The following is a 55,783-nucleotide window of genomic DNA, read 5'->3' as shown; positions in this document are numbered from 1 at the left end:
GGCAACGACGACGGCGGCGGCCGGGGCGGCGGCGGTGACGTCGAACTTCTCCTCGAAGGCCTTCACGAAGGCGGCCAGCTCGATGAGGGTGAGCTCCTCGAACTGCGCGAGCAGCTCGTCCTGGGACAGCTTCGCCATGATGGCGTCCTTCCACTAAATCGGCAGGTGGTGCCGTATGTACGGGTTGGGCGGGCACGGGCCCGCAGCGAGGCGTGAGCCTGCCGACTACTCGGCGGCGGCGTCCTCGGCGGCGGGAGCCGGCGTACCGGCACCGCCCTGCTCGACCTTGTCGCGCAGCGCGTCCACAGTGCGGACGAGCTTCGACGGCAGGGCCTGGAAGAGCGCGGCAGCCTGGGACTGCTTGGCCTTCAGGGCACCCGCCAGCTTGGCGAGCAGCACCTCGCGGGACTCGAGGTCCGCGAGCTTCTTGATCTCATCGGCGGACAGCGCCTTGCCGTCAAGGACACCGCCCTTGATGATGAGAGCGGGGTTCTCCTTGGCGAAGTCACGCAGAGCCTTCGCCGACTCCACCGGGTCACCGGTGACGAAGGCGACAGCCGTCGGACCGTTGAAAAGGTCGTCCAGCTCGGTGATCCCGACCTCATTGGCCGCGATCTTGGTCAGCGTGTTCTTCACCACGGCGTACTCGGCGTTGTCGCCGAGCGAGCGACGCAGGGTCTTGACCTGCTTCACCGAGAGACCGCGGTACTCGGTGAGCAGTGCCGCGGAGGAGCCACGGAACTTGTCCGTGATCTCGGCGACGGCAGCAGCCTTGTCGGGCCTGGCCATAGGCTTACGCCTCCTTCCGTGATGTCGAAGTCGGGCCGACCGCGAAAGTCGACCTGGGTCGCCGTGGACCGACCGGACGGAAGGAAAGCTCCTGCGGAAACGCAACGAGCCCCGGTGCGCAGGGGCACGGGGCTCGGAACGACCTCGACGGGCGGCCGCGCGGACGCGGTACCCGGAAGTCGAAGCTCCAGACACACCTGCGCGGGCTGCCTGCGACGAAGCGCAGATCCTTCGGCCACCTGCTCCCCGAGGGGCGCGCGGCGACAACCAGCGGTCTTTGGCTTCGGCAAGACTAACCGGAGCCGCTCGCGAGGTGCAAATCGCCCTCGGACGGAGCAGTCGCCGGGCGCGGCCCAGCGGGCACGGCGGCTCGGCGGGCACGGCGGGCACGGCGGCCCAGCGGGCACGGCGGCTCAGCGGGCCAGCGGGGAGACCGTCCGGACGCCGGTGTCCGCGGTGTCCGTCTCGGCCGGCGCCTGCGCCGAGAGCAGCGCCCCGGCGTGGTCGGTGTAGAGCACCGAGTCGTCCATCCGGCCGCCGTCCCCGCTGCCGGTGCGCTGGAGCCGCACCAGCTGGTCCTTGTCGTTGAGCCAGAGGTCCAGGGTGATCGCGGCCGAGCCGCCGGGCGCGAGCGCCGCCCGCAGGCCGTCCCGGCGGGCCTGGGTCAGCTGGGTCTGGGCGGCCGCGTACCTCTCGGCGGTGGTGCCCACCCGGTAGTGCTCGACGGTCGAGTCCTCGAACTTCTCCTCGCCGACGAAGAGCGGGTCCGTCCCCTCGGCCACGGCCGCGGTCAGCGCCTCGACCGGGTTCAGCAGGTCGATCAGCCCGGCGTACGGGACCTCCTTGTGGCCGTCCGCGTCCGGCGGGACGGTGAACCGCTCCCAGTGCCGGCCGCCCTGCCGGGCCGCGGTGGCCGCGTCCCCGCCCTGGTAGGCGACGGTGTCCACGACGATCAGCTGCTCGGCCTCGGCCGGGGTGGAGCGCTTGACCTGGAGCGCCGTCTTGGGCTGCCAGAACAGCGGGCCGGAGCCGGCGTCCGTGCCGAGCCGGTAGCTGACCTTGGCCCGGCGGGCGGTCTGCATGGCCAGCTGGGCGGAGAGCAGCACCCCGTGCGGCGAGCGGTCGGTGGGCTTGGCCTGGGCGCTCGGGGAGGCGGAGGACGGCGAGGCGCCGACCGGGCTCGGGCTGCCGGACGGCGCGGCGGACGTACCGCCGCCCCCGCCGCAGCCGGTCAGCCCGCTCGCCAGCAGGGCGACGACGGCCGCCGCTGCCCACCGCTGCCGTCCCGCCATCGCCCGTTCCCCTCTCGCCCGGCCCGCCCGACGGCGGCCTCGTTCCGGCCACCTTGCCACCCCGCCCCGCTCCGCCCGGTGGCGACCCCCTCGGCGCGCCCGGTCGTGCTCCTCCCCTGCTCCGCCCGGCGGACCCCGACGGGCCGCCGGCGGGCCGGGGCGCCGGCGGCCCCTCCCCCGTCACCCCGCGGCGGCGGGCACCTGGTCCGCGGCCGCGGCGGGCGAGACGTCCGTGGTGGTCACCGTCGTCCCGGCGCTGCCCCGGACCGTCTCGCGCAGCCGCAGCAGCTGCATGCCGGGCCCGACCCAGATGTCGTAGCCGATCGCCGCCACCCCGTGCTGCCGGTACCAGTCCAGCGTGGCCGCGCGCCGCCGGGGGCTCAACTCGTCGTCCTTGGCGAACAGTTCGGCCACCGTGGCGGAGCCCTGGTAATGCGCCGCGGTCACCCCGGCGAGCTGCTCGCCGCCGAGCGAGGTGAGCTTGACGCCCTGCGCGACCTCGTACGCCCGGCCGCCCGGGCCGGTGACCAGCGCGGTGGTCCAGCCGCCCGCGAAGCCCTCCGGGTCGGGGCCCGCCCCCGGGTCGACCGACTCGGCGGTGCTCCGCTGCGCGTGCTTGGCCGCGCCGCCCTGGTAGACGAGGTCGAGCGCGCCGTCCTTCACGGTCAGCCGTCCGCTGCCCAGCTCGTCGGTGACGGCCAGCGCGGCCTCGTCCGAGGCGCCCCAGACCAGGGAGCCGCTCGCGGTGCGCCGGCCGGCCGGGCCCTCCTGGACCACGTCGATCCGGGCGCCGCCGGTATCGTCCAGCGCCTGCGCGGCCGCGAGCACCACCTGCTTGGGCGGGACCGCCGCGGGCCCTCCGGGGGTGCGGGTGGTCGGGGCGGCCAGCAGGCTGCACCCGGTGGTGGCGAGCAGCAGCACGGCCGCCGCGAGAACGGTGGGGCGAGGGGCGGGCGGCACGGCACACTCCGGCGGTCACGGGTTCTCCACGAGGTCTGACCGGCAGAGCGTACGACGGTTCGGCCCGCCGTTCCCATCCGCCGGCGTCCCGGTCCGGCAACGGTTCCGGCCGCGGTCGCCCCCGGGAACGACGGCGGGCCCGCACCCCCGGCGAAGGGGGTGCGGGCCCGCCGTACGGACTGCTTCAGAGCACTGGGGCTCAGACCGCGGCCGGGTCCTCCTCGACGAGGAGGTTGCGGGTGCGGTTCGGGTCCACCTGGATGCCGGGGCCCATGGTGGTGGAGAAGGCGGTCTTCTTGATGTACCGGCCCTTGGCGGCGGACGGCTTGGCGCGGAGCACCTCGTCCAGCGCGGCGGCGTAGTTCTCGACCAGCTGCTCGTCGGTGAAGGAGGCCTTACCGATGATGAAGTGCAGGTTCGAGTGCTTGTCGACGCGGAACTCGATCTTGCCGCCCTTGATGTCGTTGACAGCCTTGGCGACGTCCGGGGTCACGGTGCCGGTCTTCGGGTTCGGCATCAGACCACGGGGGCCGAGCACGCGGCCGAGGCGGCCGACCTTGCCCATGAGGTCCGGGGTGGCGACGACGGCGTCGAAGTCCAGCTTGCCCTTCGCGACCTCGTCGATCAGCTCGTCGGCACCGACGATGTCGGCGCCCGCAGCACGCGCGGCCTCGGCACGCTCGCCGGTCGCGAAGACCAGGACCCGAGCGGTCTTACCGGTGCCGTGCGGGAGGATCACGGTGCTGCGGACCATCTGGTCGGCCTTGCGCGGGTCGACGCCCAGACGCATGGCGACCTCAACGGTGCCGTCGAACTTGGTGGTGCTGGTCGCCTTGGCGAGGCGGACGGCCTCGAGGGGGGCGTAAAGGCGCTCGCGGTCGACCTTGGCGTCCGCGGCCTTCAGGGCCTTGCTGCGCTTCATGGCTGCTCCTGAATGGTGATGGGAGTTGTGGTGTCGACGGGCCCGCGCAGGCCCTACCACAGGGACGAGAAGGGTGATCAGCCCTCGACGGTGATGCCCATCGACCGGGCGGTGCCGGCGATGATCTTCTCCGCGGCGTCCAGGTCGTTGGCGTTCAGGTCGGGCATCTTGGTGGTGGCGATCTCGCGGACCTGGGCGCTGGTGAGCTTCGCGACCTTGGTCTTGTGCGGCTCGCTGGAGCCCTTCTCGATACCGGCGGCCTTCAGGATGAGGCGCGCGGCCGGCGGCGTCTTCGTGATGAAGGTGAAGGAGCGGTCCTCGTAGACCGTGATCTCCACCGGCACGATCATGCCGCGCTGCGACTCGGTCGCGGCGTTGTAGGCCTTGCAGAACTCCATGATGTTGACGCCGTGCTGGCCCAGCGCGGGGCCGACCGGCGGCGCCGGGTTGGCCGCACCGGCGTTGATCTGGAGCTTGATAAGCCCCGTGACCTTCTTCTTCTTGGGAGGCATGTCTCTCCGGGTCCTTCCGAGAGGTGATTGCTGGTGCGTGCGGAACCGGGGCGACACCCGGCCGCCAGCACACACATCGGACCAGGCTAACGCGTCCGCGCCGCTGGACCAAAACGGATCCGGGGCGGGGCCGCGGCCCCGCCCCGGATCCGAAGACCGTGACTAGTTCTTCTGGATCTGGTCGAAGGAGAGCTCGACCGGGGTCTCCCGGCCGAAGATCTCGACCAGGCCCTTGACCTTCTTCGAGTCCGGGTTGATCTCGTTGATGGTCGCCTGGAGGGTCGCGAACGGGCCGTCGGTGACGGTGACCGAGTCGCCGACCTCGAAGTCCAGGACCTGGATCTCGCTCGGCTTGACCGGCGACGGCTTGCCGGCCTCCTTGGCGGCCTGGCGCTCGACGTCGGGGGCGAGCATCTTGACGACCTCGTCGAGGGTCAGCGGGTACGGGTCGTACGCGTTGCCGACGAAGCCGGTGACACCCGGGGTGTTGCGCACGACGCCCCAGGACTCGGGGGTGAGGTCCATGCGCACCAGGACGTAGCCGGGGAGCTTGTTCTGGCGGATGGTCTTGCGGTCGCCGTTCTTGATCTGGACGACCTCCTCCTGCGGCACCTCGGCCTGGAAGATGTACTCCTCGACGTTCAGCGAGACGGCGCGCTGCTCCAGGTTCTGCTTCACCCGGTTCTCGTAGCCGGCGTAGGTGTGGATCACGTACCACTCGCCGGGCATGAAGCGCAGGTCCTCGCGGAACTTGGCGACCGGGTCGACCTCGTCGGCCGGCTCCTCCTCGGCGGCGTCCTGCGCGGACTCCTCGGCGGCGAGCTCGGCGTCGCCCTCCACGTGCAGCGCGGCATCCTCGGCGGGCTCGCCGGCCTCGGCCTCGTCGTACGCCTCGACCTCGTCCTCGTCGCTGTCCGCGGCGTCCACGATCTGCTCGGCGGACTCGGCGTCGCCAGCCGGCTCTGCCGCGTCCAGCTCGGCGGCGACATCCGCCTCGCGGACGGTCTCGTCGGCGTCGTACAGGGGGGACTCAGACACGGTGGCGGCTTCTTTCCTGGAGATGGTGAAGGTGGCGCGCTCCTCGACCGGCCCGGCGTACGGCCGCTCGTGCGGTCGCCAGGCAAGGTCTCGGAGACTTCAACAGTACCGAGTCCACGGTAACCGCGCGTACGTCCGGCGCCGACAGCTCGACCCGGGCCGAGGGATCGGCCCGGGTCGGGAGGCTGTACGGGAAGGCGGGGCGGCGGTCAGCCGAAGACCAAGAGGCTCAGCTTGGAGAAGCCGTAGTCCAGGCCGGCCACGAAGGCCATCACGACCACCACGAAGGTGACCACGACGGCGGTGTAGTTGGTGAGCTCGCCGCGGGTGGGCCAGACGACCTTGCGCAGCTCCGCGATGATCTGGCGGTAGAACAGCGCGATCCGGGCGAACAGGCCCTTCTTGCCGCGCTTGCCCGACTTCTTCTGCTTGCCGGACTTCTTCTCGCCCTCGGCCGACGTGGTCTCGGCAGCGCCGTCGGCACCCTCGGGGTTGCCGCTCTCAGGCGTTGCGGTGGAGCCCGTGGTCTCCGTCACTCGTCCTCACCTGAATCCGGGTCCTGCCGAACTTCGCCGCGCACCCGGTTTGGGCACGACCAGTCGGCTAGCGGTGCTGATCGGTGCCATCTCCGCATCAAGCCCGCTCACTCCTGTGGAGCGAACGGGCTGGAAAACGGATCTAGCAGCAGGGCAAGAGGGACTCGAACCCCCAACCGCCGGTTTTGGAGACCGGTGCTCTACCAATTGAGCTATTGCCCTACGGTGCCTCGCGGCTCCGGTGGCGACCAACCTACCGCATCTCCCCCCGCTGTCTGTACAGGCGGTGAAAGCTCCGGTCTTCTCGGCGGGCCGTCGATCAGCGAGTGTACGTGGTCGAGGGGTGTTTGGTCGAACCTCTTCTTCCGGAGCGGCCGGACGGACGGCGGACGTCCGGCTCCGGGGCGTCCTGCGGCGGCGGACCGCCGGTGGCCGCGATCCGGACGGGGGCGTACGGATGCCGATACGCCGCTGCCCGTCACGTCCCGGTTCTGGGACGATGCAGGCATGAGCGCTTCCACCCCGCAGCCCGACCAGTCCATCCGCCCCGCCGACCGCCGGGTCTCCGCCCGGATCGGCGCGATCGCCGAGTCCGCGACCCTCGCCGTGGACGCCAAGGCCAAGGCCCTCAAGGCCGCCGGCCGTCCGGTGATCGGGTTCGGCGCCGGCGAGCCCGACTTCCCGACGCCGGACTACATCGTCGAGGCGGCCGTCGAGGCCTGCCGCGACCCGAAGAACCACCGCTACACCCCGGCGGGTGGCCTGCCCGAGCTGAAGGCCGCGATCGCCGCCAAGACGCTGCGCGACTCCGGCTACGAGGTGGACGCCTCCCAGGTGCTGGTCACCAACGGCGGCAAGCAGGCGATCTACGAGGCCTTCGCGGCGATCCTGGACCCGGGCGACGAGGTCATCATCCCGGCCCCGTACTGGACCACCTACCCGGAGTCGGTCCAGCTGGCCGGCGGCGTCCCGGTGGAGGTCGTCTCCGACGAGACCACCGGCTACAAGGTCTCGGTCGAGCAGCTGGAGACGGCGCGCACCGAGAACACCAAGGTCGTGCTGTTCGTCTCGCCGTCCAACCCGACCGGTGCGGTGTACACCGAGGCCGAGGCCGAGGCGATCGGCCGCTGGGCGCTGGAGCACGGCCTGTGGGTGCTCACCGACGAGATCTACGAGCACCTGGTCTACGGCGACGCGACCTTCACCTCGCTGCCGGCCCTGCTGCCCGAGCTGGCCGACAAGTGCATCGTGGTCAACGGTGTCGCCAAGACCTACGCGATGACCGGCTGGCGGGTGGGCTGGGTGATCGGCCCCAAGGACGTGGTCAAGGCCGCGACCAACCTCCAGTCGCACGCCACCTCGAACGTCTCCAACGTCGCCCAGCGCGCCGCCCTGGCCGCCGTGGCCGGGGACCTGGACGCCGTCGCCGAGATGCGCGAGGCCTTCGACCGCCGCCGCCGGACCATCGTGCGGATGCTCAACGAGATCGAGGGCGTGTTCTGCCCCGAGCCCGAGGGCGCCTTCTACGCCTACCCGTCGGTCAAGGGCCTGCTGGGCAAGGAGATCCGCGGCAGGCGCCCGCAGACCTCCGGCGAGCTGGCCGCCCTGATCCTGGACGAGGCCGAGGTCGCGGTCGTCCCGGGCGAGGCCTTCGGCACCCCCGGCTACCTGCGGCTGTCCTACGCGCTCGGCGACGCCGACCTGGTCGAGGGCGTCAGCCGGGTGCAGAAGCTGCTCGGCGAGGCCCGCGACTGACGCCTTCCGTCAGTCCGACATCCGGGATTCACCCGGCACACCGCCCTCTTTCACCCCTTCGGGGGATGTGAAGGGGGCGGTTCCCGTTCGGGGGCCGCATACGGCAGTATCGGTGAATGGAACGCCTGTTGAACCCGCGAGACGTCAGGGGCCTCCCGAAGGCCCACCTGCACCTGCACTTCACCGGCTCGATGCGGCCCGCCACCCTCCTGGAACTGGCCGACAAGCACGGCGTCCGGCTCCCCGACGCGCTCAGCTCCGGCGAACCGCCCCGGCTGCGGGCCACCGACGAGCGGGGCTGGTTCCGCTTCCAGCGGCTGTACGACACCGCCCGCTCGGTGCTGCGGGACGAGCAGGACATCCGCCGGCTGGTCCTGGAGACCGCCGAGGACGAGCGGCGGGACGGCTCCCGCTGGCTGGAGATCCAGGTCGACCCGACCTCGTACGCGCCCCGGCTGGGCGGGCTGATCCCCGCGCTGGAGCTGATCCTGGACGCGGTGGAGCAGGCCTCCGGGGCTACCGGGGTGGGCATGAGGGTGCTGGTCGCCGCCAACCGGATGAAGTCCCCGATGGACGCCCGGACGCTGGCCCGGCTGGCCGTCCGCTACGCCGACCGCGGGGTGGTCGGCTTCGGCCTGTCCAACGACGAGCGCCGGGGCCTGGCCCGCGACTTCGACCGGGCCTTCGCGATCGCGCGCCGGGGCGGGCTGCTGGCGGCCCCGCACGGCGGCGAGCTGTCCGGCCCGGAGTCCGTCCGGGACTGCCTGGACGACCTCGGCGCCGGCCGGATCGGCCACGGCGTGCGGGCCGCCGAGGACCCGCGGCTGATGGAGCGGCTGGCAGACCGGCAGGTCACCTGCGAGGTCTGCCCGTCCTCCAACGTCTCGCTGGGCGTCTACGAGCGCCCCGAGGAGGTCCCGCTGCGCCGGCTCTTCGACGCCGGGGTGCCGCTCGCCCTGGGGGCGGACGACCCGCTGCTGTTCGGCAGCCGGCTCGCCGACCAGTACGAGCTGGTCCGGGACGTCCTGGGCTTCTCCGACGCCGAGCTCGCCGAGCTGGCGCGGCAGTCGGTGCGCGGCTCCCTCGCGCCGGAGGCCGTGCGCAAGGAGCTGCTGGCGGACATCGACGCCTGGCTGGCCGGCGACCGCGCGCCCGCACGGGCGGCCGCCGTCCCCGCCTGACGGCCGTACCGGGGGCGCGGCGGCCGGGCTCCGCCCCGGCTAGAGCTTGACGCCCACCATCACCGGCTCGTTCACCAGCTCCACCCCGAAGGCCTCGCGGACCCCGTCCCGGATCTCCCGGGCCAGGGCCAGCAGGTCCTCGGCGGTGGCCGAACCGCGGTTGGTGAGCGCCAGGGTGTGCTTGGTGGAGAGCGTCGCCGGGCCGCTGCCGTAGCCCTTGCCGAAGCCCGAGCGGTCGATCAGCCAGGCCGCCGAGGTCTTGGTGCAGCCCTCCGGAGCCGGGTAGGCGGGGGCGTCCTCCGCGCCCGGGCGGGTGCGGAAGGACGCGTACTGCGCGGCCGTGAGGACCGGGTTGGTGAAGAAGGAGCCCGCCGACCAGGTGTCGTGGTCGGCCGGGTCCAGCACCATGCCCTTGCCGGCGCGCAGCCGCAGCACCGCGTTCCAGGCCGTGCCGACCGCCACCCGCTCGCCCTGCTCGACGCCCAGGTGGCGGGCGGTCTCGGCGTAGCGGACGGGGGTGGAGAGCCCGCCCCCGTCCTCCAGGCGGAACCGCACCCGCAGCACCACGTAGCGGTCCGGCTCGGCCTTGAAGCGGCTGTGCCGGTAGGAGAACGCGCACTCGGCGTTCGAGAGCACGACCACCTCGCCGGCGGTGCGGTCGTAGGCGACCACCTCGGTGATCGACTGCGCGACCTCCTGGCCGTACGCGCCCACGTTCTGCACCGGCGTGGCGCCCGTCGAGCCGGGGATGCCGGCCAGGAACTCGATGCCCGCCAGCTCGTGGTCCAGCACCGTCCGCCGGACCACCTCGGACCAGGTCTCGCCGGCCGCGACCTCCAGCGCGGTGCCCTCCAGGGCGAAGCCCTCGGTGGCGATCCGCAGCACGGTGCCGGAGAAGCCGGCGTCGCCGATCACCAGGTTGGAGCCGCCGCCGAGGACGAGCAGCGGCTCGCCGGCCGCGTCGGCCTCGCGGACCGCGGCGATCACCTCGTCGTCGGTGTGGGCGGTCACCAGGCGGCGGGCCGGGCCGCCGAGCCGGAGCGTGGTCAGCGGGGCGAGGGGGGCGTCGTTTTCTACCAGCACGCCCACCAGCGTACGGGTGGCGGGGGTGCCGCCCGGCACGCCCGCCACCCCGGCCGGTCAGACCCGCGTGGGCTCCCCCGGGGCCCCGGCCCGCTCCCGCTCCGGGCCCGCCGTCCCCGCGGCCGGCGCCGTGCGCCGCGGGATGAGCACCGCGGCCAGCGCGCCGAGCCCGACGGCGGCCGCGCCGACGTACAGCGCGGGCACCAGCCCGTCCGTGAAGGCCTGCGCCGAGTGGTAGCCGCCCTGGGCCGAGAACACCGCCGCCAGCACGGCGACCCCGAGCGCCCCGCCGACCTCGCGCAGCGCGTTGTTGGCGCCGGAGGCGATCCCCTGCTCCTGCGGCCGGACGCTGGCCATCACCAGCTGGGCGGTCGGCCCGAAGTACAGCGACATGCCGACCCCGCAGATCACGATGGCCGGGAGCTGGGCGACGTAGTCCAGACCGGTGCTCCCGGCCACGACCAGGCCGAACCACGCCAGGCCCACGGCCTGGAGCGCCAGCCCGGCGACCACGATCGGCCGGCCGCCGATCCGGTCGGAGACGATTCCCGCGACGGGCGAGACCAGCAGCGGCATCGCCGTCCACGGCAGCATCCGGACGCCCGCCTCCTGCGGGCTGAAGCCGCCGACACCCTGGAGGTACTGGCTGATCAGGAAGATCGAGCCGAACATCCCCAGGTACATCAGCAGGCTGGCCGCGTTGACGGCGGAGAAGGCCCGGCTGCGGAACAGCCGCATCGGCAACATCGGATGGACGGCGACGCGCTGCTCGTACCGGACGAAGGCGGCCAGCAGCAGGGTGCCGGCGCCCAGGGCGCCGAGGACCAGGGGGCTGGTCCAGCCGTCCGGGTTGCCGCGGATCAGGCCGAGGACGACCCCGAACATCCCCAGGCTGACCAGCAGGGTGCCGGGCACGTCCAGGGCCCGGCCCGGGCCCCGGCTCTCGCCCAGCCGCAGGAAGGCCAGCGGCAGCAGCACGAGGCCGACCGGGACGTTCACCCAGAAGATCCACTGCCAGGAGAAGTGCTCGGTCAGCGAGCCGCCGATCAGCGGGCCGGCGGCGACGGCGAGGCCGCTGACCCCCGACCAGATGCCGAAGGCCATGCCCCGCTTGGCCGCGGGCACCGCGGCGGTGAGCAGGGTGAGGGTGAGCGGCATCATCACCGCCGCGCCGGTGCCCTGGACGGCGCGGGCGGCGATCAGCTCGCCGATCCCCGGGGAGAGCGCGGCCGCGGCGGAGCCGGCGGTGAAGACCGCCAGGCCGACCAGGAAGATCCGGCGGCGGCCGAAGCGGTCGCCGAGGGCCGCGCCGAACATCAGCAGCACGGCGAAGCTCAGGGTGTAGGCGCTGACCGTCCATTCGAGGTCGGACAGCCCGCCGCCGAGCTCCTCGCGGATCGACGGCAGTGCGGTGGTGACCACCAGGTTGTCCAGGGCGGCCATGAAGCTCGCCGCGCTGACGATCACCAGCGTCCAGACCGCGGCTCTGCCCATGGTGGGTTCCTTCGGCATGACATCCCCCAGGTTCCTCTAGGTAGTTATCGATCAATAACTTATTGGGGCCGAAAAAGGGCCGCACGGCGCCCCGTGCGGCCCGCCCGCCGGGTGGCTAGCACCCGTCGAAGCCGGCCCAGATCCGGTGGTCCGGCGGATAGCCCAGCGCCACCAGCGTGTTGATCAGCATTCCGTACGCGAAGAACCGCGTGGCGTCCCTCACGTCGCCCCCGAGCCGGATCCTGACCCGGTCGAACAGGCCCTCCCACAGCCGCCGGGCGGTCTCCCCGACCTCCTCCTCGCCGGCCGCCCTGGCGGCGGACACCGAGACGTAGAGCTGCATCTGCATCAGCAGCTGGTCGCCGCTCTCGACCAGGCCCATGTAGGCGGTGGACATCGCGTCGGCGGCGGCCTGGCCGGACAGCCCGGCCGAGGCCTCGTCGAACACCCGCCAGGTCTCCTCGACGCAGCGCTCGCAGGCCGCGGCGAAGATCGCCTGCTTGGACGGGAACAGCCGGAACAGGTACGGCTGCGAGACGCCCACCCGGCGGGCGATCGCCTCGGTGGAGGTGCCGTGGTACCCGCCCCGGGCGAACTCGGTCATCGCGGCCCGGACGACGCTCTCGCGCCGCTCCTCCGCGCTCATCCGGATGCTCGACTTCGCCATGGGTTCAAAGTTAGTGGCCAATCACTATCCACGCAAGGCCCGCGACGGCGGCCGGAGCCGCCGTACGGGCGGGGCCCCGGCCGCGACCGGCCGCACGGCCCGGCGCCGCGCGCCGGGCCCCGCCTGCGCTGCGGGCCGCTCAGCCCAGGCGGACGACCGCCCGGGACATGCCGAGCACCTTCTGGCCGCCCGTGGTGGCCACCAGGTCGACCTGCACCCGGTGGTCGTCCAGCTTCTTCGCGACCTTGGCCGAGACCTCGACCACCGCGCCGACGCCGTCGTTCGGCACCGGCACCGGGCGGGTGAAGCGCACACCGTACTCGACCACCGCGGCCGGGTCGCCGACCCAGTCGGTGACCACCCGGATCGCCGCGGCCATGGTGAACATGCCGTGCGCGATCACGTCCGGCAGCCCGACCTCCAGGGCGAACCGCTCGTTCCAGTGGATCGGGTTGAAGTCCCCCGAGGCGCCCGCGTACCGCACCAGCGTGTCGCGCGTCACCGGGAAGGACTGCGCCGGCAGCTCGGTGCCGACCTCGACCTCGTCGTAGCCGATCGCCATCGCGCTCACTCCCCCGCCTCGTCGGCGGCCCGGGCCACCAGGGTCATGACCGACGTCACCACGTGCTCGCCGGTCGCGTCCGTCACCTCGCCGCGCACGGTGAGCACGTCGTTGCCCGCCAGCGACTTGATGTTGTCGATGGTCACCTCGACCGACAGCCGGTCACCGGCCCGCACCGGGCGGGTGTAGGCGAACTTCTGGTCGCCGTGCACCACCCGGCTGAAGTCCAGGCCCAGCTCCGGGTCCTCGACCACCTGGCCGGCCGCGCGGTAGGTGATCACGAACGGGAAGGTCGGCGGGGCGATCACGTCGGGGTGCCCCAGCGCCTTCGCCGCCTCCGGGTCGGTGTACGCCGGATTGGCGTCGCCGACCGCGGTCGCGAACTCGCGGATCTTCTCCCGGCCGACCTCGTACGGCTCGGTGGGCGGGTAACTACGCCCGATGAAGGAGGGGTCGAGTGCCATGGCAGCTCCTCGGAACGCGGGTGGATACGAAAAAACTCCGGGCCGCACCCCCTGTGAGGGATGCGGCCCGGAGTAGAAGACCTGAATTCACACAGGCCCGTCGCCCTACGGGAGGGTCAGCGGGTCTCGCGGTGCGCAGTGTGCGAGTTGCAGCGGGGGCAGTGCTTCTTCATCTCAAGACGGTCCGGGTCGTTACGCCGGTTCTTCTTGGTGATGTAGTTCCGCTCCTTGCACTCCACGCAGGCCAGCGTGATCTTCGGGCGGACGTCGGTGGCAGCCACGGGAGTGCCTTCCTTGGACAACGAATAAGAACACAACAAGAGTAGCCGACCGGGAGTGCGATCTCCCGACCGACTACGCGGGGTAGCGGTGACCGGACTTGAACCGGTGACACAGCGATTATGAGCCGCTTGCTCTACCAACTGAGCTACACCGCCACAGTGATCCGCAGCACAGCCGGAGCTGACTGCTTCTCACCAGAGCCCCCATGCGGAATCGAACCGCAGACCTTCTCCTTACCATGGAGACGCTCTACCGACTGAGCTATAGGGGCGAACGAGGAAGAGATTACACGTTTCGCGCCCGGAGGTGAAATCCGTATCCCGCGGCGAAGACCGCAGGTGGGCGACGGGTACGGGCGGACGATCCAAGGCCCGGCGTTCGATCGGCCCGCGAGGCGGGCGGCCCGACCCGATACGACTATTGCCCGCCTCCCGGCACCCCGCCGCCCGGGCCCATAGGCTCGACGCTCATTGATCGGGAGGGCTGGCCGGCGGTGCGGGCCAGCCGTACGGGGCCGACCGCACGGGCCGGCGAGAAGGAGCCGGGCGATGGACAGCGCAGCCGCCGACGGGCCGCACTCCGGGCCCGGCCCGGCGGCCAACCCGCTCGGGCACGGCCCCGTCCTGCTGCTCACCGGCGCCCGGCTGGCCGACGGGCGGGTGGTGGACGTACGGATCAGCGGAGACCGGATCCAGGCCGTCGGCACCGTCGGCAGCCTCGGCCCGCTGCCCGCTCTGCCCGGCGCCCCCACCGTCACCACCGGCGCCCGGATCGACCTGCGCGGCTACCTGCTGCTCCCGGCCCCCGCCGAGGCGCACGCCCACTACGACGCCGCCTTCTCCGCCGCCCTGTCCGCGCCGCCGCCGGACACCCCGGCCGACCTCACCCGACGGGTCACCGAGGCCGCGCTGACCTCGCTCGGCTACGGCGCCACCGCCCAGCGCACCCACGTCCGGATCGGCGACGTGCACGGGCTGCGCCGGCTGGAGGCGGTGCTCACCGCCCGGCAGGCGCTGAGCGGGCTGGCCGAGCTCCAGGCGGTGGCGATGCCCCGGCTGCTCACCGGGCGGGCCGGGGCGGACGGCCGGGCGCAGCTGCGCGAGGCGCTCAAGCTGGGCGCCACGGCGGCCGGCGGCTGCCCGGAGCTGGATCCGGACCCGGCCGGGTACGTGCAGCTGCTGCTGGAGGCCGCCCGGGAGGCGGACTGCTCGGTGGACCTGCACACCAGCGCCGCCGATGTCGCCCAACTCGCCCGGATGGCAGCGGCGTTGGCGCCGCTGCGGCCGCGGGTGACGCTCGGCCCGTGCGGGGCGCTGAACCGCGCCGCCTCGACGGTGCTGGCCACCAGCGGGATCCGGGTGGTCTGCCTGCCGCAGAACGGCTGCTGCACCGGCCTCGAAGGCCGCTCGCCGGGCCTGCGGCCGGGCCTGGTACGGGAGTTGGCGGCCGCTCGGGTGTCGCTGGCGGCGGGCAGCGGGGCGCTGCGCGACCCGTCCAACCCGGTCGGCCGGGCGGATCCGCTGGAGTCGGCCTACCTGCTGGCGGCCGGTGGGGAGTTGGAGCCGGAGGCGGCGTACGACGCGGTGGCGAACCAGGCCCGGGCGGCGCTCGGCCTGGCACCGGTCCGGGTCGACGCCGGGTTCCCGGCGGAGCTGCTCGCGGTCCGCGGGGACAGCCTGGCCGGGGCGCTCGCGGGCGGGCACAGCCGGCTGGTGGTGCACAGCGGGCGGGTGGTCAGCCGGACCAGCGCGGTCCGGGAGTTCGCGGACACGGTGGCGCTGGCGCTGCCCCGGCAGTCCGGCGGCGGGGGCGGGGGCGGCTGAGCCGCTCGCGTCGGCCCCGGGCCCGACCACAGCTGGGGGCGCGCGACGAGTGCCGCGCGCCCCTCCCCCACCTGACGGCCGCCTTCGGTCGGCGGCTGGAGCGGCCCGGACCTCCCCCACACGGAGCGGGGCCGCTCGTTCGCCACCGACACTACGCCCGCTGTGCACCGCAGCCGGGCGCCCTTGACGCCCTCCTGTCGTCCACCGGGCCGCTCTTGACGGCCCGTTGACGCCGGGCGCGCCCCGCCCGGCCCGTCAGGGCACGTACCGGTACCCGATCCCCGGCTCGGTGACCAGGTGCCGGGGCCGGGCCGGGTCGCGCTCCAGCTTGCGGCGCAGCCCGGCGAAGTAGACCCGCAGGTAGTTGCCGCGCCCCTCCTGGGCCGGGCCCCACACCTCGCGCAGGATCTGCCGCCCGGGCACCAGCCGGCCCGGGTTGGCGAGCAGCAGGGTGAGGATGCGGCACTCCGTCGGGGTGAGCCGGACCGGCCCGTTCGGGCCGTTCACCGCGGTGGCCGCGAGGTCCACGGTGTGGTCGCCGATCACCGGCCGGCCCAGCGGCACGCCGCCCGCCGGCCGGCGCAGCACGGCGCGCAGCCGGGCCAGCAGCTCCTCCATCAGGAACGGCTTGGTCAGGTAGTCGTCGGCGCCCGCGTCCAGGGCGCCCACCTTGTCGGCGGCGTCCGTCCGGCCGGAGAGCACGATGACCGGCACCGCGCTGCGGGTGCGCAGGCCGCGCAGCACGTCCATCCCGTCGAGGTCGGGCAGGCCGAGGTCGAGCAGGACGGCGTCCGGGGCGCTGTGCGCGGCGCGGTCCAGCGCCTCGGCGCCGCCGGCCGCGGTGCGCACGGCGTACTGCCGGGCGCTGAGGTTGATCCGCAGGGTGCGCAGGAGCGCCGGCTCGTCGTCGACGACCAGGATCTCGCTCATGGGTTCTCCTCCGCGGTGGCGGCCGGCAGGGTGAGCAGCATGGTGGTGCCGCCGCCCGGGGTGTCCTCGACCTCCAGGCTGCCGCCCATCGCCTCGGCGAGGCCGCGGGACAGGGCGAGGCCCAGACCCACGCCGGTGGTGTTGTCGGTGTCGCCGAGGCGCTGGAAGGGCAGGAAGACGCGGTCGCGGTCCTCGGGGGCGATGCCGGGGCCGCGGTCGATCACCCGGACCTCGACCTGCTCGGCGTGGTGGCTGGCGGTGACCAGGACGGGCGCGCCGGGGGCGTTGTACCGCAGGGCGTTGGTGATCACGTTGGCGAGCACCCGCTCCAGCAGGGGCGGGTCGGCGCGCACGGGCGGCGCGGTGTCCAGGTCGAGCGGCTGGACCGGCGCGTACGGGTCGGGGAGGCTGTCGAGCGCCCTGGGCAGGATCTCGTCCAGGTGGACCCCGGTCAGGTGCAGGGTCAGCACGCCGGCCTGGAGGCGGCTCATGTCGAGCAGGTTGTCCACCAGCCGGGTGAGCTTGACCAGCGACTCGTCGGCGGTGCTGAGGAGTTCGGCCCGGTCCTCGGCGGAGAACTCGACGTCGGGGCTGAGCAGCGAGCCGACCGAGGCCCGGGCGGCGGCCAGCGGGGTGCGCAGGTCGTGGCTGACGGCGGCGAGCAGCGCGGTGCGCATCCGGTCGGCGGCCTTGATCGGCTCGACCTCGGCGGCGGCCACGGCCAGCCGGTCGCGCTCCAGCGCGGCGGCGGCGTGGGCGGCGAAGGCGGTCAGCACCCGCTGGTCGGCGGCGGGCAGCCGGCGGCCGGTGAGCACCAGCAGGGCGTCCCGGCCGACCGGCACCTCGGTGGTGTCGTACGGCCCCCCGCCGGCGCCCTGGTGGTCCCCCTCGCTGTGCGCCAGCACCTCGCCGTCGGCCCGGGAGAGCAGGGCGACGGCCCGCATCCCGAAGGCCGTCCGGGACTTCTCCAGCAGCGCGGGCAGCGCGTCGGCGCCGCGCAGCACGCTGCCGGCCAGGGTGGAGAGGGTCTCGGCCTCGGCGGTGGCGCGGGCGGCCCGGCTGGTGAGCCGGCCGGCGTGGTCGACCACGGTGGAGACGGTGAGCGCGATGGCGGCGAAGACCACCAGGGCGACGATGTTGTTGGTCTCCCCGATGGTCAGGCTGTGGGTCGGCGGGATGAAGTAGTAGTTGAGCAGCACCGAGGCCACGAGCGAGGCCAGCAGGGCGGACACGGCGCCGCCGAGCAGGGCGACGACGACCACGCCGAGCTGGAAGATCAGCGCGTCGGTGGTCAGGTTGATGCTCCGGTGCGCCTGCGAGAGCAGCGCGGTGAGCAGCCAGGGCACCACCAGGCCGGCCAGGTAGCCGCCGAGGGTGCGGCGCCGGGAGTGGCGGCGGCCGAGCGAGGGCAGCCGGCCGCGGCCGGTGAACTCGTGGGTGACCATGTGGACGTCGATGTCCTCGGAGGCGTCCACGGTGGTCTGCCCGGTGCCGGGGCCGGTGAGGAAGCGGTTGACCCGGCCGCGGCGGCTGGTGCCGAGCACCAGCTGGGTGGCGTCGTGGGCGCGGGCGAAGGCGAGCAGCGCGCTGGGGACGTCGTCGCCGACCACCACGTGGTAGCTGCCGCCGAGGGTCTCCACCAGCTGCCGCTGCTGGGCGAGCGCGCCGGAGGAGGCGCCGGCCAGGCCGTCGCTGCGCGAGACGTGGACGGCGAGCAGGTCGCCGCCGGCCGTGCGGTCGGCGATCCGGGCGGCGCGGCGGACCAGGGTCTCGCCCTCGGGGCCGCCGGTGAGGGCGACCACCACCCGCTCGCGGGTCTCCCAGACCCGGTCGATGGCGTGGCTGGCCCGGTAGTCGCGCAGCCCCTCGTCCACCCGCCCGGCCACCCAGAGCAGGGCGAGTTCGCGCAGCGCGGTGAGGTTGCCGATCCGGAAGTAGTTCGCGAGCGCGGCGTCCACCTTCTCCGCCCGGTAGACGTTGCCGTGGGCCATCCGGCGGCGCAGCGCCTGGGGGGCCATGTCGACGAGTTCGATCTGGTCGGCCCGGCGGACCACCTCGTCCGGGACGGTCTCCCGCTGCGGGATGCCGGTGATCTTCCGCACGACGTCGTTCAGCGACTCCAGGTGCTGGATGTTGACGGTGGTGATGACGTCGATCCCGGCGGCGAGCAGTTCCTCGACGTCCTGCCAGCGCTTGGCGTGCCGGCCGCCGGGGACGTTGGTGTGCGCCAGCTCGTCCACCAGCACCACGGAGGGGCGGCGGGCGAGCACGCCGTCGAGGTCCATCTCCTCGAACTCGGCGTCCCGGTAGGCCCGTCGGGCGCGCGGCAGGGCTTCCAGGCCCGCCAGCATGGCCTCGGTGTGCGGCCTGCCGTGGCACTCGACGTACCCGACCACGACGTCGGCCCCGCGCTTCTGTCTGCGCCGGGCCTCGTCCAGCATGCGGTAGGTCTTGCCGACCCCCGGCGCGGAGCCGAGGTACACCCTCAGCCGGCCGCCGCGGGTGCCGGTGCCGGGGGTGAGGTCGCGGGCCATGGGCACTGCTCTTTCCGTCGGGAGGTGGTGCACGTCTGCGGACGCGGGTCGGCCGGCCCGGGCGCGGGAGGCGTCCCCCGTGCCCGGGCCGGCCCGGTCACCCGTAGGTGCGATGCGGTGTCGCTCGTGGCGGTGTCGCTTCCGGCGGTGTCACTTCTGCTCGCTGAGCGCCTTGTTGAGCAGGACGACGTTGACGCCCTCGCCGCCGAGGAAGCCGAGCGAGCGGCCCTCGGTGTGCTCGTCGACCAGCTCGGCCACCGTCTCCACCGGCAGGTCGCGGCTCCTGGCGACCCGCTCGACCTGCTCCCTGGCGTACGCCACGGAGATGTGCGGGTCGAGGCCGGAGCCGGAGGCGGTCAGCGCGTCGGCCGGGACGGCGGCCGGGTCGACGCCGTCGAACGCGGCGACGGCGGCGCGGCGTTCCTCGACGGCCTTCCGCAGCTCCTCGCTGTTCGGGCCGAGGTTGCCGGCTCCGGAGGAGGAGGCGTCGTAGCCGGTCCCGGCCGCGGAGGGGCGGGGCTGGAACCACTTCGGGTCCGGCTTCGCCTCCTCCTTCGGGTCGTCGGGGTCGGCCTTCGGGAGGTTGAAGCTCTGGCCGATCAGGCTGGAGCCCACCTCCCGGCCGCCGGCCTTCACCGGCGAGCCGTTCGCCTTGTCGCCGAAGGCGGCCTGGGAGACGCCGGTGACCAGCAGCGGGTAGAGGACTCCGAGGAGCACGGTGAGCACGAGCAGCGCCCGCAGGGCGGTGACGTGGGTGCGGAGGGTCGTCGGCAGGGGCTTGGACATGGTTTTCTCTCCTTCCCTCGTCAGCCGAGGCCGGGGATGAACTGGACGATGAGGTCGATCAGCTTGATGCCGACGAACGGCACTACCAGGCCGCCGAAGCCGTAGACCCCGATGTTGCGGCGCAGCAGCGAGCCGGCGTCGGACGGGCGGTAGCGCACGCCGCGCAGCGCGAGCGGGATCAGGCCGATGATGACCAGGGCGTTGAAGACGATCGCCGAGGTGATCGCGGACTGGGGGCTGTGCAGGCCCATGATGTTGAGGTGGCCCAGGCCCGGGTAGACCCCGGCGAACATCGCGGGGATGATCGCGAAGTACTTGGCCACGTCGTTGGCGATGGAGAAGGTGGTCAGCGCGCCGCGGGTGATCAGCAGCTGCTTGCCGATCTCCACGATCTCGATCAGCTTGGTCGGGTTGGAGTCCAGGTCGACCATGTTGCCGGCCTCCTTGGCCGCCATGGTCCCGGTGTTCATCGCGACGCCGACGTCGGCCTGGGCGAGGGCGGGGGCGTCGTTGGTGCCGTCGCCGGTCATCGCGACCAGCTTGCCGCCCTCCTGCTCCTTCTTGATCAGGGCCATCTTGTCCTCGGGCGTGGCCTCGGCGAGGAAGTCGTCCACGCCGGCCTCCTCCGCGATCGCCTTGGCGGTCAGCGGGTTGTCGCCCGTGATCATGACGGTCCTGATGCCCATCCGGCGGAGCTCGTCGAAGCGCTCCCGCATGCCCTCCTTGACCACGTCCTTGAGGTGGACGACCCCGAGGACGCGGGCCGGCCCGCCGCCGGCCCTGACGGCCACCACCAGCGGGGTGCCACCGGCCGCGGAGATGCCGTCGACCAGGGCGGCGACCTCGCCGCCGACCGAACCGCCGTTCTCGGTGACCCACTGGGAGACGGCGCCGGCGGCGCCCTTGCGGACCTGGTGGACCCCCTCGGCCTCGTCCAGGTCCACGCCCGACATCCGGGTCCGGGCGGTGAACGGCACCCAGGTGGCGTGCGTCAACTCGCCCTGGGCGCGGGCCCGCAGGCCGTACTCCGTCTTGGCCAGGACGACGATCGAGCGGCCCTCGGGGGTCTCGTCCGCGAGCGAGGAGAGCTGGGCGGCGCCGGCCAGTTCGTCGGTGCCCACGCCGGGGGCGGGCAGGAACTCGGCGGCCTGGCGGTTGCCGAGGGTGATGGTGCCGGTCTTGTCGAGCAGCAGGGTGTTGACGTCGCCGGCGGCCTCGACGGCGCGGCCGGACATCGCCAGCACGTTGCGCTGGACCAGGCGGTCCATGCCCGCGATGCCGATCGCGGAGAGCAGTGCGCCGATGGTGGTCGGGATGAGCGCCACGATCAGGGCGACCAGGACGATCATCGACTGCGGGGCACCCGCGTAGGTGGCCATCGGCTGGAGCGTGACGACCGCGACCAGGAAGACGACGGTCAGCGAGGCCAGCAGGATGTTGAGGGCGATCTCGTTCGGCGTCTTCTGCCGGGCGGCGCCCTCGACCAGGGCGATCATCCGGTCGATGAAGGACTTGCCGGGCTCGGAGGCGATCTTCACCACGATCCGGTCGGACAGCACCCTGGTGCCGCCGGTGACGGCGGAGCGGTCGCCGCCGGACTCCCGGATGACGGGCGCGGACTCGCCGGTGATCGCCGACTCGTCGACGCTCGCGACGCCCTCGACGACGTCGCCGTCGCCGGGGATGATTTGCCCGGCCTCGACCACCACGTGGTCGCCGAGCCTCAGCGCGGTGCCGGGCACCTCCTCCTCGGCCCGGCTCGCCGGCCAGTGGGTGAGCCGGCGGGCGACGCTCTCGGTCCTGGTCCTGCGCAGGGTGTCGGCCTGGGCCTTGCCGCGCCCCTCGGCGACGGCCTCGGCCAGGTTGGCGAAGACCGTGGTGAGCCAGAGCCAGACGGTGACGGCCCAGGCGAACACGGACGGGTCCGCGATCGCGGAGACGGTGGTGACCACCGAGCCGACCTCGACCACGAACATCACCGGGTTCCTGACCATCACCCGGGGGTCGAGCTTGCGCACCGCGTCCGGCAGGGAGGCGAGTACCAGCTTCGGGTCGAGCAGGCCGCTCGCCGCTCTGTGCGGCGCGGCGGGTTCGGCCTGGTCGGCCGGTGCGGGGTTGAGCGTAGGGGTGGACATCAGGAGGACAGACCTTCCGCGATCGGCCCGAGAGCCAGGGCCGGGAAGTAGGTGAGGCCGACGACGATCAGGATCACGCCCGACAGCAGGCCCACGAACAGCGGCTTGTAGGTGGGCAGGGTGCCCGGGGTGGCCGGGACCGGCTGCTGCCGGGCCAGCGAGCCGGCCAGGGCCAGGACGAAGACGATCGGCAGCAGCCGGCCGAAGATCATCGCCAGGCCGAGCGCGGTGTCGTACCAGTCGGTGTTGACGGTGATGCCGCCGAAGGCCGAGCCGTTGTTGTTGGAGGCCGAGGTGAAGGCGTACAGCACCTCGGAGAAGCCGTGCGCGCCCGAGTTGAGCATCCCGGCGCGCTCGCCCGGCAGGGCCATCGCCACGCCCGTGCCGACCAGCACGATCGTCGGGGTGGTGAGGATGTACAGCGAGGCGAACTTCATCTCCCGGCCGCCGAGCTTCTTGCCCAGGTACTCGGGGGTGCGGCCGACCATCAGACCGGCCACGAAGACCGCGACGACGGCCAGCACCAGCATCCCGTAGAGGCCGGAGCCCACCCCGCCGGGCGCGATCTCGCCCAGCATCATGTCGAAGACCGTCAGCCCGCCGCCGAACGGCGTGTACGAGTCGTGGAAGGAGTCCACCGCGCCGGTCGAGGTCAGCGTGGTCGAGGCGGCGAACAGCGAGCTGGCGGCGACGCCGAAGCGCTGCTCCTTGCCCTCCATCGCGGCGCCCGCGGCCTGGAGGGCGCTGCCCTGGTGCTGCGACTCGGCGAGGGTCAGCAGGGCCACCGAGGCGGCCCAGAACAGGCCCATCACGGCGACGACCGCGTAGCCCTGGCGGTGGTCCCCCACCATCCGGCCGAAGGTCCGCGGCAGCGCGAACGGGATCAGCAGGATCAGGAAGATCTCGACCAGGTTGGTGAACCCGGTCGGGTTCTCGAACGGGTGCGCCGAGTTGGCGTTGAAGAAGCCGCCGCCGTTGGTGCCCAGTTCCTTGATGACCTCCTGCGAGGCCACCGGGCCGCCCGGGATCCTCTGGACCTCGCCGGCCAGGGTGGTCACCTCGTGGAAGCCGTGGAAGTTCTGGATCACGCCGTTGGCGGCCAGCACCAGGGCGAAGACGACCGCGATCGGCAGCAGCAGGCGCAGGTTGATCCGGGTGAGGTCGACCCAGAAGTTGCCGACCCGGTCGGTCCGGTGGCGGGTGAAGCCCCGGATCAGCGCGGCCACGACGGCGATGCCGACGGCCGCGGAGACGAAGTTCTGCACCGCCAGGCCCGCCATCTGCACCAGGTGGCCCATCGCGGACTCGCCGCCGTAGGACTGCCAGTTGGTGTTGGCGACGAACGATATCGCGGTGTTCCAGGCCTGGTGGCCCTCCATCTGCGGAACGCCCAGGTCCAGCAGCAGGTGGCCCTGGAGGCGGATCAGGCCGTAGAGGAAGAGGACGGAGACGGCGGAGAAGGCCAGCACCGAGCGGAGGTACACCGGCCACCGCTGGTCGGCGTCGCCGTCGACGCCGATCAGCCGGTAGACGCCGCGCTCGACTCTGAGGTGCCGGGCGGAGGTGAGGAGCCCGGCGATGTAGTCGCCGAGGGGGCGGTAGCACAGGGCCAGCGCGCCGACGAGGGCGACGGCCTGGAGCCAGCCCGCGAGAGTGGATCCCATGTCAGAACTTCTCCGGGAAGATCAGCGCCACGACGAGGTAGCCGACGAGCGCGACGGCCACGACCAGACCAGCGATGTTCTCGGCGCTCACAGCTTCTCCACCCCCCGCGCGATCAGGGCGATGACGGCGAACACGGCGACCGTGACACCGACGTAGATGAGATCGGACATGGGCTCCACCAGAGTGGTTCGGGAGATGCCGCGACCTGGGCCGGAGGGCTCGCGCGGCGCCGGCGGACGGCCGGCAGATGCAGCAAACCAGCCGTCAGAGGCGCGTTACGGGGGCCCTGACGCCCTCCATACGGGTGATAGCGCGACGTTGACGCGGCCTTGACGGGTGGGTCACCGGACCGGGACCGTCGTGATCGGGGCGAGATGTACGGGGGCGGGGGCGGGGCGGGGCGTGCGGGGCCGGCGTGCGGGGCCGGCGTGCGGGGTGGCCGGGGTGTGCGGGGCGTTCGGGGCTGCCGTCCTGGACCGTCCGGAGCCGCCCGGGGCCCCGTCCTGAGCCGTCCTGAGCCGTGCTGAGTCCCGTCCTGAGCCCCGTCCTGGGCCGTCCGCACCGCTGCGCTCCGGTCACATCCGCATGCGCAGCCGGCAGACCACCGCGTCGGTGTGCCGCCGCAGCGCGCGGTCGATCACGGCGCCGCGCCGGTTCTGCAGCGCCCGCTGCCACCAGCGGGCCGGCTCCACCTCGGGGATCAGCACGGTCAGCCGGTCGAAGGCGTGCTCCGCCCCCAACTCGTTGACGAAGTCGGCGATCGGCCGCCCCAGCCGGCGGTGGCCGTCCGGGAGCTCCACCAGCGGCACGCCCGGCCGCCACAGCTCCCAGTCCCGGCGCAGCGCCTCGGCGGCGGCCGGCTCGTGCACCACGGTGACGGCCAGCACCTCGTCGCCGAGCGAGAGCGCCGCGGACAGGCCGTCCCTGGTCAGCCGGGTGATCGCGGTCACCGGGACGACGACCAGGCTGCGCTGCCTGGTCACCGGGCCGGGCACCCGGCCCAGCTCCAGCCGCTCCCCGATCCGCCCGTAGCTGCGGTGGACCGCCTCGAACAGCGCCACCAGCAGTGGCAGCGCCACCACGATGCCCCAGGCGCCCTCGGTGAACCTGGTGCCGGTGACGACCAGCGCCGCCACGCCGGTGAGCAGCGCCCCGAAGCCGTTCAGCCCGGCCTTCCGGCGCCAGCCGGACGGGCGGTGCAGCAGCCAGTGCCGGACCATCCCCACCTGGCAGACGGTGAAGCCGACGAACACGCCGATCGAGAACAGCGGCACCAGGCTGTTGACGTCCCCGCCGGAGCCGGCCAGCAGCGTGGCCGAGACCACGGCCAGGAACAGCACGCCGTACCGGTAGACCTGGCGGTCGGCGCGCAGCGCGAACAGGTGCGGGAGGTGGTTGTCCCGGGCGAGCAGGTCGAGCAGCACCGGCAGCCCGCCGAAGGAGGTGTTGGCGGCCAGCCCGAGCAGCAGCACGGTGGCGGCCTGGACGACGTAGAAGCCGAAGCCGTGCCCGAGCGAGGCGTCGGCGAGCTGCGCGAGCACGGTGACGCCCTCGACCGGCTGGAGGTGGAAGCGGCCGATCAGCACGGCCAGTCCGACCAGCATCACGCCGAGCAGGGCACCGAGCGCGACCTCGGTGTGCTGCGCGCGCCTCACCCGCGGGGTGCGGAAGGAGGGGACGGCGTTGGCCACCGCCTCCACACCGGTCAGCGCGGAGCAGCCGGCCGCGAAGGCCTTGAGCAGCAGCAGCGCGCCGACGGCGGTGGCGTTCCCGGCGAGCGCCGAGGCGTGGCCGGCCGCGGCCGCGGTGCCGGCCGGGCCGTCCCGGAACAGCCCGACGACGACGATCGCCAGGACGGAGAGCACGAAGACGGCGGTCGGCGCCAGGAACCAGCGCGCCGACTCGGCGATCCCCCGCAGGTTCACCGCGGTGACCAGCGCGAGCACGCCCAGGCAGAGCCAGACCCGCTCGCCGTACAGGCCCGGCACGGCGGAGGTGAGTGCGGCGACGCCGGCGGTGACGGAGACCGCGACGTTCAGGACGTAGTCGACGACCAGCGAGGCGGCGGCGGTCAGCGCGGTCCGGCGGCCGAGGTGCGCCTTGGCCACCGCATAGGAGCCGCCGCCGTCCGGGAACGCCGCGATCACCTGCCGGTAGGAGGCCACCAGCACCGCCAGCAGCAGGGCGATCGCCGCGGTGACCGGCAGCGTGAAGCCCAGCCCGTGGGCCCCGGCGGCGGCCAGCACCAGCACGACCGCCTCCGGCCCGTACGCGACCGAGGCCATGGCGTCCAGCGAGAGCGCCGCCAGCCCGCCGAGGGCGCTGAGCCGGTGCCGCTCGTCCGCCGCATCGGCGTCGGGCGGCTGGGGGTCGACCATGACGGTCGCAGGGGTGGTGGCGCTGGGCATCGGACGGGACCTCCGCAGTCGGTAGTCGGTCCGATCCTGCGGTCCGCGCACCCGCCGCCCGGTGGGCCCTACGCGTTCCTGACGCCGCCACGAGCGGCCCTGACGCGCCCTTGACGCGGCCGCCGCGCTGCCCCGGCGCCGTCCGGTGGCTGTTGGCGGGGGTGGGGCGAGCCGTTGTCCCGGCGGTCGCCGGCTGGGAAGACGATCAGCTCTGTCGAAGGACTCCCACCCCCGGGGTCCCACTCTGCTGCCTGCCCCCCGTAATTGCAAGCAATGTGCAATAAGTCGCCCCGGCGCCCCACCCCACCCCCACGCCCGCCCCGGCGCCCGCCCACGCAAACAAAACAGGCCCTGATCTGCGTTTCCGCAGATCAGGGCCTGTTCTCTATCCTGTGGCTGGTGCAGGGTTCGAACCTGCGTAGCTTTCGCGACAGATTTACAGTCTGCTCCCTTTGGCCGCTCGGGCAACCAGCCAGGATCTTCGTTTCCCGGGGTGTTCGCCCCGTTCGACGTGGTAAACCATACCCGATGTGGGGGGGTGCTCCGCCACTCGATAGATCACACGACGATCGGGAAGCCGCGGGCCACTGCTACGGGCGGGGCCCGTGTGGCGCTGGATAGGCTGGGGCCGCGGGCGCCCGCGAGAGCGGGCCCGTGCCAGTGACGCCAGAGCATCAAGGAGACCTATACCCATGGCCGACTCCAGTTTCGACATCGTCTCGAAGGTCGAGTGGCAGGAGGTCGACAACGCGATCAACCAGACCTCCCGCGAGATCGCGACGCGCTTCGACTTCAAGAACGTGGGCGCCGAGATCAGCCGCTCCGGCGAGAAGATCGAGATGAAGGCGAACGGCGAGGAGCGCGTGCGCGCCGTCCTCGACATCCTCCAGACCAAGTTCGTGAAGCGCGGCCTGTCGCTGAAGGCCCTGGACGCCAACGAGCCGCAGCTCTCCGGCAAGGAGTACAAGATCTTCGCCAACGTCAAGGAGGGCATCACCACGGAGGACGCGAAGAAGGTCGCGAAGATCATCCGTGACGAGGGCCCGAAGGGCGTCAAGGCGCAGGTCCAGGGTGACGAGCTGCGCGTCAGCTCCAAGAGCCGCGACGACCTCCAGGCCGTGCAGGCCCTGCTCAAGGGCAAGGACCTGGACTTCGCGATCCAGTTCGTGAACTACCGCTGACCCTCCGGTCGGACGGACGACGGCGCGGCCCCGCTCCCGGTACGCCAGGCGGGGCCGTTCGCGTCGGCGGGGCCGGGGCGGGCCGGCGGCGGGGGCGGTCAGCCGGGCGGCTCCGCCCAGCGGGCGGTGCTGCGGTGCCGGCCGAGGCCGACCGCCTCGAACTCGTCCGCCCGGCCCGGCCCCGAGCGGGCACCGAGCCGCCGCAGGGCGCGGGAGATCGGGGTGCCCTCGGCCGGGGACGGCTCGAACTCGCCGATGGCGAGCGGGCCGAGGACGACCGCGCCGTCCGACCAGACGGCGGCGCGCTGGGTGCCGCTGCCGCCGAAGTACTCCGCCTCCACGCAGGCGAGCGGCCCGGCCTTCGACCAGGCGGCCAGGCGCAGCTCGAAGGCTTCCGAGTGCCAGCCGAACCCTGCGGCGCCGCCGGACGTGCGCACGCCGCCGCCCTGGAGCGCGGTGAGGACGGCGGAGGTGACCGGGATCAGCGCCAGCCCCTGCGCCAGGGGCACCACGCGGGCGGCCGGGACCTCCGCCGCGGCCACCGCCAGCAGCTCCCATGTTCCTATCAGGGCCTGGAGTTCGTAGGACATGCCGGACATGGTGACCCACCGCACTGACAATCGGCCCGGAATTTATGATTCCGTGCCCGGCCGGAGACCGTAGAGCAGGCTGCGGTGCCTGCGGAGCGGCCCTCGGCGGCCGGTCACGCCCCCGACCCCCGGTCCTCCGTCACCCGCGCGGGTGCCCGCGGCATGCGGCGGGCACGGCACCCCGGTGGACTTGGCCGGGTACGGCCCCCGTGCGGAGGAGGACCGCATGCACACCCCGGACTCGCCCCCGGCCACGCCCCCGCCGGGCCCGGCCGCCGCCGCACCGGCGACGGCCCCGCACGGCCAGGGCCGCGGCGCGACCCACAGCCCGGGCCGCGGACCGGCCCTCGTCCGCGCCCTCCTCCGCCTCCTCGCGCCCCTCACCCTCCCGCCGCCGACCGCACCGGCCGCCGACCGCAGGGGCGGCCGACGCCGAGGTCCCCACCAAGCGCCGGCTCCGGCACAGCCCGCTCAACGGCCCTCCCGCCGCCCCGAGCTCGCCGGGGTGCCGCCGAGGGCATCGCCAACTCGAAGCGGAGATGATGGAGTTGACGCGACGGAAGCTCAGCAGAGCCCGCCCGGCCCCAGAGGAGGAACCGCCGTGCCCCGCCCCTTCACCGTCGACGACCACGCCGCCCGGATGGCCCGCGCCACCGCCGAGGCGAGCGCCGCCGGACTGGCCGGCCTGGTCGTCACCCCCGGCCCCGACCTGGCCTACCTGTGCGGCTACTCGCCCACCGCGACCACCGAGCGGCTGACCGCCCTCGTCCTCACCACCGGGCGCGAACCCGCCCTGGTGGTGCCGAAGTTGGAGCGCCCGGACGCCGAGAAGGCGGTCGGCGCCCCGGTCGTCCGGCTGCTCGACTGGTCCGACGGCGAGGACCCCTTCGCCACCGCGGCCCCGCTGCTCGACCCGGCCGGGCGGTACGGCGTCTCCGACACCACCTGGGCGCTGCACCTGCTCGGCTTCCAGGCCGCGCTGCCCGGCGCCTCCTTCACCTCGCTGACCGAGAGCCTGCCGATGCTGCGCGCCGTCAAGGACACCGAGGAGCTGGAGCGGCTGGCCTCGGCCGGCGGCGCGGCGGACGCCGCCTACCGCGGGATCCTGGAGGTCCCCTTCGCCGGCCGCCGGGAGACCGACGTGGCCGCCGACCTCGGCGCGCTGCTCATCCAGTACGGGCACAGCCAGGTCGACTTCACCGTGGTCGGCTCCGGCCCGAACGGCGCCGACCCGCACCACGAGGCCGGTGACCGGGTCATCCGTACGGGTGACACCGTGGTGCTCGACTTCGGCGGGCTGAAGGACGGCTACGGCTCCGACACGACGCGGACGGTGCACGTCGGCCCGGACGTCCCGGAGGAGGTGCGGACGGTGCACGAGCTGGTCCGGCTGGCCCAGCAGACCGCCTTCGAGGCCGTCCGGCCCGGCGTCGGCTGCCAGGAGATCGACCGGATCGCCCGCCGGGTGATCACCGAGGGCGGGTACGGCGAGTACTTCATCCACCGCACCGGCCACGGCATCGGCACCACCACGCACGAGCCTCCGTACCTGGTGGAGGGCGAGGAGCGGCCGCTGGTACCGGGCATGTGCTTCTCGATCGAGCCCGGGATCTACCTGCCCGGCCGGTTCGGGGTGCGGATCGAGGACATCGTCACCGTCACTCCGGCCGGCGGCCGTCGTTTCAACAACACCCCGCACGAGCTCGGCATCGTGGCCTGACGGCCCTACGGTGACCGACCGTGCGTCGAACGGGGTGGGGGCCGGCTCGGACATCCTTACGAACCGGTCATATTTCACCCAGAGACCTCCAAGTTTGGGTTGCTAGTTTCGGTGCGCATGACCAAGACCCTCCCCCCGGCCCCGCACGAGGTGCAGGCCGGGCAGCCGCGCCCGGTGCCTCCGCCCCGCCCCCGCGTGACGGGCTGGTCGAGACTCCGGTGGCTCGCCTGGCCGCTCTACCTGACGTGCCTGCTCTGGTTCCTGCGGACCGAGGGCATCCCCGCGGCCAACGACGTGCTGTTCCTCTGGCTGATCGCCGCCCTGCTGACCGCCGCCGTGCACAGCGGGCACGGCCCCCGCGGCTTCCTCCTGGTCCTGCGCGACTGGGTCCCGGTGATGGCCGTGGTGTGGACGTACTCGCTGCTGCGCGGCTACGGCGCCCACACCCCGTGGGCTCCGCACTGGCTGCCGCAGCTGCGCTTCGACGAGGTGCTCGGCTTCGGCGAGACCTGGACCGTCCGGCTCCAGCACGCCCTCTACACCCCCGGCTCGGCGCACTGGTACGACTACGCCGCGGTGGCGGTCTACCTGTCGCACTTCTTCGTCGTCTTCCTGCTGCTCGCGGTGCTCTGGCGGCGCGCCCACCACCGCTTCCGCCAGCTGCTCGCCGCCTACCTGACGCTCACCTTCGCGGGCTTCGCCACCTACCTGCTGTACCCGGCCGACCCTCCGTGGCTGGTCTCCCAGGAGGGCAACCTGCCGCACCTGGCCCGGGTGGTCTGGGAGGTCGTCTCGCTCAGCGGGCTGCCGCAGGCCGACTCGCTGCTGGAGAACGGCAGCCAGTTCGCCAACGACGTCGCCGCGATGCCCTCGCTGCACTCCGCCTACCCGGCGATGCTGCTGTTCTTCTTCTGGCCCACCGCCAGGCGCTGGCTGCGGGCGGTGCTGGTCGCCTACCCGCTCGCGATGACCTTCACCCTGGTCTACGGCGCGGAGCACTTCATCATCGACGTCTTCGTCGGCTGGGCCTACGCCGCCGCGGTGGTGTTCGGGCTGCGCCGGCTGCGCAGGCGTCGGGAGGCAGGGGCCGGGGCGGGGGCAGCGGCCGAGGCCGAGGCAGGGGCTGGGGCAGCGGCCGAGGCAGGGGCCGGGGCGGGGGCAGCGGCCAAGGCCGAGGCAGGGGCCGAGGCGACCGCGCCCGCCGTCACCGGTCCGGTTCCGGCGGAGGGCGCGGCTCCGGCGAAGGGCACGGCAGACTTGGCCGGGTGAAACCGAGCGCACCGACGAAGCCCACCCCCGAGCAACTGCTGGCCGCCAAGGACGGCACCATCCCGGACGTCTCCGGGCCCGGGCTGCGGGTGCTGTTCTGCGGCATCAACCCGGGCCTGTGGTCCGGCGCCACCGGCCACCACTTCGCCCGCCCGGGCAACCGCTTCTGGCCCGCCCTGCACCGCTCCGGCTTCACCCCGCGCCAGTACCGCCCGGACGAGCAGCAGGAGCTGCTCGCGCTCGGCCTGGGCATCACCAACGTCGCCCCGCGCACCACCGCCAAGGCGGACGAGCTGACCGCCGAGGAGCTGCGCGAGGGCGGCGCCGCCCTGCGCGAACGGGTGCTGCGGCTGCGCCCGCGGGCCCTGGCGGTGCTCGGCATCGGCGCCTACCGGACGGCCTTCGGGCAGCGCCGGGCCCTGCTCGGGCGGCAGCCGGAGGGCATCGGCGACACCGAGGTGTGGGTGCTGCCCAACCCCAGCGGCCTCAACGCCCACTACACCCTGGACGGGCTGGCCGAGGAGTTCCGCAAGCTCCGGGAGGCCGTCGGGGGCTGAGCGGTGGGGCCGGCGCCCGCACCGCGCCCGCTCACCCCGGCAGCACGGCCAGTTCGAGCGCGGCCAGCCGGGCCGGGTCGGCCACCACCTCGTACCCGGCCACCCGGCCGTCCGCCACCGCCGTCCGCAGCACCAGCCGCAGCCGCCCGTCCGGGGCGATCAGGATCCCGGGCACCCCGTCCACCAGCGCCACCGCGCCGTAGCGGGCCCGGCGGCCGAAGACCGTGGTCTCCCGGGCGACGGCCCGCGCGCCGCGGACCACCTCGGCCCGGCCCGGCCCCAGCACCGCCGGATCGGCCCGGCGCACCACGTCCGGGGCCAGTACGGCCAGCAGCTCGGCCAGGTCCCCGCCCCGGGCGGCGGCCAGGAAGGCCTCCACCACCCGGCGGTGCCCGGCCAGCGGCTCCGGCGGCAGCACGGCCGTCCCGCGGACCCGCTGCCGGGCCCGGCTGGCCAGCTTCTTGGCGGCCGCCGGGGTCCGCCCGACGATCGGCGCGATCCGGTCGAAGGGCACCGCGAAGCCGTCGTGCAGCACGAAGGCGACCCGTTCGGCCGGGCCCAGCCGGTCCAGCACCACCAGCAGCGCCCGGCCCACCGACTCGACCAGCAGCGCCTCCCGCTCCGGCTCCGGGCCGCCCGAGACGTCCGGCAGCGGCTCCTCGGCCGGCTCCTCGCGGCGCGCGGCACGGGCCCGCAGCAGGTCCAGGCAGATCCGGGAGACCACCGTGGTCAGCCAGCCGGGGAGGTTGTCGATCTCCGCCCGGTCGGTGCGGACCAGTCGCAGCCAGGCCTCCTGCACGGCGTCCTCGGCCTCGTCGGTCGAACCCAGCATCCGCTGGGCGATCGCCCGCAGCCGGCCGCGCTCGGCCTCGAAGCGCCCGGCCGCCGCGGCCTGCCCGGCGCCCCCGGCGAACGACCGCCCGGCATCCCCGGCGAACGACCGCCCGGCCGCCGCGCCCGACCCCGCGTTCCGGTCCATCGGTCACCTTTCCTCGGCGCGGTCCGTCACCGCTATGACGAACCGTCCCCCTCCGAGGTGACCAGGAGACCCCCATGACCTCCGCCACGCTGCTCCACCTGGACTCCAGCATCGGCCCGTCCGGCTCGGTCAGCCGCGCCCTGACGGCCCGCTTCGCCGAGGCCTGGCGCGCCCGGCACGGCTCCGCCGGGCAGCACCGGTACCGCGACCTCGCCGCCGATCCGCTGCCCCCGGTGCGCGCCGCCTTCGACGTCCTCGGCCGCCGCACCGAGCGCAAGGGGATCCTGCCGCTGGACGACATCGACCTCCTGGCCGAGGACCCGGACGAGGCCCGCGAGTGGGCGCTCAGCCGCCCGCTGATCGAGGAGCTGCGGAGCGCCGGGGTCCTGCTGGTCGGCAGCCCGATGTACAACTACACCGTCTCGGTCGGCCTCAAGGCGTGGATCGACCGGGTCACCTTCCCCGGCGTCCACCAGGACCCGCGGACCGGCGAGGCGCTGCTGCGCGACACCCGCGTGGTGGTCGTGGCGGTCCGGGGCGGCGGCTACGGGCCGGGCTCGCCGCGCGCCCACTGCGACTTCCAGGTCCCGTACCTGCGGGCGTACTTCGAGCGGATCGGGATCGCGGCGGAGCACCTGCACGTGGTCACCGCCGAGCTCACCAGGGCCGCGGACATCCCGGCCCTGAACTCGCTGCGGCCGCTCGCCGCCGAGTCGCTGGCGGCCGCCGGGGCCGCGCTGGACGAGCTGGCCGCGACGCTCTGAGCCCGCGGCCCGGCCGCCCCCGCCCCGCGGCCGCACGCGCCCACGGGCGCGCCGGGAGCCCGGCGCCTACAGCGGGGTGACGGCCTTCAGCACCACCAGCAGGGCCACGGCCGCGTTCAGCGCGCACAGCGCCGACGCCGCCGTACCGAGCGCGGCGACCATCGCCGCGAGGCCCGCGGGCGTCTTGGCCGGCGGCCAGTTGCGGGAGGTCGGCACCGGGCCGAGCAGGGCGGCGACCCGCCGGGGCACCGGGCCGGCCGCCGCGGTTGCCGCCGGGGCGGCGAAGGCCGCGAAGCCGGGGGTCGGGGCGGCGTGCGAGACCAGGGCCGCCCGGGCGACGGCCCGCGCGGTGATCCGGCGGTCCCCCACCGCCTGCGCCGAGTCCTCGTCCGCCCAGCGCTCGGCGCTGTACGCCACCGCGCTCTGCAACGGCCGCAGGAACGGGTTGACGCAGGCCGCGAGCTGGGTGGTCAGCAGGTACCGGTGGTGGCGGTGGCTCAGGTGCGCCCGCTCGTGCGCGAGCAGCGCCTCGCGCTCGTCGGCGGCCAGGCCGGCCAGCATCCCGGTGGAGACCACCACCCGGCCCGGCGAGCCGGGCAGCGCGTAGGCGTACGGGCTGGCGTCCGGCAGCACCGCGAGGTCGGCGGGCCCGCCCGGCTCGGCGGGCAGGCCGCCCAGCGCCCGGCGGGCCCGGCCGCGCACCCGCAGGTGCCGCACGACCGTCCGGGCGCAGGCGAAGGCCACCAGGGCCAGCAGCCACATCGCGGCCGTGCCGACCGTCTCGTGGTACGGCAGGGCGGCCCGCACCTCCGGGTCGGACCAGCCGTCCGGGAGCGGGTTGCCGGGGATCTGCGCGGTGCCCACCACGCCGATCAGTCCGAGGCAGAGCACGCTGCACAGCGCCATCACCGCGCTGATCACGGTCATCAGCCGGGCCGCGCCGCGCGGGTGGAGGTGCTGCTCGGTCAGACGCGCGATCGGGACGGCGGTGAGCGGCAGGACGAGCGGGAGGAAGACGAAGAAGCCCACGGGTCAGCTCTCGCGGTCGGGCGCCGCAGGAGCGGCGGACGCGGCGTCCAGCAGCGTCCGCAGCAGCTCCTCGTCGTGCGGCAGCAGCGCACTGACGAAGCTGGCGAGGACGGCGTCCCGGTCCGCCTCCCCGTCGAGCATCCGGCGCATCCGCAGCGCGGCCAGGCCGGCGGCGTCCGCGGAGGCCTGCCACAGGTAGGACCGGCCGGACCGGCTCCGGGTCACGGCGTTCTTGGCGTGCAGCCGGGACAGGATGGTCATCACCGTGGTGTACGCCAGGTCGCCCTCCAGGCGCTCCTGGACCCACCCGGCGGACGCCGGTCCGGGCGCCTGCTGGAGCACCGCGAGCACCTGCGCCTCCAGTTCGCCCTGGCCGCGTCGCCTGGTCGGCGCGTCCCCGGCCGTCGGGGCGTGCCTCTGGTCTGCCATGACGGGCCACTCCCTCCGGATGCCGCGCCCGGACCGCCGGGCGCGGGTTCATCCTAACGAGCAAGGCGCCGCGCCGAACCGGTCCCGGCAGGGGTTCGACGGCGCACGGCCCCGCCCCACCGCGCCTCCGGACCGCCCGCCGGAGCGCCCGCCGCACCACTCGCCGCACCATCTGCCGGACCGAAAGGCCGCCAACCACCCGCCGACCACCCGCCGACCGGACACGGGCCCGCCCCGCTCAGGTCCGGGCCCGCTGGGTCAGCGCGATGCAGACCAGCACCACCACCGCGGTCGGCAGCGCGGCGGCCGGCAGCCGCTCGCCGAGCAGCAGCACCGACCAGACCAGCGTCAGCAGCGGCTGGGCGAGCTGGAGCTGGCTGGCCCTCGGCACCCCGATCGAGGCCATCCCCCGGTACCAGAGCACCAGCCCGCCGAGCTGCGAGACCGCCGCCGCGTACCCCAGCCCGACCAGCGCCTTCGCCCCGAGCCGCACCGGCTCGGCGCCCAGTCCGAGCACCGCGGTCAGCAGTGTCGCGGGCAGCGCGACCAGCACCGCCCAGGCGATCACCTGTCCGCCCGGCAGGTCCCGGGAGAGCCGCCCGCCCTCGGCGTACCCGGCGGCGCAGAGCAGCACCGCCGCGAACAGGTAGAGGTCGGCGAGGGTCGGCCGGCCGTGGCTCTGGACCAGCGTGAAGACGAGGACGGCCGCGGCCCCGGCGAGCGCCGCCGCCCAGAACGCCCGGGACGGGCGGCGGCCGGTGCGCAGCGCCGAGACCACCGCCGTGGCCAGCGGCAGCACGCCGATGACCACCGCCGAGTGGGCGGTCGAGGAGGTGCCGAGGGCGAGCGTGGTGAGCAGCGGGAAGCCGAGGACGCAGCCGGCCGAGACCACCAGCAGTCCGGGCCACTGCCCCCGCCGCGGCAGCCGGGCGCGGACGGCCGCCAGGTAGAGCGCCGCGAGCAGTGCGGCCAGCACGCCGCGCAGTCCGGTCGCGGACCACGGGCCGAAGCCGGTCAGGGCCCACGCGGTGGCGGGGAAGGTGAGCGAGAAGGAGGCCACCCCGAGGGCCGCGAGGGCGGTGCCCGAGGCGCTCGCCCGGCGAGGTGCTATCGCCTGCGGCAGGGTAGCGCTATCGTGTGCTGTCATGAACGAGCGTAGCAGTGTGGCCGAACTCGCCGACATCCTGCGACGCGAGGTCGAGCGCTACCCGGAGGGGCGGAAGCTGCCGGCCAGCCGCGCCCTGGTCGAGCGCCACCAGGTCAGCCCGGTGACGGTCTCCCGGGCCATCGCGGTGCTGGTCGCCGAGGGTCTGGTGGTCTCCCGGCCCGGCGCCGGGGTGTTCCGGGCGGCCGCCTTCGCCGCGGCCCCGGCCGTCCCCGCCCCGCCGGCCGGCCGCACCGGCGACCTCTCCTGGCAGCAGATCGCGCTCAGCGCCGACTCCGGCCCGCGCGACCTGCTGGCCGTCCCGGTGTTCGACACCCTCCGGGTGCCCCCGCCGGACGTCGTCGACCTCAACAGCGGCTACCCGCACTCCGCGCTGCTGCCCGAACGGCTGCTCGCCGCGGCCCTCGCCCGGGCGGGCCGGCGGCCGGGCGCCTGGGACCGCCCGCCCACCGACGGCCTGACCGAGCTGCGCGGCTGGTTCGCCCGCGACATCGGCGGGCACGGCGGGCCGGTCGGCGCCGGGGACGTCCTGATCACCGCCGGCGGGCAGAGCGGGCTGACCGTCGCCATGCGGGCGCTCGCCGCGCCCGGCTCCCCGGTGCTGGTCGAGTCACCGACGTACCCGGGCATCCTGGCGGTCGTCCGGGCGGCCGGACTGCGGCCCGTCCCCGTCCCGGTCGACGCCGACGGGGTGCGCACCGACCTGCTGGCGGACGCCTTCGCCGCCACCCGGGCGCGGGTCTTCGTCTGCCAGCCGCTGTTCCAGAACCCCACCGGCGCTGTGCTCTCCCCCGGGCGGCGGGCGGAGGTGCTGCGGATCGCCCGGGCGGCCGGGGCCTTCGTGGTCGAGGACGACTTCGCCCGGCTGCTGGTCCACGCGGACGCCCCCGCGCTGCCCCGCCCGCTGGCCGCCGACGACCGGGACGGGGTCGTGGTGCACCTGCGCTCGCTGACCAAGGCGGCCTCTCCCAACCTGCGGATCGGCGCCCTCAGCGCGCGCGGCCCGGCGCTCGCCCGGCTGCGGGCCACCCAGGTGGTGGACAGCTTCTTCGTGCCCCGGCCGCTCCAGGAGACCGCCCTGGAGCTGGTCGCCGACCCGGCCTGGGCGCGCCACCTGCGCACCCTCGGCGCGGAACTGCGCGACCGCCGCACCGCCGCCGTCGCCGCCCTGCACCGCGAGCTGCCCGGCGTCCTCGGCGCCCACCGCCCCGGCGGCTACCACCTGTGGCTGCGCCTGCCGGACGGTGTCGACGACACCGCCCTCGCCGGGGCCGCCCTGCGCGCGGGCGTCCAGCTCTCCCCCGGCCGCCCGTACCACCCGGCCGAGCCCCCGGCCCCGTACCTGCGCCTGAGCTACGCCGCCGCGGAGAGCTCCGCCCAGGTCGCCGAGGGCGTCCACCGCCTGCGCCTGGCCTACCAGGAGACGGCGGGCTGACGCCCGGCCCGGGGGACAGCCCGGAGTGCCCGGCCCGGGTCGGACGGCCGGATGGACCGCCGGGAGGACGGCCCGGGAGGACGGTCCGACCGGGAGGACCGCCCGCTACCGCCGGTAGCCCGCCATCCGCTCCAGGCGGGCGATGCGCTCGGCCATCGGCGGGTGGGTGGAGAAGAGCCTCGCGCCGGCCTCGCCGGGCCGGAAGGGGCTGGCGATCATCATGTGGCTCGCGGTCTGCAGCTGCGGCTCCGGCGGCAGCGGCAGCCGGCGGGTACCGGCGTCGAGCTTGCGCAGGGCGTCGGCGAGGGCCAGCGGGTCCCCGGTGATCCGGGCGCCGTCGGCGTCGGCCTGGTACTCCCGGGAGCGGCTGACGGCCATCTGGATCAGCCCGGCCGCGAGCGGGCCGAGGATCATGATGGCGAGCATCCCGAACAGCCCCGGGCCGTCCTCGTCGTCGTTGCGGCCGAACGGGACCAGCCAGGCGAAGTTCACCAGGAACATCACCACCGAGGCGAGCGCCCCGGCCACCGAGGAGATCAGGATGTCCCGGTTGTAGACGTGGCTCAGCTCGTGCCCGAGCACGCCGCGCAGCTCGCGCTCGTCCAGGATCCGCAGGATGCCCTCGGTGCAGCAGACCGCCGCGTTGCGCGGGTTGCGGCCGGTGGCGAAGGCGTTCGGCGCCTCGGTCGGGGAGATGTAGAGGCGGGGCATCGGCTGGCGGGCCGAGGTCGAGAGCTCGCGGACGATCCGGTACAGCCCGGGGGCCTCGAACTCGCTGACCGGCCGGGCCCGCATGGCCCGCAGCGCGATCCGGTCGCTGTTCCAGTAGGCGTAGGCGTTGGTCCCGAGGGCGACCAGCAGGGCGATCACGAAGCCGGTGCGGCCGAAGAAGCTGCCGATCACCAGGATCAGCGCGGAAAGGCCTCCGAGCAGGACGGCGGTCCTCAGTCCGTTGTGCCGGCTGTGCACGTCAGGCCCTCCAGTGGTGCGGTGGGGAAGCCCTTTCTGCCTCGTCCCTCTTGCCCGGTCAACGGGTGGGGCCGGGGACCTTGTTCCCTTGTGACCGACGCGACACCGCCGGACCGGGGCCCCGCCACCGCCGCGGCACCGACCGGGGCCGCCGCCCGGGGCCGCCCGGGCCGCACCCCCGGTCCGGCCCGTCGGGGCTCAGAACAGCGAGCCGCCCGCCACCTGGAGGACCAGCTGCGGGGCCACCGAGAGGACCACGGCGGCCGAGGCGGTGAGCCCCAGCGTCGCGGCGAGGCCCGCCGGCAGGCGCTGCCCGGCGGCGGGCTCCCCGCCGCGCGCCTCGTCCGCCGGGGCGAACAGCCGGGCCGTCCACAGCAGGTAGTAGGACAGGGCGACGACCACGTTGACGGCCATCACCACGGCCAGCCAGCCCAGCCCGGCGTCGACCGCCGCGCGGAACACCACGACCTTGCCGAACAGGCCGATCACGCCCGGCGGCAGCCCGGCCAGGCAGAGCAGGAAGAAGGCGAGCGCCAGCGCCGTCCAGCGGTTGCGGGCGAACAGGCCGCGGAAGTCGTCCACGCCGACCCCGGGTCGCCGGTCGACGGCGGCCACCACCCCGAAGGCGCCGAGGTTCACCACGCCGTAGATCAGCGCGTACGCGGCGGTGGCGCCGAGCGGGTCGGCGCCGGTGGGCGCGTAGCCGGCCGCGGCGAGCGGCACCAGCAGGTACCCGGCCTGGCCCACGGAGGACCAGGCGAGCAGCCGCACCGCGCTGTACCGGGTGTCGAAGCGCTGCCGCAGCGCGCCGACGTTGCCGACGGTCATGGTGACGGCGGCCAGCACCGCGAGCACCAGGCCCCAGGTGTGGGCGTACGGGCGGAAGGCGACGGTGGTGGCGAGGGCCAGCCCGGACAGGCCGGCCGCCTTGCCGACCACTGAGAGGTAGCCGGCCACCGGCAGCGGGGCGCCGGTGTAGGTGTCGGGCACCCAGAAGTGGAACGGGACGGCGGCGACCTTGAAGGCGAAGCCGACCAGGGTCAGCACCGCCCCGGCCTCGGCGAGCGGCCTGAGCTGCCCGGGGGCGTGCGCCAGGCCCTCGGCGACGGCGCCCAGGTGCAGGCTGCCGCTCGCCGCGTAGACGAAGCCGACGCCGAGCAGCATCACCGCGGTCGCGGTCACCGAGGAGACGAAGAACTTGAACGCGGCCTCGGCGCCGCGGCCGTCCCGGCGCAGCGCGACCAGCGCGAAGGCGGGCAGCGAGGCGACCTCCAGGGCGATCACCATGGTGGCGAGGTCCCGGGAGGCGGGCAGCAGGGCGGCACCGGTGGCGCTGGAGAGCAGCAGGAACCAGTACTCGCCGCGCGGCAGCTTCTCGTCCTCGACGGTGTGCGCCGACAGCAGCGCCGCGATCAGCGCGCCGCCGAGGGCGAGCAGCTGGAACACCAGGGCGAAGTGGTCGGCGACGTACGAGCAGCCGCCGTTGTCAGACCCTCCTGCTACGTTCTGCACACAGAAGGTCGCCCGGGGTGACGATCCGGTGAGGGGAAGGAGCGCGATGAGGGCGAGGGCGAGTCCGGCCGCGGTGAGGCGGCCGAGCCACCTCTTGTGCCGCTCGGGCAGGAAGAGGTCCGTGAGCAGCACGGCGACGGCGGCCACGGCGGCGATCAGCGGGGGCGCGATCGCCACCCAGTCCACGGACTGGATCAGGCTGCCCGGGTTGGCTACGGCGAGGGAGGTCACAGTGTGCTGCCCCGTGGAGTGAGGTCCGAGTGCGGCGGTCTGGGCTGCGAGCACGGTCAGCCACCCCCGAGGAGGTGCTTGACGGCGGGGTCGGAGAGGCCGAGCAGCAGCGCGGGCCAGAGGCCGGCGAGCAGGGTGAGCGCCGCCAGCGGCGTCCAGCTGACGGCCTCGTACGGGCGCAGGTCGGCGAGCTCGGCCGCCGGGGCGGGCTGCGCCGGGTCGCCCATGCAGACGCGCTTGACCACGATCAGGAGGTACGCGGCGGTGAGGAGGGTGCCGAGGCCGGCCAGGACCATGTAGGTGACGAACGCGGGGCGCGAGAGGCCCGCGGCCGGGTCGAACGCGCCGAACATGGCGAGCAGCTCGCCCCAGAAGCCGGCCAGCCCGGGCAGGCCGAGGCTGGCGACGGCGGCGAAGGCGAGCAGCACGCCGAGCCGTGGGGCCCGGCCGTACAGGGCGGCGCCGGTGGTGCCGGCGAGGGTGTCGAGGTCGGCCGTGCCGTAGCGGTCCTTGAGCGCGCCGACGACGAAGAACAGCAGGCCGGTGATCAGTCCGTGCGCGATGTTGGCGAACAGCGCGCCGTTGACGCCCACCGGGGTGAGGGAGGCGATGCCGAGCAGCACGAAGCCCATGTGGCCGACGGAGGAGTACGCGACCAGGCGCTTGAGGTCGCCCTTGGCGCCCGGGCGGGAGAGCGCGAGGCAGGCGAGCGAGCCGTAGACGATGCCGACGGCCGCGAAGGCGCCCAGGTAGGGGGCCAGGGTGGCGGCGCCGTCCGGCACGACCGGGAGGAGGACACGGACGAGGCCGTAGGTGCCCATCTTCAGCAGCACGCCGGCGAGCAGCACCGAGCCCACCGTCGGGGCGGCGGTGTGCGCGTCGGGCAGCCAGCTGTGCAGCGGCCAGGCGGGCGCCTTGACCGCGAGCCCGACCAGGACCGCCAGCGCGGCGACCACCTGGGTGGTGTGGCTCAGGCCGGTGCCGTGCGCGGCGGCCAGGGCCTGCATGTCGAAGGTGCCGGCCTTGCTGCCGATCAGCAGGAAGCCGAGCAGCATCACGGCCGAGCCGAGCAGCGTGTAGAGGATGAAGCGGTTGGCGGCCGGCACCTTCGCGCCGCTCCCCCAGCGGGCGATCAGGAAGTACATCGGGATCAGCACGATCTCGAAGGCCAGGAAGAAGAGCAGGAGGTCCAGCACCGCGAAGGTGGCCAGCATGCCGACTTCGAGCAGCAGGAACAGCCCGGCGAAGGCCTGCGCGGAGGGCACCGACCCGCCGCCCGGCAGCCGCTTCTCCGAGTACAGCGCGCAGAGGAAGGTGAGCAGCGCGGTCAGCACGACCAGCGGCAGCGAGACGCCGTCCACGCCGAGGTGGAGGCGCACGTGCAGGGCCGGGATCCACTCCACGTCGGTGGTGGCCTGCATCCGGGCGGGCTCGTCGTGGTCGAAGCCGGCCGCGAGTGCGACGGCGAGCAGCAGCACCGCGCCGGTGACGACGGTGTTCAGCCGCAGGGCCCGCCGGTCGGCCACGGCCCGGTCCGGCCCGAACACCGGCGCCAGGGTGAGCACGGCGCCGAGCAGCGGCACCACCAGGAGGGCGATGAGGACTGCGTTCATCGGGGGCTCCCGGCAGCGGTCGAGGGGACGGGGGTCGAGGACAGCAGCACCGGCTACACCGCCACCAGGACGGCCAGCAGGACGACGGCGGCCAGCAGGGCGCTGAGGTACGTCTGCGCGTTGCCGGTCTGCGCGAGCCGCACGGCCCGGCCGAGCAGGTTGGCACCCGCCCCGCTGCCGCGCACGTAGGTCTCGACGACCTCGCGGTCGAGGAAGCGGACCAGCCTGGCCGCGGCGCCCACCGGGCGGACGAACAGCGCGTGGTGGAGCCGGTCGACGCCGAAGCCGTGCCGGGCCGGGTCGAACAGCGGGCCGAGCAGGGTGCGTCCCGGGTCGGCGACGATCACCTCGGCGGCCGGGGCGCCGCCCTGCCCGGGCACCCTGCCCGCGGCGGCCGGGGCCGGCTGCCCGGTGCCCAGCCGGGCGGTCGCCGCGCGCCAGGCGCCGTACGCGGCGATGGCGCCGACCGCGGCGAGCCCCGTCCCGGTGACGGCGGTGACGGCGGAGGGCCGCAGCGAGCCGCCGTCCAGCAGCGCGGGCAGCCAGTCCGAGCGCAGGCCGAGGACACCGAAGCCCATCGTCGGCACGGCCAGCACCCACAGCGGCCAGCGCATCGCGGGCGGCTCGGCGGCGGCCGGGTCGGCCTCGTCGAGCTCGGGCGAGTAGGGCGCGCCGGCCTCGTGGTCGGCCGCCACGGTGGCCCGGTCGGCGGCCGGCAGCACCTGCGGTGCGGCCGCGGCGGCCCCGGCCGGGCTGTGGAACGCGACCAGGAACAGCCGGGTGGCGTACGCGGCGGTGAGCAGCGCGGTGAGCCCGGCGGAGATCAGCACGATCCACCCGGCCGCCTGCGGCACCGCCGAGGCCGGGCCGAGCCCGTTGGTCAGCGCGTCGCCGTTGGCGGCGTGCTCGGCCGCGGTCAGCACCGCCTCCTTGCTGAAGAAGCCGGAGAACGGCGGCAGCCCGACCAGGGCGACCAGCGCGATGCCCGTCGTCCAGTAGGCGTCCGGCACCCGCTTGCGCAGCCCCGGGATGCGGGACATCGCGGAGAGCGAGTTGGTGTGGGCGGCGTGGATCACCACCCCGGCGGCCAGGAACAGCAGCGCCTTGAACGCGCCGTGGCTGACCAGGTGGAAGACGGAGGCCTCGCGGTCCCCGCTGGCCAGCGCGCCGGCCATGTAGCCGAGCTGGCCGACGGTGGAGTAGGCCAGCACCCGCTTGAGGTCGTCCTGGGCGAGCGCGCAGAGCGCCGACCCGATCATCGTCACGGCGGCCGCCACCGCGAGCACGACCAGCGCCGCGCCGGACAGCAGGAACACCGGCAGCAGCCGGGCGACCAGGTAGATGCCGGCCGCGACCATGGTGGCGGCGTGGATCAGCGCGGAGACCGGCGTCGGGCCGGCCATCGCGTCCGGGAGCCAGGTGTGCAGCGGGAACTGCGCGCTCTTGCCGGCCACGCCGGCGAGCAGCAGCAGCGCCGTCAGCGTCGGGTGCCCGAGCCTGCCCTCGGTCGCGGCGGCCAGCACGTCCGGGACGCGGAAGCTGCCGGCGTCCGCGCCCAGCAGGAAGATCCCGAACAGGAACGGCACGTCACCGAGCTTGGTGACCAGGAAGGCCTTCAGCGAGGCCGAGCGGGCGTCCGCGCTCTCCCAGTGGTGGCCGATCAGGAAGTACGAGCACAGGCCCATCACCTCCCAGCCGACCAGCAGCACGATCAGGTCGCCCGAGTAGACGACCAGGAACATCGCCGCGGTGAACAGCGAGACCAGCGCCGCGTACGAGGGGTAGCGCGGGTCCTCCTTGAGGTACGCGGTCGAGTAGACCTGGACGCAGGTGGCGACCACGCCGACCAGCACCGAGATCAGCGAGGCGAAGCCGTCCAGGTGGAGCGCGAGCGCGACGTCCGGGCCCCCGGTCGGGGTCAGCCGGGTGGCGGCGTCCAGGGTCCGGCCGGTGCCGAGCTGGAGGGCGACCACCAGGGCGAGCACCGCCGCGGCGGCGACCGGGACGATCGCCAGCGGCCGGGCCAGCCCGGGGGCCTTCTTCCCGACGGCGAGGGTCGCGGCGGCACCCAGCGCGGGCAGCGCCGGGACGAGTACGGGCAGGGCGAGGTTCATGCGGTGGCCCGGCCCTTCAGTGCCTCGGCTCCGGTGGCGGGCCCGGCGCCGAGCGGCGCCTCCTCGACGGCGTGCGCCTCGGCCGGGTCGCCGAGCGCGGTGGCCCGGTCGATGTCCGCGGTGCCCCGGGCCCGGAACAGCAGCAGCACGATGGCGAGCCCCAGCCCGACCTCGGCGGCGGCGACGGTGATGGTGAACAGGGTGAGCGCCTGCCCGGCGTGCAGCGAGTCCCGCAGCCAGGCGTCGAAGGCGACCAGGTTGAGGTTGACGGCGTTGAGCATCAGCTCGACGGACATCAGCACCAGGACGGCGTTGCGCCGGGCGAGCACGCCGTACACGCCGACGCCGAACAGCAGCGCGGCGAGGACGGCGGGGTAGACGAGGTGCATCAGCCCTCCTGCTCGGGGGTCGACGGCTCGGCGGCGGCCGGGGCCGGCTCCGCCTTCGGCGCGGTCGCGGCGACCGTCCCGTTGGAACCGACCGGCCGACCGGCGCGCAGCCGGCCCGCCCGGGGCGCCGGCACCCGCCGCCGCCCGCCGCGGGAGAGCACGATCGCGCCGACCAGCGCCGCCAGCAGCAGCACCGACAGCGCCTCGAAGGGCAGCACCCAGTGCCGGAACAGGCTGGCCCCGGTGACGGCGGCCGAGCCGCCGCCCTGGCCGAGGTCGATCCAGGAGGTCCGGAAGGCGTCGACGACCAGGGTGACCAGCGTTCCGGCCGCGGCCAGCGCCACGACCAGCGCCACCGGGCGGTTCTTCGAGTCGGCGTCCGGCGAGCGCCCGATCGGCGCCTTGGTGAGCATCAGCCCGAACAGCACCAGGACGACCACCGAGCCGAGGTAGATCAGCACCTGCACCCAGGCGATGAACTCGGCCGTCAGCAGCAGGAACTCCACCGCCAGCCCGCCGAGGGCGACCACCAGCCACAGGGCGGCGTGCACCAGTTGCCTGGTGGTCACCGAGACCACGGCCGAGCCGAGCACGGCGATCCCGACCAGCAGGAAGACGATCTCCTGGCCGGTCGGGGACAGGAACGAACGGGCGGCCGGCTCCAGGGAGCCGGTCGCCGCGAGGAGCGTGGCGGCACCGGTCACGCGTCGTCACCCTTCTCCTCGACGGCCGCGGCGGCGGCCGCCGCCAGCTTGTCCGCCGCCTTGCGGGCGGTGGCGATCTCCTTGGGCTCCTCGGCCGACGGGTCCAGGGCCGGCGGCGCGGGGACGGTCCACATCCACTCGCGGAGCTTCTCCCGCTCGTGGGTCAGCTCGTGGATGTCGGTCTCCGCGTACTCGAACTCGGGCGACCAGAACAGCGCGTCGAAGGGGCAGACCTCGATGCAGATCCCGCAGTACATGCAGAGCGAGAAGTCGATGGCGAAGCGGTCCAGCACGTTGCGGGTGCGGGCCCGGGCGTTCGGCTCGGCGGCCGGCAGCGTCTCCTTGTGGGAGTCGATGTAGATGCACCAGTCCGGGCACTCGCGCGCGCAGAGCATGCAGACCGTGCAGTTCTCCTCCAGCAGCGCGATGACGCCGCGCGACCGCGGCGGCAGCACCGGCTGCACGTCGGGGTACTGCGCGGTGACGCTCTTGCGGGTCATCGTCCGCAGCGTCACGGCCAGCCCCTTGGCCAGCCCGGCACCGGGAAAACTCATGAGATCGCCACCTTGATGATGCCGGTGAGGGCCAGCTGGACGAGCGCGAGCGGGATCAGCACCGTCCACGCGAAGCGCATCAGCTGGTCCTCGCGCAGTCGCGGGTAGGTGACCCGCAGCCAGATGACCACGAAGGCCAGCGCGAAGGTCTTGAGGATCGTCCAGAGCCAGCCGAGCTGGTCCGGCAGCGGCCCGTGCCAGCCGCCCAGGAAGAGCACCGCGGTCAGCCCGGACACCACCAGGATGCCCACGTACTCGGACAGCAGGAACAGCGCGAACCGCAGGCCGGTGTACTCGGTGTACGCGCCGAAGATGATCTCCGAGTCGGCGACCGGCATGTCGAACGGCGGGCGCTGGAGCTCGGCCAGGCCGGCCGTGAAGAAGACGAACGCGCCAATGAGCTGCCAGGGCAGCCAGTACCACTCCCAGGCGTCCACGATCCCGGGCAGCGACAGCGTGCCGGCGGCCATCGCCACCGAAGCCGCCGCCAGGACCATCGGCAGCTCGTAGGACATCAGCTGCGCGGCCGTGCGCAGGCCGCCGAGCAGCGAGAACTTGTTCGCCGAGGCCCAGCCGGCCATCAGCTTGCCGATCACGCCCACGCCCATCACGGCGAGCACGAAGAACAGGCCGGCGTCGACCGCCTGGCCGACGAAGCCGTCCGGGCCGACCGGGATCGCCAGCAGCACGAAGAGGTACGGCAGCAGCGAGACGGCGGGCGCCAGCCGGAAGATCCGGCGGTCCGCCCCGGCCGGGACGATGTCCTCCTTCTGCGCGAACTTCACGCCGTCCGCGACGAGCTGCGCCCAGCCGTGGAAGCCGCCCGCGTACATCGGGCCGAGCCGGCCCTGCATGTGCGCCATGACCTTGTGCTCGGTCTGGCCGATGACCAGCGGGAAGACCAGGAAGACGACGAGGGTGGCGACGCAGCGCAGCACCGTGTCGAGCAGGTTCACGTGCCGTCTCCGTCCTGCGCGGCCGGTCCGGCCGGGGTCTCGTCCTGCTGCTCGACGGGCTCCGCGGGCCCTGCGGGCACGTCCGGCCCGTCCGGCTTCCCGTCGTGGGCGGGCACCGGGTTGTGCCAGGGCGCGTCGGAGGACCGCGGCGCGTCGGCGGGCCGGGGACGGGCGGGAGCCGCCGGCTCGGCGGCCGGCCCGGCGGCCGTCTGGCTGGCCGAGCCCTCGGAGACCGACCTGGTCCGCCGCGGCCGGTCCGCCCGCACCGGCGGGGCACCCCCGCCCGGAGCGGCCGCCGGAGCCTCGACGGCCTCCTGGCTCGCCGATCCCTCCGAGACCGACCGCGTCCGCCGCGGCCGGTCCGCCCGCACCGGAGCACCGCCCTCGGCACCCGCACCGGCAGCGGCACCGGCCGCCCGGGGCGTCCGCGCCGCCGCCCCCGCCGCCCGCACACCGCGCGCGGGCCGCTCGGCGACCGGCGGCAGGGTGCCCTTGAGCGGCCCCCACTCGTTCGGGTCCGGCACACCGGCCGGCTGCATCTTGCGCCGCGCCGGCCCGCCGCCGTGGTCGGACTCGCCGGGCTCCTTGGCGCCCGGCCAGTCCTTGGCGACCCGGGCCGCGAGCACGAACTCCTTGCGCAGCGGGTGCCCCTCGAAGCCCTCCGGCAGCAGCAGGGTGACCAGGTGGGGGTGCCCGGGGAAGTCGATGCCGAACATCTCGTGCGTCTCGCGCTCGTGCCAGGCGGCACCCGCGTACACCGAAACGGCGGTCGGCAGCGCCGCCCCGGCGCGCGGCAGCCGGGTGCGCAGCGCGAGGTGCCGCACGCCCGGCGCGCCGGCGGCGGCCAGGTGGGCGACCACGGAGAAGCCGTCGGCGAGCTCGTCGACGGCGCTCAGCCAGTCGAAGAAGCCCAGGCCCAGGACGTCCCGGGCGTTGGTGAGCGCCTCGATCCAGTGCTCGGCCGGGACGTCGACGGTGACCAGTCCGTACGCCTCGGCGCCGGTCGCCCACTCCCCGACCGACGCCGCGTACTGCTCGGCGGACGTCACGAGACCCCTCCCTCGCCGGTGCCGGCCGACGGCCCGGCCACCGGCGGACGGCGCAGCGCCGCGGCGGGCGCGGTGTAGCGGTCCGGCAGGGACTCGGCGGCGATCTTCTCCTGGAGCTTGAGGATGCCCTGGAGCAGCGCCTCCGGCCGCGGCGGGCAGCCGGGCACGTAGACGTCCACCGGGATGATCTGGTCCACGCCCTTGGTGACCGCGTACGAGTCCCAGTACGGTCCGCCGGAGTTGGAGCAGGCCCCGAAGGAGATCACGTACTTCGGCTCGGGCATCTGCTCGTAGAGGCGCTTGACGGCGGGCGCCATCTTGTCGGTGACCGTCCCCGAGACGATCATCAGATCGGCCTGCCGGGGGCCGGGGGCGAACGGGATGACACCCATCCTGATGAAGTCGTGCTTGGCCATCGACGCGGCGATGAACTCGATCGCGCAGCAGGCCAGCCCGAAGTTGAAGCACCACAGGCTGTAGCGGCGCCCCCAGTTGAGCACCACCTTGACCGGGTCCGGCGCGAGCCGGGCCAGCGGGCCGATGCCGCGGCGCTCGACGGCGCCGGGGCGCGCCGGGTCCGGCAGGCCGAGCGGGACGGGGCCGCCCTCGGCGCCGCCGTGCGAGTGGGAGTGCGTCACGTCCATTCCAGAACGCCCTTCTTCCAGGCGTAGAGCAGCCCGACCGCGAGGAAGCCGATGAACAGGAACATCTCGACCAGCGTCCCGGCGCCGTAGCCGGCGGAGGCGAAGACGGTCGCCCAGGGGAACAGGTAGACCGCGTCCACCGCGAAGATCACATAGAGGAAGGCGTACACGTAGTAGCGGATCTGGGTGTGCGCCCAGTCCTCGCCCACCGGATCGACCCCGCACTCGTACGCGAGGAGCTTCTCGGGCGAGTACACCACGGGCCGCAGCAGTCGGTTGGCGGTGAACGCCACGGCGACGAAGAGCACCCCGACGACGGCCAGCAGGCCCATCGCGGCGTACGCGTCGAAGTAGCCGCTGCCGACCGCCGGGTCGGCCGCGACGACAGCCGCGTGCTTCCCCTCCATGCCTTCGCCTCCACCTCGGCCGTGAACCCGCCCTCAGGACAGTTCTACGACGTTTGCTCCCACCGGCCCAACCTCGGCCAAAGCGTGAGTCTAAGGGGACCGCTCCGCTGCGCCCGAACCCTGCCCGCTCCGCAAGACGGCCGCTGGACACCCCCGCGGACGTCCGGCGGCCCGGCCCGGGGTGGGGTTAACCCCCGGCCGGGAAGATGTATCACCCCCATGGCGTCCACCGCCCGCGGTTCGGGAAGCTTGGTCCGGCCGCACGAGGAAGAGGGACGGTAGATCCGATGAAGCCGCTGCACCACCACACCGAGGGCGCCGTCGAGGATCAGGACGCCCGGACGGCACGCCCCGCGCTGTACGGCGCGCGGATGTGGCACCAGGTCGGGCGGCTGATGCTCAACTTCCCGCTCGGCGCCGTCGGCTTCGTGGTGACCGTCCTGGCGCTCTCGGTCGGCCTGGGCCTGTCGGTCACCGTCGTCGGCCTGCCGATCCTGGCGGGCGGCCTGGCCGTCTCGCGGTCGCTGGGGGCGCTGGGCCGGCGGCGGGCGCGGTCGGCGTACGGCTCCGGGATCGACGAGCCGCAGCCGGTGCGGCCGCGCCGCCCGGGCGTGGTCGGCTACACCATCGCCCACCTCACCGACCTGCTGAACTGGCGCTCGGCGCTCTACAACCTGCTGATGCTGCCCTGGGGCATCCTGAGCTTCACCCTGACCCTGGTCTCGGTGGTGGTGCTCTGGCCGCTGCTGCCCTGGGTGGTCCGGGGGCTGGCCGCGGTCGACCGCATCCTCATCGAGTCGCTGCTCTTCCCGGGCGCGCTGGCGGAGCGGGTGCGCGAGCTGGAGGACGACCGCGGCACCGTGGTCGACACCGCGGCCGCCGACCTGCGCCGGATCGAGCGCGACCTGCACGACGGCGCCCAGGCCCGGCTGGTCGCGCTGGCGATGGACCTCGGCATGGCCAAGGAGCGGCTGCGCGAGGTGGAGACCGAGGACGACATCGCGGCCGCCACCCGGATGGTCGACAACGCCCACGGCGAGGTGAAGCTGGCCCTCCAGGAGCTGCGCGACCTGGCCCGCGGCATCCACCCGGCGGTGCTCACCGACCGCGGCCTGGACGCCGCGCTGTCCGCGGTCGCCGCCCGCTGCACCGTCCCCGGCGGGGTCCGGGTGAACGTCGACCTGGCCGGTGCGGACGGCCGGCCCGAGCGCCCGGACTCGGCGGTCGAGGGCATCGCCTACTTCACCGTCAGCGAGTTGCTGACCAACGTCTCCAAGCACGCCGGCGCCCGCTCCGCCTCCGTCGAGGTCTGGCGCTCGGAAGACCAGCTGATGGTGCTGGTCCAGGACGACGGCAAGGGCGGCGCGGCCCCCTACCCGGGCAGCGGCCTGGCCGGGCTGGCCGAGCGGATCCGCGCGGTGGACGGGGTCTTCCTGGTGGAGAGCCCCGAGGGCGGCCCGACCACCGTCACCGTCGAGCTGCCCTGGCGCACCCGCACCGCCCGCCGCTGACCCTCCGGCGGGAACGCCAGGGCGCCGGTGCCGCGTCGGGGCGAGGACGTGGCACCGGCGCCGGTCCGGTACGGCCCCCGGCCCGCCGGGCCCTTGCGCGGCGTGCGGGCCGGAGGCGCCGTACCGGGGCTCAGGGCGAGGAGGTCTGGGCGGACTGGAGCTCGCCGAGGGTGACGTCGGCCGTCCTGGTGTTGCCGTCCCGGGTGTAGGTGACGGTGACCTTGGTGCCCGGGGTGAGCGAGGCGAGCGCGGTGGTGAGCGCGTTCAGCGAGTCGACCGGGGTGTCGCCGATCCGGGTGATCACGTCGCCGGCCTGGAGCCCCGCCGAGGCCGCCGCCCCGCCCGGGGCGACCGCCACGATGACCGCGCCGGCCGGCTGGAACTGCTGGTTGAAGCTGGTCCGGGCGGTGATGCCGAGGGCGGCCCGCCCGGAGTTGGTGACCTTGCCCTGCTTGATCAGCTGGTCGGCGATGTTGGTGATGGTGCTCGCCGGGATGGCGAAGCCGATGCCAGGGGCGGCCGCGCCGTTGGTCTGCGGCTCGGTCGCGGCGAGCGTGTTGATGCCGATCACCTTGCTGTTCAGGTCCACCAGCGCGCCGCCGCTGTTGCCCGGGTTGATCGCCGCCGAGGTCTGCACCATGTTGCCGATGGTGGCGCCCGGCGACCCGGGGCCCTGGGGCTCGGAGACGGTCCGCCCGGTGGCCGAGACGATGCCCTGGGTGACGCTGCTGGAGAGCCCCAGCGGGCTGCCCATGGCGAGGGTGATCTGGCCGAGCTGGACCTTGCTCGAATCGCCGAAGCTCGCGGGCTTGAGCCCGCCCGGCGGGTTGTTCAGCCGGATCACCGCGAGGTCGGAGTCCGGGTAGCTGGCGACCAGGCCGGCGTCCAGCGTCGTGGTGCTGTTGGCGAGGGTCACCGTGAAGGACTTCGCGGTGCCGATCACATGGGCGTTGGTGACGATGTCGCCCTTGTCGTCGTAGACGATCCCGGAGCCGAGGCTGTCCCCGGTGGTGATCTGCACCACGGAGGGCAGCACGTTGGCGATCACCGCCTGGTACGCCTCCTGGAGCTGGGTCGCGCCGTTCGACGGGCCGGAAGTCGCGGCCGGCTGCGCGGAACCGGAGGGCGAGCCGGTGGCGGCGACGGTGGACGAGGAGGGCGAGCCGGTGCTGCTGCACCCGGCCAGCGCCAGCGCCGCCGCCAGCGCGACCGCGGCCGCTCCCGGCAGCCGCCCGGACGGCGCCCGCGGCCCGGTCGGCCGCGGCCCGGCGGGCAGGGGGCGGGTGTGTTCCTTGGGACGGCGCACCTGGCTGCCTCCGATCCGTCACCGCGCCGAGGGGGCGCGGGCATGAGTGCACGGAAATCCTGGTCAGCTTTTCACCGTTTTGTCCGGTTTGCTGCCTCGACTCGCCCGAACGTGGCGATCGATTCCGAACGCCTAGGATCGGCACATGACTTGGTTGATCACCGGCGGTGCCGGATACATCGGCGGACACGTCGTCCGACAGCTGCTCGACGCCGGGGAGCGCGTCGCCGTCCTGGACGACCTCAGCACCGGCGACGCCTCCCGGCTGCCGGCCGGCGTCCCCCTGATCGAGGGCTCCACCCTGGACCGCGCCGCGCTGGACGCCGCGATCCGCGAGCACGGCGTCGAGGGCATCCTGCACTTCGCCGCCAAGAAGCAGGTCGGCGAGTCCGTCGAGCAGCCGTTCCTGTACTACCGCGAGAACATGATCGGCCTCCAGACCGTCCTGGAGGCGGCCGCCGAGGGCGGGGTGAAGCGCTTCCTCTTCTCCTCCTCCGCCGCGGTCTACGGCATGCCGGACGTCGACCTGGTGACCGAGTCCACGCCCTGTGCCCCGATGAGCCCGTACGGCGAGACCAAGCTGGCCGGCGAGTGGCTGGTCGCCGCGGCCGGCCAGGCGTACGGCATGTCCACCGTGGCCCTGCGCTACTTCAACGTGGCCGGCGCCGCCTCCCCCGAGCTCTCCGACGCCGGGGTGTTCAACCTGATCCCGATGGTCTTCGAGCGGCTCACCGCCGGCCAGGCCCCGCGGATCTTCGGCGACGACTACCTGACCCCGGACGGCACCTGCGTCCGCGACTTCATCCACGTCTCCGACATCGCCTCGGCGCACGTGGCCGCCGCCAAGCGGATGGCCGCCGACCCGGCCGGCGCGACCCGGCTGGTGCTGAACATCGGCCGCGGCGAGGGCGTCAGCGTCAAGGAGATGCTGGAGGTGATCGGCAAGGTCACCGGCTACGACACCGCCGCCGAGGTGACCCCGCGCCGCCCCGGCGACCCGGCCCGGGTGGTGGCCTCCGCCGACCTGATCCACCGCGAGCTGGGCTGGAGCGCCCGCCACGACGTGACGGAGATGGTCTCCTCGGCGTGGGACGGCTGGTGCAGCCGCCACCCCGGGGCCCGCAGGGCCTGAGCCGACGGGCCCCGGGCGGGGCCCGTCCGGCGGTGTCCGCCCCGCGGTTCAGCGGGCGGGCACCGCCGTGCCGTAGAAGGCGTCCAGCGCGTAGACGCAGCGGTCCTTGGAGCCGACGAAGACCCGGCCGCCGACCGCCACCGGGGAGCCGGTGAGCTCGCCCTTGGTGCCGAGCTCCCAGCGCAGCTGACCGCTCGCCAGGTCCAGGGTGTGCAGCGAGTGGTCCCGGCTGCCCAGGTGCACCAGGCCGTCGGCCACCGCCGGGGAGCCGACGATCTCGCCGCGGGCGGTGTAGCGCCAGCGCTCCCGGCCGGTGGCCGCCTCGAAGGCGTACAGCACCTCGCCGTTGCCGACCAGCACCATGCCGTCCGAGACCACCACCGGGTCGGCGCCCTGGCGGCGGCCGGTGACCCCGCGCCAGCGGTCCAGGCCGGTGGCCGCGTCCAGCGCGTGGACGGTGCCCAGGTAGTCGGCCACGTAGACCGCGTCGGCGTCCAGCGCGGGCGGGGTGAACAGCACCACCGGGGCCTCGAAGCGCCAGCGCTCGGCCCCGGTGGCCGCGTCCAGCGCGTACACCCGGGTGCCGGCCGACAGGTACAGCACCCCGCCGCGCTCGACCGGGTGCGAGGGGACGTCCTCGCCGACCGGGAAGGACCAGCGCAGGCCCGCACCGCGCGGGTCGACGCAGCGCAGCCGCCCGCCGCCGTAGTAGTAGGCGGCGCCGCCCACCAGGACCGGCCCGGACTGCGGGTTCTCGTAGTCCTGCTGGGCGTCGTCGGCGCGCCACAGCTCGGCGCCGCCGACGGCCGAGCGGAGCTGGACGCCGCCGCCCCTGATGCCGCAGCAGAGCACGCCGTCGGCGGCGGAGAGCGAGTAGACCCAGCCGTCCAGCGAGGTGCGCCAGCGCTCGGTGCCGTCCGCGGCGTCCACGGTGTACAGGTGCGGCCCGTCCGCGGCGTGCACCAGGCCGGCGTCCACCGCGAGCGCCCAGGCGACGTCCCGGGTCTTGTAGCGGCGCTCGCCGGAGGCGATGTCCAGCGCGTGCACCTCGAAGCTGGAGACGAACAGCGTGCCGTCGGCGACCACCGGGGTGCCCCACACGTCGTTGGACATCCGGAACCGCCAGGGGCGCCAGCGGGCGACCGGCGGGGGCGGCGGGGCGGGGGCCCGGCGGACCCAGTCGGTCGTGGCCGGGGCGGTGCTCGGGCCGGGCTGCTCGTGCTCGGCCCGCGGCCCCGGGCCTATCCGCACCGAGGCGCCGGAGAGCTGCACCTCGACGGCGCCGCCGGTGGGCGCCCGGTGCCGGTTCGGGGAGGCGATCTTCGCGGTCGGGGGCTCGCCCTCCGGGCCGAGCCCCGGGCGCGCCAGGCTGTGCACCGGGCCGGCCGGCGGCTGGGCGTGCCGGCCGCCCGGGTTGGTGCGCGGGTCGGCCGGCCCGAGGTGCTGCGGCGGGACGTGCGAGGGCGGCGCCGGCGGTCGCGGCGGCGGTGCCGGATCGGCCGCCGGGCGCGGCGGGGCGGCCGGCCGCCGGCCCCGCTTGCGCTCGATCAGCTCCAGCGCGTTGGCCGGCAGCCAGTCCCCAGCTTCGCCGGAGGCGTCGTCCCGGGAGAAGAGGTGCGGCGCCAGCTCGGCCTGGATCTGCGCCGGGGTGGGCCGGCGCTCGGGGGCCTGCTGCATGCAGGCGCGGACCAGGTCCATCAGCTCCGGCGGCATGCCGGTGAGGTCCGGCTCCTCGCGCAGCAGCTGGAACACCGTCTCGACCGGGTTGGTGCCCCGGTAGGGCGGGTGCCCGGTGGCGCAGAAGACCATCAGCGAGCCGAGCGAGAAGACGTCGCTGGCGCCCCGGACGGTACGGCTGTCCCTGGCCTGCTCGGGGGACATGTAGGCGGGGGTGCCGACCGCGACGTTGGTCATGGTGAGCCGGGTGCTGGAGACCCCGGCCGCGATGCCGAAGTCGATCACCTTCGGGCCGTCCTCCACCACCAGGACGTTGGAGGGCTTGAGGTCGCGGTGGATCAGCCCGGCCGCGTGGATGGACTGGAGGGCCTCCGCGATGCCGGCGACCAGCCAGCGGGTGGCCTCCACCGGCAGCGGGCCGCAGTCCTCGACCAGGTCCTCCAGCGAGGGGGCCGGGATGTAGGCGGTGGCCAGCCAGGGCACCCGGGCGTCCGCGTCGGCGTCCACCACCGCCGCCGTGTAGAAGCCGCCGACCGTCTTGGCCGCCGCGATCTCCCGGGCGAAGCGGACCCGGAACAGCTCGTCCTCGGCCAGCTCACCCCGCACGGTCTTGATGGCCACCCGCCGCCCCGACGCGGAGCGCGCCAGGTAGACCAGCCCCATCCCACCCGCGCCGAGCCGCCCCAGCACCTCGAAGGGCCCGATCCGCCTCGGATCGTGCGCCGTCAGCTGGTCCACTCCGCTGCCACCTCCCCGTTGTCCGCACCCGCCGCGTGGTGCCGGACCCGATTCTCCAATGCCGTCCCGCGCATATCCAACCTCCCCCACTCCCCGGAGCCCGCCGTCCGGGCCCGGACGGCGCCCCGGACGGGCCGCTGACCAGCGGGGACGGAACGGCCGGATCCTGACGCCCGCTCCGGGGTCGGCTTGCGCCCGGAGCCCCGGACCGTCTGCTTCCGGACGGTCCCGCACCCTTCAGCCATCGTCACGCTCCGTCACCCGACCACCCCTCAGCGGACTCGCCGTCACGCTGTGAGGTCAAAAGCACACGGGGGGGCTTCAACAAGGGCTTCGAGGCCCCGGTGAATATCCGTCCGAAGTGGTTCATGCCGCTATACCGCCCCCCGTGCGGAGTAATAGTCGCATCACCGAATCGCGCCAAGATCGTGCCACGGTAAGCTGACGGCATGACAGGACAAGTTCGCACCGTCGACGGTCGCGTCGCCGGGCGACGCGGACAGGAGACGCGGCAGAAGCTGCTCGACTGCCTCCGCGAGATGCTCAGCACGTCGCCCTATCGGGACGTCAAGGTCATCGACGTCGCCCGTATGGCGGGTACCTCCCCCGCGACCTTCTACCAGTACTTCCCGGATGTCGAGGGCGCTGTCCTCGAAATCGCCGAGGAAATGGCCAAGGACGCCGACCAGCTCAAAGAGCTGGTGGCCGGAAAGTCCTGGGCAGGGAAGTCCGGACCGACCACTTCGGAAGAACTGGTCGACGGATTCCTCGCCTTCTGGCGCAAGAACGACGCCATTCTCCGAGTGGTCACGCTCGGTGCCGCCGAAGGGGACAAGCGGTTCTTCAAGATCCGCATGACGGTCCTCAACGCGGTCGCCAAGCCACTCGCGGAGGCCGTCAAGGAACTCCAGGCGAAGGGTCAGGCCGACAAGTCGCTGGACCCGAACGCCGTGGCCGGGGCGCTGGTCTCGCTGCTCGCCTCGGCGGCCGAGCACCAGAAGGCCTTCACTTCCTGGGGCGTCAAGGTCAAGGATCTCAAGCCCAACCTCGCTCCCCTGGTGTACCTGGGCGTCACCGGCAAGAAGGCGCCCAAGTAGGGACCGTCCCCCACCCACCATCCGCTCCGCGCGCAGCCCCGGCCTCCTGTCCGGGGAACGACGGACGGCGGCCGTGTCCTCGGGGGAGGTCCGCCGACGTACCGCACGCGCGCCAGACATGCCGGTGGGGGGGGCCCCCCCCCCCGGGGGGCCCCCCCCCCCCGGTGGCGGGGGGGCCCCCCCCCACCCCGGCCCGGCGGGGGCCTCGCGCCCCCCCCCGCGCCCCCCCCCCGGCGGGGAGCGC

The 55,783-nt window shown here is 74.2% G+C and carries 51 protein-coding genes and 4 tRNA genes (1 of these 55 running past the window's edge); 12 read left to right on the top strand and 43 right to left on the bottom strand.

Translation table 11 applies throughout. The annotated features are described in order from the left end of the window. From rplL to ACH5AR_RS05995, 9 genes are all read right to left on the bottom strand, one after another. Positions 1-138: the 5' portion of a 50S ribosomal protein L7/L12 gene (rplL, locus tag ACH5AR_RS06035; protein WP_396300170.1), read on the bottom strand. The gene continues 249 nt to the left of window position 1, outside the view; the window shows 138 of its 387 coding nt (coding positions 1-138); the start codon lies at positions 136-138; the stop codon falls past the left edge of the window. 87 nt (positions 139-225) lie between these two features. Beyond that, positions 226-789 carry a 50S ribosomal protein L10 gene (rplJ, locus tag ACH5AR_RS06030; RefSeq protein ID WP_045693068.1) on the bottom strand — a complete coding sequence of 188 codons (564 nt, stop codon included), beginning with the start codon at positions 787-789 and terminating at the stop codon, positions 226-228. Positions 790-1,202: 413 nt separating this feature from the next. Next, positions 1,203-2,081: a hypothetical protein gene (locus ACH5AR_RS06025; RefSeq protein ID WP_396300169.1), complete on the bottom strand. Its 879-nt coding sequence runs from the start codon at positions 2,079-2,081 to the stop codon at positions 1,203-1,205. A gap of 180 nt (positions 2,082-2,261) precedes the next feature. Continuing rightward, positions 2,262-3,041 carry a hypothetical protein gene (locus ACH5AR_RS06020; RefSeq protein WP_396300168.1) on the bottom strand — a complete coding sequence of 260 codons (780 nt, stop codon included), beginning with the start codon at positions 3,039-3,041 and terminating at the stop codon, positions 2,262-2,264. 199 nt (positions 3,042-3,240) lie between these two features. Beyond that, on the bottom strand, positions 3,241-3,963 hold the full coding sequence (gene rplA / locus ACH5AR_RS06015) for a 50S ribosomal protein L1 (protein ID WP_030290441.1): 723 nt from the start codon (positions 3,961-3,963) through the stop codon (positions 3,241-3,243). A gap of 77 nt (positions 3,964-4,040) precedes the next feature. Beyond that, positions 4,041-4,475 (bottom strand): 50S ribosomal protein L11, encoded by a 435-nt coding sequence (rplK, locus tag ACH5AR_RS06010; RefSeq protein ID WP_224278191.1) that lies wholly within the window; start codon positions 4,473-4,475, stop codon positions 4,041-4,043. A 162-nt stretch (positions 4,476-4,637) separates the two neighbouring features. After that, the gene (gene nusG / locus ACH5AR_RS06005) at positions 4,638-5,513 is read right to left on the bottom strand and encodes a transcription termination/antitermination protein NusG (protein ID WP_396300167.1); all 876 of its coding nucleotides are present in this window, start codon (positions 5,511-5,513) and stop codon (positions 4,638-4,640) included. Positions 5,514-5,722: 209 nt separating this feature from the next. After that, entirely contained in the window at positions 5,723-6,049 is a 327-nt protein-coding gene (gene secE, locus ACH5AR_RS06000; protein WP_396300166.1) for a preprotein translocase subunit SecE, read from the bottom strand. Between the two features lie 149 nt (positions 6,050-6,198). Further along, positions 6,199-6,271 (bottom strand) — tRNA-Trp (locus ACH5AR_RS05995). 285 nt (positions 6,272-6,556) lie between these two features. Here ACH5AR_RS05995 and ACH5AR_RS05990 point away from each other — a divergent pair. Beyond that, positions 6,557-7,804, top strand: a complete 1,248-nt coding sequence (locus ACH5AR_RS05990; RefSeq protein WP_396300165.1) for a pyridoxal phosphate-dependent aminotransferase — start codon at positions 6,557-6,559, stop codon at positions 7,802-7,804. A 116-nt stretch (positions 7,805-7,920) separates the two neighbouring features. Then, positions 7,921-8,985, top strand: coding sequence for an adenosine deaminase (locus ACH5AR_RS05985; RefSeq protein WP_396300164.1), 1,065 nt, complete (start codon positions 7,921-7,923; stop codon positions 8,983-8,985). 39 nt (positions 8,986-9,024) lie between these two features. On the opposite strand, the gene ACH5AR_RS05980 is transcribed toward ACH5AR_RS05985, so the two are convergent. The 8 genes from ACH5AR_RS05980 to ACH5AR_RS05945 all read right to left on the bottom strand — a co-directional run bounded on the left by ACH5AR_RS05980 (position 9,025) and on the right by ACH5AR_RS05945 (position 13,808). Continuing rightward, on the bottom strand, positions 9,025-10,068 hold the full coding sequence (locus tag ACH5AR_RS05980; protein ID WP_396300163.1) for a UDP-N-acetylmuramate dehydrogenase: 1,044 nt from the start codon (positions 10,066-10,068) through the stop codon (positions 9,025-9,027). Between the two features lie 57 nt (positions 10,069-10,125). Then, the gene (locus ACH5AR_RS05975) at positions 10,126-11,562 is read right to left on the bottom strand and encodes an MFS transporter (RefSeq protein WP_396300162.1); all 1,437 of its coding nucleotides are present in this window, start codon (positions 11,560-11,562) and stop codon (positions 10,126-10,128) included. Positions 11,563-11,677: 115 nt separating this feature from the next. Further along, positions 11,678-12,229, bottom strand: a complete 552-nt coding sequence (locus ACH5AR_RS05970; protein WP_396300161.1) for a TetR/AcrR family transcriptional regulator — start codon at positions 12,227-12,229, stop codon at positions 11,678-11,680. 139 nt (positions 12,230-12,368) lie between these two features. Beyond that, the gene (locus ACH5AR_RS05965; RefSeq protein ID WP_396300160.1) at positions 12,369-12,791 is read right to left on the bottom strand and encodes a MaoC family dehydratase; all 423 of its coding nucleotides are present in this window, start codon (positions 12,789-12,791) and stop codon (positions 12,369-12,371) included. Positions 12,792-12,796: 5 nt separating this feature from the next. Next, positions 12,797-13,255 carry a MaoC family dehydratase N-terminal domain-containing protein gene (locus tag ACH5AR_RS05960; protein WP_355259753.1) on the bottom strand — a complete coding sequence of 153 codons (459 nt, stop codon included), beginning with the start codon at positions 13,253-13,255 and terminating at the stop codon, positions 12,797-12,799. A 116-nt stretch (positions 13,256-13,371) separates the two neighbouring features. Further along, positions 13,372-13,536: a 50S ribosomal protein L33 gene (rpmG, locus tag ACH5AR_RS05955; RefSeq protein ID WP_006604855.1), complete on the bottom strand. Its 165-nt coding sequence runs from the start codon at positions 13,534-13,536 to the stop codon at positions 13,372-13,374. A gap of 83 nt (positions 13,537-13,619) precedes the next feature. After that, positions 13,620-13,692: transfer RNA gene (locus ACH5AR_RS05950), tRNA-Met, on the bottom strand. A 43-nt stretch (positions 13,693-13,735) separates the two neighbouring features. Next, positions 13,736-13,808, bottom strand: a tRNA-Thr gene (locus ACH5AR_RS05945). Positions 13,809-14,085: 277 nt separating this feature from the next. On the opposite strand from ACH5AR_RS05945, the gene ACH5AR_RS05940 reads away from it, so the two are divergent. After that, positions 14,086-15,360 (top strand): hydrolase, encoded by a 1,275-nt coding sequence (locus ACH5AR_RS05940; RefSeq protein ID WP_396300159.1) that lies wholly within the window; start codon positions 14,086-14,088, stop codon positions 15,358-15,360. A gap of 255 nt (positions 15,361-15,615) precedes the next feature. Here ACH5AR_RS05940 and ACH5AR_RS05935 read toward each other — a convergent pair whose 3' ends face one another. The 8 genes from ACH5AR_RS05935 to ACH5AR_RS05900 form a co-directional block, all read right to left on the bottom strand. Next, complete coding sequence (locus ACH5AR_RS05935; RefSeq protein WP_396300158.1) at positions 15,616-16,290, bottom strand: response regulator; 675 nt, start codon at positions 16,288-16,290, stop codon at positions 15,616-15,618. After that, complete coding sequence (locus ACH5AR_RS05930) at positions 16,287-18,824, bottom strand: ATP-binding protein (RefSeq protein WP_396300157.1); 2,538 nt, start codon at positions 18,822-18,824, stop codon at positions 16,287-16,289. Before ACH5AR_RS05930 ends, ACH5AR_RS05935 begins: the two co-directional genes overlap by 4 nt. Positions 18,825-18,974: 150 nt before the next feature. Beyond that, positions 18,975-19,610 (bottom strand): potassium-transporting ATPase subunit KdpC, encoded by a 636-nt coding sequence (gene kdpC / locus ACH5AR_RS05925; protein WP_396300156.1) that lies wholly within the window; start codon positions 19,608-19,610, stop codon positions 18,975-18,977. Between the two features lie 20 nt (positions 19,611-19,630). Next, positions 19,631-21,745: a potassium-transporting ATPase subunit KdpB gene (gene kdpB, locus ACH5AR_RS05920; RefSeq protein WP_396300155.1), complete on the bottom strand. Its 2,115-nt coding sequence runs from the start codon at positions 21,743-21,745 to the stop codon at positions 19,631-19,633. Continuing rightward, a complete protein-coding gene (kdpA, locus tag ACH5AR_RS05915; RefSeq protein ID WP_396300154.1) occupies positions 21,745-23,409 on the bottom strand; it encodes a potassium-transporting ATPase subunit KdpA in 1,665 nt (554 codons plus the stop codon). Before kdpA ends, kdpB begins: the two co-directional genes overlap by 1 nt. 1 nt (position 23,410) lies before the next feature. Continuing rightward, the gene (kdpF, locus tag ACH5AR_RS05910) at positions 23,411-23,500 is read right to left on the bottom strand and encodes a K(+)-transporting ATPase subunit F (RefSeq protein ID WP_045693083.1); all 90 of its coding nucleotides are present in this window, start codon (positions 23,498-23,500) and stop codon (positions 23,411-23,413) included. Between the two features lie 485 nt (positions 23,501-23,985). After that, the gene (locus ACH5AR_RS05905; RefSeq protein WP_396300365.1) at positions 23,986-25,788 is read right to left on the bottom strand and encodes an APC family permease; all 1,803 of its coding nucleotides are present in this window, start codon (positions 25,786-25,788) and stop codon (positions 23,986-23,988) included. Positions 25,789-26,211: 423 nt separating this feature from the next. Beyond that, positions 26,212-26,292 (bottom strand) — tRNA-Tyr (locus ACH5AR_RS05900). 218 nt (positions 26,293-26,510) lie between these two features. On the opposite strand from ACH5AR_RS05900, the gene ACH5AR_RS05895 reads away from it, so the two are divergent. Next, positions 26,511-26,999 (top strand): YajQ family cyclic di-GMP-binding protein, encoded by a 489-nt coding sequence (locus ACH5AR_RS05895; protein ID WP_355262984.1) that lies wholly within the window; start codon positions 26,511-26,513, stop codon positions 26,997-26,999. 98 nt (positions 27,000-27,097) lie between these two features. Here ACH5AR_RS05895 and ACH5AR_RS05890 read toward each other — a convergent pair whose 3' ends face one another. Further along, the gene (locus ACH5AR_RS05890) at positions 27,098-27,589 is read right to left on the bottom strand and encodes a hypothetical protein (RefSeq protein WP_396300153.1); all 492 of its coding nucleotides are present in this window, start codon (positions 27,587-27,589) and stop codon (positions 27,098-27,100) included. A gap of 640 nt (positions 27,590-28,229) precedes the next feature. On the opposite strand from ACH5AR_RS05890, the gene ACH5AR_RS05885 reads away from it, so the two are divergent. The 3 genes from ACH5AR_RS05885 to mug all read left to right on the top strand — a co-directional run bounded on the left by ACH5AR_RS05885 (position 28,230) and on the right by mug (position 31,135). Further along, the gene (locus ACH5AR_RS05885) at positions 28,230-29,309 is read left to right on the top strand and encodes an aminopeptidase P family protein (protein ID WP_396300364.1); all 1,080 of its coding nucleotides are present in this window, start codon (positions 28,230-28,232) and stop codon (positions 29,307-29,309) included. Positions 29,310-29,426: 117 nt separating this feature from the next. Beyond that, positions 29,427-30,578 (top strand): phosphatase PAP2 family protein, encoded by a 1,152-nt coding sequence (locus ACH5AR_RS05880; protein ID WP_396300152.1) that lies wholly within the window; start codon positions 29,427-29,429, stop codon positions 30,576-30,578. Continuing rightward, entirely contained in the window at positions 30,575-31,135 is a 561-nt protein-coding gene (mug, locus tag ACH5AR_RS05875) for a G/U mismatch-specific DNA glycosylase (RefSeq protein ID WP_396300151.1), read from the top strand. Before ACH5AR_RS05880 ends, mug begins: the two co-directional genes overlap by 4 nt. Before the next feature lie 31 nt (positions 31,136-31,166). On the opposite strand, the gene ACH5AR_RS05870 is transcribed toward mug, so the two are convergent. Next, positions 31,167-32,114: a sigma-70 family RNA polymerase sigma factor gene (locus tag ACH5AR_RS05870; RefSeq protein ID WP_396300150.1), complete on the bottom strand. Its 948-nt coding sequence runs from the start codon at positions 32,112-32,114 to the stop codon at positions 31,167-31,169. A gap of 74 nt (positions 32,115-32,188) precedes the next feature. Between ACH5AR_RS05870 and ACH5AR_RS05865 the strand changes: the two genes are divergently transcribed. Next, positions 32,189-32,878, top strand: a complete 690-nt coding sequence (locus tag ACH5AR_RS05865; RefSeq protein WP_396300149.1) for an FMN-dependent NADH-azoreductase — start codon at positions 32,189-32,191, stop codon at positions 32,876-32,878. A gap of 66 nt (positions 32,879-32,944) precedes the next feature. Here the strand turns inward: ACH5AR_RS05865 and ACH5AR_RS05860 are convergent, their stop codons facing one another. From ACH5AR_RS05860 to ACH5AR_RS05850, 3 genes are all read right to left on the bottom strand, one after another. Then, positions 32,945-33,907 carry a M56 family metallopeptidase gene (locus ACH5AR_RS05860; RefSeq protein WP_396300148.1) on the bottom strand — a complete coding sequence of 321 codons (963 nt, stop codon included), beginning with the start codon at positions 33,905-33,907 and terminating at the stop codon, positions 32,945-32,947. A 3-nt stretch (positions 33,908-33,910) separates the two neighbouring features. Further along, entirely contained in the window at positions 33,911-34,336 is a 426-nt protein-coding gene (locus ACH5AR_RS05855) for a BlaI/MecI/CopY family transcriptional regulator (RefSeq protein WP_396300147.1), read from the bottom strand. 238 nt (positions 34,337-34,574) lie between these two features. Then, complete coding sequence (locus ACH5AR_RS05850; RefSeq protein ID WP_396300146.1) at positions 34,575-35,483, bottom strand: DMT family transporter; 909 nt, start codon at positions 35,481-35,483, stop codon at positions 34,575-34,577. On the opposite strand from ACH5AR_RS05850, the gene ACH5AR_RS05845 reads away from it, so the two are divergent. After that, entirely contained in the window at positions 35,482-36,936 is a 1,455-nt protein-coding gene (locus ACH5AR_RS05845) for a PLP-dependent aminotransferase family protein (protein ID WP_396300145.1), read from the top strand. The genes ACH5AR_RS05850 and ACH5AR_RS05845 overlap by 2 nt on opposite strands. A gap of 105 nt (positions 36,937-37,041) precedes the next feature. Here the strand turns inward: ACH5AR_RS05845 and htpX are convergent, their stop codons facing one another. From htpX to ACH5AR_RS05790, 11 genes are all read right to left on the bottom strand, one after another. Continuing rightward, positions 37,042-37,905, bottom strand: a complete 864-nt coding sequence (gene htpX, locus ACH5AR_RS05840) for a zinc metalloprotease HtpX (protein WP_396300144.1) — start codon at positions 37,903-37,905, stop codon at positions 37,042-37,044. A 198-nt stretch (positions 37,906-38,103) separates the two neighbouring features. Continuing rightward, positions 38,104-39,648 carry an NADH-quinone oxidoreductase subunit N gene (locus ACH5AR_RS05835; RefSeq protein WP_396300143.1) on the bottom strand — a complete coding sequence of 515 codons (1,545 nt, stop codon included), beginning with the start codon at positions 39,646-39,648 and terminating at the stop codon, positions 38,104-38,106. A gap of 56 nt (positions 39,649-39,704) precedes the next feature. Beyond that, positions 39,705-41,261: a NuoM family protein gene (locus ACH5AR_RS05830; protein ID WP_396300142.1), complete on the bottom strand. Its 1,557-nt coding sequence runs from the start codon at positions 41,259-41,261 to the stop codon at positions 39,705-39,707. 53 nt (positions 41,262-41,314) lie between these two features. Beyond that, positions 41,315-43,375, bottom strand: coding sequence for an NADH-quinone oxidoreductase subunit L (locus tag ACH5AR_RS05825; RefSeq protein WP_396300141.1), 2,061 nt, complete (start codon positions 43,373-43,375; stop codon positions 41,315-41,317). Further along, on the bottom strand, positions 43,372-43,764 hold the full coding sequence (nuoK, locus tag ACH5AR_RS05820) for an NADH-quinone oxidoreductase subunit NuoK (protein WP_396300140.1): 393 nt from the start codon (positions 43,762-43,764) through the stop codon (positions 43,372-43,374). The genes ACH5AR_RS05825 and nuoK overlap by 4 nt, the downstream gene beginning before the upstream one ends. Further along, positions 43,764-44,468: an NADH-quinone oxidoreductase subunit J gene (locus ACH5AR_RS05815; RefSeq protein ID WP_396300139.1), complete on the bottom strand. Its 705-nt coding sequence runs from the start codon at positions 44,466-44,468 to the stop codon at positions 43,764-43,766. The genes nuoK and ACH5AR_RS05815 overlap by 1 nt, the downstream gene beginning before the upstream one ends. After that, positions 44,465-45,022, bottom strand: a complete 558-nt coding sequence (locus tag ACH5AR_RS05810) for a NuoI/complex I 23 kDa subunit family protein (RefSeq protein WP_396300138.1) — start codon at positions 45,020-45,022, stop codon at positions 44,465-44,467. The genes ACH5AR_RS05815 and ACH5AR_RS05810 overlap by 4 nt, the downstream gene beginning before the upstream one ends. Beyond that, positions 45,019-45,978, bottom strand: a complete 960-nt coding sequence (nuoH, locus tag ACH5AR_RS05805; protein WP_396300137.1) for an NADH-quinone oxidoreductase subunit NuoH — start codon at positions 45,976-45,978, stop codon at positions 45,019-45,021. The genes ACH5AR_RS05810 and nuoH overlap by 4 nt, the downstream gene beginning before the upstream one ends. Then, positions 45,975-47,027: an NADH-quinone oxidoreductase subunit C gene (locus tag ACH5AR_RS05800; RefSeq protein ID WP_396300136.1), complete on the bottom strand. Its 1,053-nt coding sequence runs from the start codon at positions 47,025-47,027 to the stop codon at positions 45,975-45,977. Before ACH5AR_RS05800 ends, nuoH begins: the two co-directional genes overlap by 4 nt. Further along, the gene (locus ACH5AR_RS05795; RefSeq protein ID WP_396300135.1) at positions 47,024-47,671 is read right to left on the bottom strand and encodes an NADH-quinone oxidoreductase subunit B; all 648 of its coding nucleotides are present in this window, start codon (positions 47,669-47,671) and stop codon (positions 47,024-47,026) included. Before ACH5AR_RS05795 ends, ACH5AR_RS05800 begins: the two co-directional genes overlap by 4 nt. Then, positions 47,662-48,078, bottom strand: coding sequence for an NADH-quinone oxidoreductase subunit A (locus ACH5AR_RS05790; RefSeq protein WP_396300134.1), 417 nt, complete (start codon positions 48,076-48,078; stop codon positions 47,662-47,664). Before ACH5AR_RS05790 ends, ACH5AR_RS05795 begins: the two co-directional genes overlap by 10 nt. 371 nt (positions 48,079-48,449) lie before the next feature. On the opposite strand from ACH5AR_RS05790, the gene ACH5AR_RS05785 reads away from it, so the two are divergent. Continuing rightward, positions 48,450-49,589 carry a sensor histidine kinase gene (locus ACH5AR_RS05785; RefSeq protein WP_396300363.1) on the top strand — a complete coding sequence of 380 codons (1,140 nt, stop codon included), beginning with the start codon at positions 48,450-48,452 and terminating at the stop codon, positions 49,587-49,589. Between the two features lie 130 nt (positions 49,590-49,719). On the opposite strand, the gene ACH5AR_RS05780 is transcribed toward ACH5AR_RS05785, so the two are convergent. Then, positions 49,720-50,865: a S1C family serine protease gene (locus tag ACH5AR_RS05780; RefSeq protein WP_396300362.1), complete on the bottom strand. Its 1,146-nt coding sequence runs from the start codon at positions 50,863-50,865 to the stop codon at positions 49,720-49,722. Between the two features lie 175 nt (positions 50,866-51,040). Here ACH5AR_RS05780 and galE point away from each other — a divergent pair, with 175 nt between their 5' ends. Next, positions 51,041-52,027 (top strand): UDP-glucose 4-epimerase GalE, encoded by a 987-nt coding sequence (gene galE, locus ACH5AR_RS05775; protein WP_396300133.1) that lies wholly within the window; start codon positions 51,041-51,043, stop codon positions 52,025-52,027. Positions 52,028-52,075: 48 nt separating this feature from the next. On the opposite strand, the gene ACH5AR_RS05770 is transcribed toward galE, so the two are convergent. Then, positions 52,076-54,442, bottom strand: a complete 2,367-nt coding sequence (locus ACH5AR_RS05770; protein ID WP_396300132.1) for a PQQ-binding-like beta-propeller repeat protein — start codon at positions 54,440-54,442, stop codon at positions 52,076-52,078. Positions 54,443-54,891: 449 nt separating this feature from the next. On the opposite strand from ACH5AR_RS05770, the gene ACH5AR_RS05765 reads away from it, so the two are divergent. Further along, entirely contained in the window at positions 54,892-55,539 is a 648-nt protein-coding gene (locus ACH5AR_RS05765) for a TetR family transcriptional regulator (protein WP_224284690.1), read from the top strand. Positions 55,540-55,783 lie beyond the last annotated feature (244 nt).

It is taken from the genome of Kitasatospora sp. NPDC018619, assembly GCF_044391605.1.
GTDB lineage: Bacteria > Actinomycetota > Actinomycetes > Streptomycetales > Streptomycetaceae > Kitasatospora.
This window is presented reverse-complemented; position numbering and strand designations above follow the sequence as displayed.

Coding starts and splice junctions, on each gene's coding strand:
- ACH5AR_RS05975 (WP_396300162.1), bottom strand. CDS start 11,562: ATGGGCAGAGCCGCGGTCTGGACGCTGGTGATCGTCAGCGCGGCGAGC.
- ACH5AR_RS05765 (WP_224284690.1), top strand. CDS start 54,892: ATGACAGGACAAGTTCGCACCGTCGACGGTCGCGTCGCCGGGCGACGC.
- rplA (WP_030290441.1), bottom strand. CDS start 3,963: ATGAAGCGCAGCAAGGCCCTGAAGGCCGCGGACGCCAAGGTCGACCGC.
- ACH5AR_RS05940 (WP_396300159.1), top strand. CDS start 14,086: ATGGACAGCGCAGCCGCCGACGGGCCGCACTCCGGGCCCGGCCCGGCG.
- ACH5AR_RS05960 (WP_355259753.1), bottom strand. CDS start 13,255: ATGGCACTCGACCCCTCCTTCATCGGGCGTAGTTACCCGCCCACCGAG.
- ACH5AR_RS05845 (WP_396300145.1), top strand. CDS start 35,482: ATGAACGAGCGTAGCAGTGTGGCCGAACTCGCCGACATCCTGCGACGC.
- ACH5AR_RS05990 (WP_396300165.1), top strand. CDS start 6,557: ATGAGCGCTTCCACCCCGCAGCCCGACCAGTCCATCCGCCCCGCCGAC.
- ACH5AR_RS05905 (WP_396300365.1), bottom strand. CDS start 25,788: ATGGTCGACCCCCAGCCGCCCGACGCCGATGCGGCGGACGAGCGGCAC.
- nuoK (WP_396300140.1), bottom strand. CDS start 43,764: ATGCACCTCGTCTACCCCGCCGTCCTCGCCGCGCTGCTGTTCGGCGTC.
- ACH5AR_RS05985 (WP_396300164.1), top strand. CDS start 7,921: ATGGAACGCCTGTTGAACCCGCGAGACGTCAGGGGCCTCCCGAAGGCC.
- galE (WP_396300133.1), top strand. CDS start 51,041: ATGACTTGGTTGATCACCGGCGGTGCCGGATACATCGGCGGACACGTC.
- kdpC (WP_396300156.1), bottom strand. CDS start 19,610: ATGTCCAAGCCCCTGCCGACGACCCTCCGCACCCACGTCACCGCCCTG.
- kdpA (WP_396300154.1), bottom strand. CDS start 23,409: ATGGGATCCACTCTCGCGGGCTGGCTCCAGGCCGTCGCCCTCGTCGGC.
- ACH5AR_RS05965 (WP_396300160.1), bottom strand. CDS start 12,791: ATGGCGATCGGCTACGACGAGGTCGAGGTCGGCACCGAGCTGCCGGCG.
- ACH5AR_RS05930 (WP_396300157.1), bottom strand. CDS start 18,824: ATGGCCCGCGACCTCACCCCCGGCACCGGCACCCGCGGCGGCCGGCTG.
- ACH5AR_RS05890 (WP_396300153.1), bottom strand. CDS start 27,589: ATGTCCTACGAACTCCAGGCCCTGATAGGAACATGGGAGCTGCTGGCG.
- rplK (WP_224278191.1), bottom strand. CDS start 4,475: ATGCCTCCCAAGAAGAAGAAGGTCACGGGGCTTATCAAGCTCCAGATC.
- ACH5AR_RS05885 (WP_396300364.1), top strand. CDS start 28,230: ATGGCCCGCGCCACCGCCGAGGCGAGCGCCGCCGGACTGGCCGGCCTG.
- ACH5AR_RS05870 (WP_396300150.1), bottom strand. CDS start 32,114: ATGGACCGGAACGCGGGGTCGGGCGCGGCGGCCGGGCGGTCGTTCGCC.
- ACH5AR_RS05785 (WP_396300363.1), top strand. CDS start 48,450: ATGTGGCACCAGGTCGGGCGGCTGATGCTCAACTTCCCGCTCGGCGCC.
- kdpB (WP_396300155.1), bottom strand. CDS start 21,745: ATGTCCACCCCTACGCTCAACCCCGCACCGGCCGACCAGGCCGAACCC.
- ACH5AR_RS05865 (WP_396300149.1), top strand. CDS start 32,189: ATGACCTCCGCCACGCTGCTCCACCTGGACTCCAGCATCGGCCCGTCC.
- rplJ (WP_045693068.1), bottom strand. CDS start 789: ATGGCCAGGCCCGACAAGGCTGCTGCCGTCGCCGAGATCACGGACAAG.
- ACH5AR_RS05795 (WP_396300135.1), bottom strand. CDS start 47,671: ATGGACGTGACGCACTCCCACTCGCACGGCGGCGCCGAGGGCGGCCCC.
- ACH5AR_RS05850 (WP_396300146.1), bottom strand. CDS start 35,483: ATGACAGCACACGATAGCGCTACCCTGCCGCAGGCGATAGCACCTCGC.
- ACH5AR_RS05855 (WP_396300147.1), bottom strand. CDS start 34,336: ATGGCAGACCAGAGGCACGCCCCGACGGCCGGGGACGCGCCGACCAGG.
- ACH5AR_RS05970 (WP_396300161.1), bottom strand. CDS start 12,229: ATGGCGAAGTCGAGCATCCGGATGAGCGCGGAGGAGCGGCGCGAGAGC.
- ACH5AR_RS06025 (WP_396300169.1), bottom strand. CDS start 2,081: ATGGCGGGACGGCAGCGGTGGGCAGCGGCGGCCGTCGTCGCCCTGCTG.
- ACH5AR_RS05825 (WP_396300141.1), bottom strand. CDS start 43,375: ATGAACCTCGCCCTGCCCGTACTCGTCCCGGCGCTGCCCGCGCTGGGT.
- ACH5AR_RS05830 (WP_396300142.1), bottom strand. CDS start 41,261: ATGAACGCAGTCCTCATCGCCCTCCTGGTGGTGCCGCTGCTCGGCGCC.
- ACH5AR_RS05935 (WP_396300158.1), bottom strand. CDS start 16,290: ATGAGCGAGATCCTGGTCGTCGACGACGAGCCGGCGCTCCTGCGCACC.
- ACH5AR_RS05810 (WP_396300138.1), bottom strand. CDS start 45,022: ATGAGTTTTCCCGGTGCCGGGCTGGCCAAGGGGCTGGCCGTGACGCTG.
- ACH5AR_RS05790 (WP_396300134.1), bottom strand. CDS start 48,078: ATGGAGGGGAAGCACGCGGCTGTCGTCGCGGCCGACCCGGCGGTCGGC.
- ACH5AR_RS05895 (WP_355262984.1), top strand. CDS start 26,511: ATGGCCGACTCCAGTTTCGACATCGTCTCGAAGGTCGAGTGGCAGGAG.
- ACH5AR_RS05880 (WP_396300152.1), top strand. CDS start 29,427: ATGACCAAGACCCTCCCCCCGGCCCCGCACGAGGTGCAGGCCGGGCAG.